The sequence below is a fragment of the Amycolatopsis sp. WQ 127309 genome (assembly GCF_023023025.1).
Classification (GTDB): domain Bacteria; phylum Actinomycetota; class Actinomycetes; order Mycobacteriales; family Pseudonocardiaceae; genus Amycolatopsis.
Genome location: NZ_CP095481.1, coordinates 6,517,576 through 6,575,246, shown reverse-complemented (window position 1 = coordinate 6,575,246; position 57,671 = coordinate 6,517,576). Strand labels below are relative to the sequence as shown.

The 57,671-nt window shown below is 73.2% G+C and carries 36 protein-coding genes (2 of these 36 only partly in view); 16 read left to right on the top strand and 20 right to left on the bottom strand.

The window, feature by feature from the left end:
• From MUY22_RS29890 to MUY22_RS29860, 7 genes are all read right to left on the bottom strand, one after another.
• A protein-coding gene (locus tag MUY22_RS29890; protein WP_247050062.1) for a glycosyl hydrolase crosses the window boundary here: on the bottom strand, positions 1-2,800 show its 5' portion. Its footprint begins 110 nt before the window's first position; the window shows 2,800 of its 2,910 coding nt (coding positions 1-2,800); the start codon lies at positions 2,798-2,800; the stop codon falls past the left edge of the window.
• Positions 2,797-6,138, bottom strand: coding sequence for a glycosyl hydrolase (locus tag MUY22_RS29885; protein ID WP_247050060.1), 3,342 nt, complete (start codon positions 6,136-6,138; stop codon positions 2,797-2,799). Before MUY22_RS29885 ends, MUY22_RS29890 begins: the two co-directional genes overlap by 4 nt.
• Before the next feature lie 11 nt (positions 6,139-6,149).
• Positions 6,150-9,329: a family 78 glycoside hydrolase catalytic domain gene (locus MUY22_RS29880; RefSeq protein WP_247050058.1), complete on the bottom strand. Its 3,180-nt coding sequence runs from the start codon at positions 9,327-9,329 to the stop codon at positions 6,150-6,152.
• A 231-nt stretch (positions 9,330-9,560) separates the two neighbouring features.
• Entirely contained in the window at positions 9,561-9,761 is a 201-nt protein-coding gene (locus MUY22_RS29875) for a LuxR C-terminal-related transcriptional regulator (RefSeq protein WP_247050056.1), read from the bottom strand.
• Between the two features lie 12 nt (positions 9,762-9,773).
• On the bottom strand, positions 9,774-10,352 hold the full coding sequence (locus MUY22_RS29870; protein WP_247050054.1) for a lactate utilization protein C: 579 nt from the start codon (positions 10,350-10,352) through the stop codon (positions 9,774-9,776).
• Complete coding sequence (locus tag MUY22_RS29865) at positions 10,349-11,788, bottom strand: lactate utilization protein B (protein ID WP_247064202.1); 1,440 nt, start codon at positions 11,786-11,788, stop codon at positions 10,349-10,351. The genes MUY22_RS29870 and MUY22_RS29865 overlap by 4 nt, the downstream gene beginning before the upstream one ends.
• Positions 11,789-11,805: 17 nt before the next feature.
• Positions 11,806-12,531, bottom strand: a complete 726-nt coding sequence (locus MUY22_RS29860) for a (Fe-S)-binding protein (protein ID WP_247064200.1) — start codon at positions 12,529-12,531, stop codon at positions 11,806-11,808.
• Positions 12,532-12,880: 349 nt separating this feature from the next.
• Between MUY22_RS29860 and MUY22_RS29855 the strand changes: the two genes are divergently transcribed.
• The 7 genes from MUY22_RS29855 to MUY22_RS29825 all read left to right on the top strand — a co-directional run bounded on the left by MUY22_RS29855 (position 12,881) and on the right by MUY22_RS29825 (position 32,614).
• Positions 12,881-14,845: a S8 family serine peptidase gene (locus tag MUY22_RS29855; protein WP_247050051.1), complete on the top strand. Its 1,965-nt coding sequence runs from the start codon at positions 12,881-12,883 to the stop codon at positions 14,843-14,845.
• 28 nt (positions 14,846-14,873) lie between these two features.
• Entirely contained in the window at positions 14,874-19,415 is a 4,542-nt protein-coding gene (locus tag MUY22_RS29850) for a DUF6603 domain-containing protein (protein WP_247050049.1), read from the top strand.
• A gap of 23 nt (positions 19,416-19,438) precedes the next feature.
• Positions 19,439-20,605, top strand: coding sequence for a kelch repeat-containing protein (locus MUY22_RS29845; protein WP_247050047.1), 1,167 nt, complete (start codon positions 19,439-19,441; stop codon positions 20,603-20,605).
• Entirely contained in the window at positions 20,602-23,763 is a 3,162-nt protein-coding gene (locus tag MUY22_RS29840; protein WP_247050045.1) for a hypothetical protein, read from the top strand. The genes MUY22_RS29845 and MUY22_RS29840 overlap by 4 nt, the downstream gene beginning before the upstream one ends.
• Positions 23,760-28,973, top strand: coding sequence for a hypothetical protein (locus MUY22_RS29835; RefSeq protein ID WP_247050043.1), 5,214 nt, complete (start codon positions 23,760-23,762; stop codon positions 28,971-28,973). The genes MUY22_RS29840 and MUY22_RS29835 overlap by 4 nt, the downstream gene beginning before the upstream one ends.
• Positions 28,966-30,822, top strand: coding sequence for a hypothetical protein (locus tag MUY22_RS29830; protein WP_247050041.1), 1,857 nt, complete (start codon positions 28,966-28,968; stop codon positions 30,820-30,822). The genes MUY22_RS29835 and MUY22_RS29830 overlap by 8 nt, the downstream gene beginning before the upstream one ends.
• Positions 30,823-31,009: 187 nt before the next feature.
• Complete coding sequence (locus MUY22_RS29825; protein WP_247050039.1) at positions 31,010-32,614, top strand: beta-1,3-glucanase family protein; 1,605 nt, start codon at positions 31,010-31,012, stop codon at positions 32,612-32,614.
• Positions 32,615-32,677: 63 nt separating this feature from the next.
• Here the strand turns inward: MUY22_RS29825 and MUY22_RS29820 are convergent, their stop codons facing one another.
• Both MUY22_RS29820 and MUY22_RS29815 read right to left on the bottom strand, forming a co-directional pair.
• A complete protein-coding gene (locus MUY22_RS29820; RefSeq protein WP_247050037.1) occupies positions 32,678-33,583 on the bottom strand; it encodes an NADP-dependent oxidoreductase in 906 nt (301 codons plus the stop codon).
• Between the two features lie 56 nt (positions 33,584-33,639).
• Positions 33,640-34,131: a MarR family winged helix-turn-helix transcriptional regulator gene (locus MUY22_RS29815; RefSeq protein ID WP_247050035.1), complete on the bottom strand. Its 492-nt coding sequence runs from the start codon at positions 34,129-34,131 to the stop codon at positions 33,640-33,642.
• A 68-nt stretch (positions 34,132-34,199) separates the two neighbouring features.
• Here MUY22_RS29815 and mug point away from each other — a divergent pair, with 68 nt between their 5' ends.
• The 3 genes from mug to MUY22_RS29800 all read left to right on the top strand — a co-directional run bounded on the left by mug (position 34,200) and on the right by MUY22_RS29800 (position 37,763).
• A complete protein-coding gene (gene mug / locus MUY22_RS29810; protein ID WP_247050034.1) occupies positions 34,200-34,769 on the top strand; it encodes a G/U mismatch-specific DNA glycosylase in 570 nt (189 codons plus the stop codon).
• 162 nt (positions 34,770-34,931) lie between these two features.
• Positions 34,932-36,092, top strand: coding sequence for a 4-hydroxybenzoate 3-monooxygenase (locus tag MUY22_RS29805; RefSeq protein WP_247050032.1), 1,161 nt, complete (start codon positions 34,932-34,934; stop codon positions 36,090-36,092).
• Between the two features lie 15 nt (positions 36,093-36,107).
• A complete protein-coding gene (locus MUY22_RS29800) occupies positions 36,108-37,763 on the top strand; it encodes an acetylserotonin O-methyltransferase (protein WP_247050030.1) in 1,656 nt (551 codons plus the stop codon).
• Positions 37,764-38,049: 286 nt separating this feature from the next.
• On the opposite strand, the gene MUY22_RS29795 is transcribed toward MUY22_RS29800, so the two are convergent.
• The 8 genes from MUY22_RS29795 to MUY22_RS29760 form a co-directional block, all read right to left on the bottom strand.
• Positions 38,050-38,667, bottom strand: coding sequence for a hypothetical protein (locus tag MUY22_RS29795; protein ID WP_247050028.1), 618 nt, complete (start codon positions 38,665-38,667; stop codon positions 38,050-38,052).
• Between the two features lie 25 nt (positions 38,668-38,692).
• Complete coding sequence (locus MUY22_RS29790; protein WP_247050026.1) at positions 38,693-39,241, bottom strand: hypothetical protein; 549 nt, start codon at positions 39,239-39,241, stop codon at positions 38,693-38,695.
• Positions 39,242-39,484: 243 nt separating this feature from the next.
• Positions 39,485-42,199, bottom strand: coding sequence for a BTAD domain-containing putative transcriptional regulator (locus tag MUY22_RS29785; protein WP_247050024.1), 2,715 nt, complete (start codon positions 42,197-42,199; stop codon positions 39,485-39,487).
• A 199-nt stretch (positions 42,200-42,398) separates the two neighbouring features.
• Positions 42,399-43,073: a hypothetical protein gene (locus MUY22_RS29780; RefSeq protein ID WP_247050022.1), complete on the bottom strand. Its 675-nt coding sequence runs from the start codon at positions 43,071-43,073 to the stop codon at positions 42,399-42,401.
• A gap of 66 nt (positions 43,074-43,139) precedes the next feature.
• A complete protein-coding gene (locus MUY22_RS29775) occupies positions 43,140-43,793 on the bottom strand; it encodes a hypothetical protein (RefSeq protein ID WP_247050020.1) in 654 nt (217 codons plus the stop codon).
• A 33-nt stretch (positions 43,794-43,826) separates the two neighbouring features.
• A complete protein-coding gene (locus MUY22_RS29770) occupies positions 43,827-44,201 on the bottom strand; it encodes a hypothetical protein (RefSeq protein WP_247050018.1) in 375 nt (124 codons plus the stop codon).
• A 62-nt stretch (positions 44,202-44,263) separates the two neighbouring features.
• A complete protein-coding gene (locus tag MUY22_RS29765; protein ID WP_326948322.1) occupies positions 44,264-44,632 on the bottom strand; it encodes a roadblock/LC7 domain-containing protein in 369 nt (122 codons plus the stop codon).
• A 365-nt stretch (positions 44,633-44,997) separates the two neighbouring features.
• Entirely contained in the window at positions 44,998-47,439 is a 2,442-nt protein-coding gene (locus MUY22_RS29760; protein ID WP_247050014.1) for a hypothetical protein, read from the bottom strand.
• Positions 47,440-47,811: 372 nt separating this feature from the next.
• Here MUY22_RS29760 and MUY22_RS29755 point away from each other — a divergent pair, with 372 nt between their 5' ends.
• Positions 47,812-48,561, top strand: a complete 750-nt coding sequence (locus MUY22_RS29755; protein WP_247050012.1) for a dienelactone hydrolase family protein — start codon at positions 47,812-47,814, stop codon at positions 48,559-48,561.
• On the opposite strand, the gene MUY22_RS29750 is transcribed toward MUY22_RS29755, so the two are convergent.
• Complete coding sequence (locus tag MUY22_RS29750) at positions 48,562-49,479, bottom strand: NADP-dependent oxidoreductase (RefSeq protein WP_247064198.1); 918 nt, start codon at positions 49,477-49,479, stop codon at positions 48,562-48,564.
• 113 nt (positions 49,480-49,592) lie between these two features.
• On the opposite strand from MUY22_RS29750, the gene MUY22_RS29745 reads away from it, so the two are divergent.
• Positions 49,593-50,444: a helix-turn-helix transcriptional regulator gene (locus MUY22_RS29745; RefSeq protein ID WP_371827501.1), complete on the top strand. Its 852-nt coding sequence runs from the start codon at positions 49,593-49,595 to the stop codon at positions 50,442-50,444.
• A 5-nt stretch (positions 50,445-50,449) separates the two neighbouring features.
• Here the strand turns inward: MUY22_RS29745 and MUY22_RS29740 are convergent, their stop codons facing one another.
• Together MUY22_RS29740 and MUY22_RS29735 are read right to left on the bottom strand one after the other, a co-directional pair.
• Entirely contained in the window at positions 50,450-50,749 is a 300-nt protein-coding gene (locus MUY22_RS29740; protein ID WP_247050010.1) for a hypothetical protein, read from the bottom strand.
• Positions 50,742-51,077: a DUF3253 domain-containing protein gene (locus tag MUY22_RS29735; protein ID WP_247050009.1), complete on the bottom strand. Its 336-nt coding sequence runs from the start codon at positions 51,075-51,077 to the stop codon at positions 50,742-50,744. Before MUY22_RS29735 ends, MUY22_RS29740 begins: the two co-directional genes overlap by 8 nt.
• 211 nt (positions 51,078-51,288) lie before the next feature.
• On the opposite strand from MUY22_RS29735, the gene MUY22_RS29730 reads away from it, so the two are divergent.
• From MUY22_RS29730 to MUY22_RS29715, 4 genes are all read left to right on the top strand, one after another.
• Positions 51,289-52,290, top strand: a complete 1,002-nt coding sequence (locus tag MUY22_RS29730) for a LacI family DNA-binding transcriptional regulator (RefSeq protein ID WP_247050007.1) — start codon at positions 51,289-51,291, stop codon at positions 52,288-52,290.
• A gap of 259 nt (positions 52,291-52,549) precedes the next feature.
• Entirely contained in the window at positions 52,550-53,653 is a 1,104-nt protein-coding gene (locus MUY22_RS29725; protein WP_247050006.1) for a DUF5005 domain-containing protein, read from the top strand.
• Positions 53,654-53,664: 11 nt separating this feature from the next.
• Positions 53,665-57,258: a discoidin domain-containing protein gene (locus MUY22_RS29720; protein WP_247050004.1), complete on the top strand. Its 3,594-nt coding sequence runs from the start codon at positions 53,665-53,667 to the stop codon at positions 57,256-57,258.
• Between the two features lie 56 nt (positions 57,259-57,314).
• A protein-coding gene (locus tag MUY22_RS29715) for an NACHT domain-containing NTPase (protein WP_247050002.1) crosses the window boundary here: on the top strand, positions 57,315-57,671 show its start. 2,448 nt of this gene lie beyond the right edge of the window; only the first 357 of its 2,805 coding nucleotides appear in the window; it begins with the start codon at positions 57,315-57,317; the stop codon falls past the right edge of the window.

Below are 57,671 nucleotides of genomic sequence, written 5' to 3'. Positions count from 1 at the left end.
TGTTGAGCGTGGTGGCGATCTCCACCTCGATGCTGTTGCGTCCGGACCGCAGCCACGGCCCGACGTCGACCACCGTGTCCAGCACGTCCGACGGCGGCAGCGCGGTGCCGTTCACCCGCACGCGGTAGGTGTCGAACACCTCCCCGAGGTCCAGGTACGCGCCCAGCCCGCGGTCCCACCGGCCCAGGTCGACGGTGGTGCGGTAGCGGCCGACCCCCGAGACGTCCTCCAGGCCGGGGATCGACGACCACGCCGCGAGCGCCGCCGGCGAGAACTGCCGCTTCGGCTTGATCGTGGACGTCGGCGTCGCACCCGGCTGCCAGTCCTCGACCTCCAAGTCCCAAGTGGACAGTGCGATCGGCGCGGGCGGTGCCGCGACGACCGTGCGTGCGACCCGGCCGGTCGACAACGTCGTCGAGTACGTGCCCGCGGCCGACGAGCGCACCACCAGCTTGCCGTCGAGGTAGCGCACTTCAGCGTCGGAAGACACCGCGTACGGTCCCCGGCCGGCCGCGAGGGCGACGATCACCGACTGCCCCGGGTTCAGCGACACCGAGACGCGGATCTGGTTGCCCGAGCGGGTGAACACACCGAGCCGTTCGGTCTCGCCGGTCCACGCGTTGTACACGACCGGCTGCGCGTCACGGTCCTGCGCGGTCAGCCAGACGTCCTGCGTGACGGCCGTGATCTTGCGGTTCTCCGCGTGCCGGGCGTTGCAGAGGTAGTAGTAGTCGGTGTCGCCGTCGATGCGGTGGACGCTCATCACGGTCGACGGGTCGTGCTCCACATCGCGCGTGACGCCCAGGTCGGCGAGCGCGGCCGGGATGCCCGTGGCGTCCGCGACGACGCGGACGGAACGCTGCGCGACCAACGCCGTGACCAGGGCGCGAAGCCGGTCGTTCGCACCCGGCTGGGCGAGGCCCTCGGCGTGGACGTCGGCGGTCCAGGTGCCGATGACGATCGTCGGCAGGCCCGCCCGTGCGAAGTCCAGCAGGCGCTGGGCCGCGCGGACGGACAGCGTGTGCTCGCTGCCGTGGAACTGGTCGCCGCCGAGGATCATCGCCTTGTAAGCCGGGCCGTCGGGGGCCAGGCGACCGCGGCGGACGACGGCGCTGGGCAGCTCCAGCACGGCCTCGCTGAGGAAGCCGTGCGTCCAGCCGGCCGGGATGCCGTCGTTGGTCGCCCACGGTGCGCCGATGCCGGTGGACGTCCAGCCCTTCTGCCGGTAGAACGCGATGTCCACCTGCGGTTTTCCGGTGCGCAGCACCAGCTGCGTGCGGGCGAACCAGCCGGCGATGTCCGGCACGTGCCCCCACGTCGGCTGCCGGGGGCCCCACGCCTCGGCGTACCCGATGCCGGTGCCGCCGTAGGGCGAGAACGCCGCGAACCCGGGCCACTGCGCGCCGGGCGCCGTCGCGTAGGCGAAGCCGTGCAGCACGGCCTGGTTGACGCCGCCCGCGAACACGCTGCCCATCGTCTGCAGCACCTTGTCCCAGGTGGTGTTGTACGCACCGTTGGCGTACGCCGCGGACTCGCACGACAGCAGCTTCCGCCCGCCCATGTCGCGGCCCGACGCGAGCACGCGGTAGTCGTCGAGGTTCTTGAACCCCAGCGACTCGCTCTCCGGGACGTCCAGCAGCGCGGCGCTGCGGATGGCGTCGGTCTGCAGGCCGTAGGGCTGGACGCGCAGCGTCATGCCGAGGCGGTGCGCGAAGTCGCGGACCGGGATCAGGTGGTTCTCGTGGTAGAGGTCCGAGAGCACCTGGTTGTAGTCGTCACGCACGTGGTTCGACGTGTCGGCGTCGAACGCGTACAGGTACTTGCCCTTCTTCTGCACGACCACCGGCAGGTACGGCAACAGGTCGTAACCCGCCCGCTTGCGGAACTCGGCGAGGAAGGACGGCGTCCAGATCGTCGCGTCGGTCTCGATCTCCAGCGAGTCCTCGAACAGGTCGCCGCCGACCTCCTGCAGCAGGCTCCGGATGGCGCGGGTGAGGATGGTCGAGTTCCACTCGTCCAGGACGACGCGCGTGCCCGCCGCGCTGAAGTGGTCGACGACGTACGCGAGCGGCGTGGTGTGCGGGCCCGCTTCGGGCTGCTGCGCCGAGCCGCGGGCCCAGTACGCGAACAGCACCCACGTGCCCTCGGGCGCCGTCCAGTCGATCTGTCCGTTGTGGACGTCCACCGTGCGCACCGACGCCGGGTCCAGCGTCACCGTCGCCGCCGTCGGGGAACCGACCACCAGAGCGGCCTGGACCGCGATCAGCTCCTGCTTGCCCACGCCGTCCTCGGCGGGCACCACCGCGGCCGGCGGCGGCCCGGTGTAGCGGCCCTCGACCGTGACGACGCCGTGCGCGAGTTCCTTGCTCGCCGCGACGTCGTCGGGCGTGATCGTCGGGACCGCGGTCGGCCAGCACGGGCCCATCGCGAGGTCGACGGTCAGCCCGCGCGCCTTGGCCCGGCGCAGCGCCGTCTCCACCGCGGCGAGCCACGCGGGCGTGCCCCAGCCGTGGTGTTCCGGGTCCAGCACGGTCTGGACGCTGTGGTGGACGTCCTGGATCTCGACGCCGCCGAAGCCGGCGTCGGCGATCTGGTCGACCTCACGCGCGATCTCGCCGAGGTCGACCAGGCCGTGCGGCCACCACCAGCGGAACTTGGCGGCCGTACTCGCATCGGGCTGGGCGAACTGCCGGGCGAAGGACTTCCCGCCCGAGGCGAGGGCGGGCGGGGTCCACGAGAGGGTGGCGCCCACGCCGAGCGCCGCGCCGACCGTGAGCACGGTGCGTCTGGTGACGGTCATCGGGTGGCCTCCAGCCGGGCGGTGACGGCGGCCTGCGGGCGCAGCGCGACCGGGCCGACGAGGCCCGACGCCAGGATCTTGTTGCGCTCGTTGGCCAGGGTGTTGGTGACGCGCACGCTGATCGTGTTGACGCCCGGGTGCAGCGCCTTGGTGGCGTCCACGGTGTACGGGTGCCAGAGCGCGGCGGGCAGCTGCGTGCCGTTCACCGTCGCCGTGGCGAGGTCGTGGACCTCGCCGAGGTCGAGCACCAGCTTGCGTTTCGCGAGGTCCGCGGCCGTGAGCGTCACCGTCGTCGAGTAGACGGCGCTGCCGGAGAACGTCGGCGCGAAAGTGGTCCAGGAGCCGAGCGGGCGTTCGGTGGCGACGGCGCCGTCCTGCTCCAGCTTGACGGTCCACGGCCCGTTCAGCGCGATCGGCGCCAAGGGATCGGTGACCTTCACCGTGCCGCGGTAGGTGCGGCCGTTCGCCTGCCCGGTGAGGGTGTAGCTGCCGGACGCCGTCGCGGTCACCGCGGCCTGCAGGTCGCGCCCGCTCTGCGTGACCGCGGTCGTGGGCAGGGTCCCGTCGGTCAGGTGGGCGGTGTCGTGGACGCCCTTGCGGAACACCACGCCCAGCGTCTCGTACGGCTGGAGCGTGACCGGGAAGCCGGTGGTGCTCCGGCCGGTCGCGTACGCCGTGGCGACCTTCGTCGTCCCGGTGCGCGGGTCCCAGATCTCGGGGGTGCCGTCGACCGGGAAGGTCGCCGTGGTGGTGACGACCGCGTCGCTCTCGTTGTTCAGCAGGAACGCCGTGTCGGCGCCGCGGCCGGTCCGCTGCACCCGGACGGCGTCCGCCGCGGGCTGCAGCCGGGCCGCGCCGTCCCCGGCGTTCTGCGCCAGGCCCGCGATCGCGTCGACGTCGGTCACCAGCGCGACCGCGCCGGCCCCGCGCCGAGCCCACGAGGAGCCCGCGTTGCCGAACAGGTTCCGCAGCTCACGGGCCAGATCGGCGTCGCGGCCGGTCGCCTCCCGCGTCGGCAGCGGGCCGACCGCGACGACGTGGCCACCGGTCTGGACGAACTTCGCCAGCGAACGCGCGGTCGCGAGGTCGAGCACGGGCGTACGCGGCAGCACCGCGAGCTGGTAGCCCGCTTGGCCGACCTGCAGGGTGCCGCCGTGCGAGACGGCCTGGAAGCGCGCGGCCGGGTCGCCCGAGAGCGACGAGTCGCTCAGCAGGTCGAAGTCGACCTGCCCGCGTTCCAGCGCGTACGCCGTCGCCGAGAAGTCGGCGTCCAGCTGATGAGACGCATCGGCCACGCGGGTCTGCTCGGCGGCCCGCTGCGGCTGCACGAGCGCCGTCTTCGCGAGGTTCTCACCGCGGCCCAGCTCCATCACGCGGCCGATCCACGCGTCGACGTCGGGCATGTCCTCCCAGAACGTGCTGCGCGGCCCGAACGGCGGCGCGAACGTCACCGAGACCTCGTCGGTGTACATCGCGTGCAGGAAGGTGAGGTTGACGCCGCGGGTGGCCAGCGCGCCGACGGTGGCGTGCATGTAGTCCGGCGCCACCTGCCAGCCCGCGTTGCCGAACGTCTCCATCAGCGTCCGCGGGGCGCCGCTCTGGTGGGCGGCCGAGGAAGCGTTGCGGCCCAGCGTGGTCTGCCGGCCGGCGGTGTAGTCGGTCGTGATCATGTCACTGCCGGGGACCTGCGCCCACTGGTTGTCCTTCGACAGGTCACCCGTCGAGTTCATCCGCTGCTGCGGGCCCTGTTCGTCGAGCAGCGGGTTGGAGATCAGCTTCAGGCCGTGCTTGGCCATCCAGTCGGCTTCGCGCTTGTAGTAACTGGTGGAGAACAGGTTGTCCACGGCCCGCCAGTACGTCCCGGCGGCCTGGTCGGCGACGGCGTCGAGACCGTCGGCCGCCGCGGTGTAGGCGACGCCGGGGGTGCCACCGGCCGCGCGGACGGCGTCGGCGAGCCCGGGCGAGGACGGCAGGCGCTTGAACGGGTGCGGCTGGGCGTCGGCGATGAACGGCTCGTCGTCCCAGAAGCCGGGCACGACCGTGCCCATCGCCCACGGGAAGCGGCGCGCGTACTCCTCGGGCGCGATGCTCAGGAAGGCGTCCGTCGCCTTCGGGTCGAGCAGGTCGAGGTACCCGCGGGTGTAGCCGCTGGAGTCGTCCTGCAGCAGGACCTGCGAGTAGACGTCGACCTGCCACCGGCCCGCGGGCACCTGCCAGGTGCTGCCCTCGAGTTCGACGGCGGCGTTCGTGCCGACCGGCCGCGCGGCCGCCGCCGTGACCCCGGCGAGGTTCACGCGGTTCTGCGGGAAGTCCGCGAGCGCGGTGGCGTTGTCGAAGGTCGACGTCCACAGCTTCGTGCTGTCGGGTGCGGTGACGGTCAGGTCGTCCCACAGCGTGCGCTGCGTGCCCTCGGCCGACACCGCCGCCGCACCCGTCGGGAAGCTCACGTCGGTGGCCGCGGGCTGCACGGTGTTGTTGATCTTCGGCGTGATCGTGTTCCCGGAGACTGTGACGTTGATCGTCTGGACGTGGGTCGGGGTGAAGCCCGGGGTGTTGACGCCGGTGGTCAGCCGCGTCCGGGTCGCACCGTCCACTTTGTACACACTGGCCGCGCCCTTCGCGTCCACGTCCACGAGGTAGCCGTGGGTGCCGTCCGAGCGCACCGCCAGCTGGACGCCACCGGCGGTCAGCGTGACCTTGCCGCTCACGGTGTAGTCGGTCCAGCCGGCACCGGGCGTGAGTGGCGCCATGCCCGGCCGGGTGGCCGGGTCGACGACCAGCTTGCCGGTGTCCACGCTGAGCCCCGACGTCTCGGCGAGCGGCAGGGTCGACGGCCCGTCGACGATTCGCGTCGAGCGCAACAGGCCCTTCAGCCGCAGGTCCGGGCGCGCGGCGATGGTGCGGGTGCCGAGGGTGCCGCCGTTGACGACGTAGTTCGCGCCGCGGCCGCTCGGGAAGTTGTTGTCGTTGAACAGCCACATCTTCATACCGGTGCGCTGCGCCTCGCGCAGCACGTGCCCGACGAGCGTGAACCAGTCCTCGCTGAGGAACACCGGCTTCATCGAGTCGCCGCCGAGCGGGAAGATCACCGCCTCGTACACGCCCTTGGCGCGCATCTCGGCCATCTGCTTGTCGGTGATGTCGCTGGTGATGGTGTTGTTCCAGTACCAGTAGATCGCCGGGCTGCTGTCCTTCGGCGGGTTCGCGAAGGCGGCCGGGTCGAACCGGGCGAGGTTCGTCGTCTCGGCCGGGCCGCGGTCGTGGTCGGCGGTGGCCGGGGTGGCGACGGCGATCGCCGTCGCGGCCGCGAGCACCAGGGACGTCAGGGTTCTGCGCATGGGATTCCCCTTCAGCCGCGCGGAATGGAGGAACGGAAGGTGTGAGTGCCCGGACCGACGTGGAAGACGGCCCCGCCCTGCGGCAGGTGCACTTCGGCCGTACTGCCGGGTGGCACGGTGACGGTCAGCCGGTAGTCGCGGCCGGACTTCGTCCACGCCGTGCTGATGCGGCCTTGCGGGCTGTCGTAGCTGCCGGACGCGGACGTCAGGTCGCCGACCACCGCCGGGTCGATCACCAGGTTCTTGAAGCCCGCGGAACCGGCCGCCTGGCCGATGCCGGTCAGCCGGGTGGTCAGCCAGCCGTCCAGCGCGCCGAGCATGAAGTGGTCCTGCGACTGGCCGCTGCCGCCGTCCCAGGTCTCGCCGAGCGCGGTCAGCCCGGCCTGCACCTGGTACCCGAGGCTGGGGCTGGTCGTCTGCGTGGCGATCCGGTGGACGACGTCGTCGCGGCCCGCGGCCGAGAGCACCCGCAGCACGGACGGGAACGAGATCTCCCCCATCACGAGGTGCCAGCCGGCGGCCTCGATGACGTCGACCAGGTGCTGGGTCTGGCCGGCCCGCAGGTCGGCGGGCACCGCGCCCATGTCGAGCGCCAGCGCCGTCGCACCTTGCCCGCCGCCGCCGAAGAGGCCGGTCGCCGGGTTGTAGTACTTCGTCCAGACGGCCTCGGCCAGCGTGTCGGCCTGCGCACGGTACGCCGTGGCGTCCTGGCCGAGGGCCGTCGCCACCTTCGCGAGGCCGTCGGCGACCGCCCAGACGCCGAACGAGCTGACGATCGGGCGCGGCATCACCGGGGACTCGGTGGTGATCCAGTCGCCGAGGCCGTAGTCGTAGACGCCGTCGACCCACCGGGTGGTCTGGCCCTGCAGGTAGGCGAGGTAGCGCTGCATCGCCGGGTAGTACCGCGCGAGGAGTTCCTTGTCGCCGTAGGTCTGGTACGCCTTGAGCGGCACCTGGACCAGGGCGCCGCCCCAGTTCGGGTCGTCGCGGTAGGCACCGGCGAGCGTCACGTGGTCGGGCACGGTGCTGGGCACCAGGCCGGACGCCTCCTGGCCGTCGGCCATGTCCTGGACGATCTTGCCGAGGTAGGCCTCGACGTCGTAGTTGCGGGCGATCGCGTCGAACGCGAGGTGGTCCTGCTCCAGCCAGCCGAGCTTCTCGCGGCTCGGGCAGTCGGTGAGGATGCTCTGCATGTTGTTCTCGACGGCGGCCCGGGTCAGCCGGTGGATGCCGTCGAGGGTGGCGTCCGAGGAGTCGAAGTCACCGGCGGAGGTGTTGTCCGCCATCGTGCGCAGGCCGGTGACCGAGAGCTGCGCGGTCTCCGGCACGCCGACGACCTCGAGGTAGCGGAAGCCGTGGTAGGTGAAGTCGGGGTGCCAGGTCTGCTTGCCGCCCTTGCTCGTGAAGCTGTCCCAGATCGGCGCGCCGACGTTGCTGATGGACTGGTCGACGTGCCCGTCGCGCAACGCTTCGGCCGGATAGATCCTCGTGCTCGTCCCGGCGGGCGCGGTGAGTGTCACCTGCGGCAGGCCGGCGATGTTGCGGCCCAGGTCGTAGACGCGGATGCCGGGCGCGGGCCGGGAGATCTCCTTGCCCGGCAACTGCTCCACGACGCGGACGGGCTCGGTCCGGCGGCCGGTCGGCTTCGCGGTGCTCGTCGCGGGCACCACCGCGTCCCAGGTCCGGCGGTCGGTGCCGGGCTGGTCCCAGCCGGGGATCTCGCGACGGGCGTCGTAGTCCTCGCCGCCGTACCAGTACGACGCCGTGGTGGCGCCGAGCGTGGTGCGCCAGCTGGAATCGGTGCCGCTCCGCTGCACGGTGCCGTCGGCCATGGTGACTTCCAGCTGCGCGATCACCTGCGGGTCGCTCGCCGTGCGGGCGAACTTGCGGTAGCGGCCGGAGGTGTGCAGCGCGTCCGCGGTGCCGTTGCCGACCGCGATGCCGATCGTGTTCGCTCCCCCGTGGACCTCGTCGGTGACGTCGTAGGCCGCGTACGTGACGCGGTCGGCGTAGTCGCTGTCGCCGGGCTCCAGGACGGCGTCGCCGACGCGGGCGCCGTTGAGGCTGGGCACGTAGACACCGAGGCCGCTGACGTACAGCCGGGCGCTCGTGACGCGGCCGTGGACCGCGAAGTCCTTGGCGAACACCGGCAGCGCGGGCGGCAGCCAGGTGGCGGGCGTGGGCTGGTCGGTGACGGTCTTGGCGACGGTGAACGTGCTGTCCGTGGCCGTCTGGACCGTGTAGTCGACCGGGAAGTTCGGCGTTCTGCCGTCGGCGGTGAGGGTGTCGGTCCGCGGGTAGAGCACGACCTGGTCGAACGTGTGCGCGGCGCCGAGGTCGATGGTCAGGGAGACGTCGGCGTCCGGGGTGGGGTGGGTGGCGCTCTGATAGCCGGCGTTCCCGGCGTCCTCGGGGTTGGACGTCGTGAGGCCGTCGGCGACCAGGCCGGGTTCCCACTCCTTGCGGACGGTCTGGGTTTCCGATGCCGTGACGAACTTCTGGCGGCCGTCGGCCAGGTTCACCGTCGGGTTCGCCGAGTCGCGGACCTGGAGTTCGGCGAGCTGGAGGCGGTACGTGACATCGGGGAAGCGGCGGGTGTCACCGGTCGTGACCATGCGGTTCTGGGCGTCCAGGGGTTGTTCGGCCAGTGGGAGGCCCAGCTTGGTGACGTCCAGTTTCACGTACTGGGCTTCCTGCTTCGGCAGGGTGACCACTACCGGCTGGGTGGGTTTGGTGCCCAGCTGCCAGTTCTTGTTCGTCACCCAGCCCGCGGACCAGTCCTTCTGGGTCGTGAGGCCGGTTTCGAACCAGGCCGGGGTGCTCCACGGTGTCGGTGTGGTGCCGGACCAGGTGCGGACTCGCCAGTAGACCCGCCGGCGGCTGCCCAGCGGCCTTCCCGCGTAGTCGAGCCGGGTTGTTGCGCCTTCGGTGCGGCCGGTGTCCCAGAGGTCCGGGTGGGCCAGTTTTGCTTCCGAGGTTGCTGCTTGGACTTCGTACGCCGTTTGTTCTCCGGTGTTGCGCCAGGTGAGTTCCGGGGTCGTGTCGTCTGTCCCCAGTGGACGGTCCAGGTGGTTCGCCCGGAGATCGGTGGCGCGGCTTCCCCGATCGGCTTCGGCTGGTACGGCGATGCCGGCGATCGTCAGGGACGCCAGGGAGAGGACCGTGAGGAGGCGACGGGGTCTGTGGCGCACAGCAACTCCTGGGGCGGCCGGTGGGGTGTGGCCCGGATTCGACGGTGAATCGTTTCAATCGTTGCCTGGGACGCTACGTCGGTCGTCCTTGCCGGACAAGGATCCTGTCCGGGATCGGACAGGGTTTCGGGGTGCGCACCCCGAAGCCGGATGGTGACTCCCGCTTCGGATCGGGGTGCCGGGCGGGAGCCGGGCGCCCTCGGATGTGGTGGGTCGGCCGCGGTTTTGCCGTCACACCAGGCCTCTTCTCGCGGCCCACACCACTGCCTGGATGGGAGTTGTGCAGCCCAGTGTGTCGCAAATGGATCGCAGCCTGCGGCGGACCGTTCTGTCCGACAAGTCCAGGCGTCTTGCTATCGCTTCCACCGACAGGCCTTCGGCCAGGAGTCTCAGCAGGTCCAGCTCTTCGCGCTCCAATGGCGCCTTCACCATGACCCACCGCCCTCACTCCGCTACGACGATGACGTGCAGGGTTCTCGGGCCGTGTACGCCCTCCACCCTCGTCAGCTCGATGTCGCTCGTCGCGCTTGGGCCGCTGATCCACGTCTGCGGGCTCGTCGGGTCCAGTGCCGCTGTCGCTTGCGGGACGCCTGGGACGATGTCGCTCTCCCGCAGTACGCACACGTGGACGTCCGGGACCAGGGTCAGTGCTCTGCGACCCTGGCCGGGGCCGTGGTCCAGGACCAGGGTGCCCGTCGTGGCTATGCCCAGTGTTGCCGTGGTGACGACCGCGTCGAACGTGGTCAGGTCCGGTGCGTCGGGGGTTCCGTTCACACTGATCGGGAAACCCTTTGGTACCAGGACGTTCTGTGCTGCGCCCAGGGCTTTTCGGATGGCTTCGGGCAGCTCGGCCGCTGTGCAGCGGGTCAGCGCCGCTCGGTAGTCGACCACTCGCTCGGCGAACAAGTCCACTGTGTCCGGTGGTGCCACCGTTCGGTAGCCGCGTGGTACCGGCGCCTCCGTGCGGTCCGCGTTCTGCAGGGCGCCTCGGACGGCGGCCAGGATCTCTTCGCGCGCGGTCATGGGCGGCCTTCCCTGCGCCACCACGCCCGGAACGACTCTCGTGGCGGTGCCGGCAGGTCGCGGGCGTTCGTCCACAGGGAACCCGGCCACGGGAGGCGGCTCACCGCTCGGCGGCCGCCCGGGAGCACTCGCTTGCCGAAGCGGGTCAACGCCCGGTTCGCGACGCTCAGGCCGCGTTCCGCGACGCCCAGGCGTCGGGCGTCCGACAGCAGCCAGGATGCCGACTTCATCGCCAGCGCCTCGGGTTTCGGGGCGCCCTCGCGGTGGGCGTCGACGACCTTCGCGCGCAGGTGGACCAGGACCTCGGGGATGTCGATGCGCACCGGGCAGGCCTCGAAACACGCGCCGCACAGGCTGGAGGCGTACGGCAGCGAGTCCGTCTGCTCATCGACGCCGACGCCCTTCAGCAGCGGGTTCAGGATCGCGCCGATCGGGCCCGGGTAGACCGAGCCGTACGCGTGGCCGCCCGTCCGCTCGTACACCGGGCAGACGTTCAGGCACGCCGAGCAGCGGATGCAGCGCAGCGCCTGGCGGCCGACCTCGTCGGCCAGCGCGCGGGTTCTCCCGTTGTCCAGCAGCACCACGTGCATCTCCTGCGGCCCGTCGCCGGGCGTGACGCCCGACCACGTCGAGGTGTACGGGTTCATCCGCTCCCCCGTGCTGGAGCGCGGCAGCAGCTGCAGGAAGACGTCCAGGTCGGACCAGGTCGGCACGATCTTCTCGATGCCGACGACGGAGACGAGCACCTCGGGCAGCGTCAGGCACATCCGGCCGTTGCCCTCGGACTCAACGACGACCAGGGTGCCGCTGTCGGCGACCGCGAAGTTGGCGCCGGACACGGCCATCCGCGCCCGCAGGAACTTCTCCCGCAGGTGCGAGCGCGCGGCGGCGGCCAGGTCGGCGGGCTCGTCCGACAGGCCCGGCGGCGCGTCGGCCATGTTCCGGCGGAAGATCTCCCGGATCTCCGCGCGGTTGCGGTGGATGGCGGGCACCAGGATGTGGCTCGGCAGGTCGTCGCCCAGCTGGACGATCAGCTCCGCGAGGTCGGTCTCCCACGCGGTGACGCCCCGCTCGGCGAGCGCCTCGTTGAGCCCGATCTCCTGCGTGGCCATCGACTTGACCTTCACGACCTCGTCGACGCCGTGCGTGTGCGCGATCTTCGCGACGACCGCGCACGCCTCCGCGGCGTCACGCGCCCAGTGCACGGTCGCGCCGCGTGCCTGCAGGGACGCTTCCAGCTGCAGCAGGTACTCGTCGAGGCGGCGCAGGGTGTTGTCCTTGATCGCCGCGCCGGCCAGCCGCAGCTCCTCCCACTCCCCGACCTCGCCGACGACGGCCGCGCGCTTGGCGCGGATGGTGCCGGTGGCGTGCGCGAGGTTGCGGCGCAGCTGGGTGTCGGCAAGCGCTTTCCGGGCCGCCTCGGGAAAGGCCGGCATGCCGACGAACGTCGCGCTCACGCGTCCTCCTCGGTCGAAGCGAGCACGTCGGCCAGGTGCATCACGCGCACGCCGCCGCGTTCGCGCGAGAGCAGGCCGCCGATGTGCAGCAGGCACGAGTTGTCCCCCGCCACCAGCACTTCCGCGCCGGTGCCGCGGACGTGCCGGGCCTTGTCCGCGCCCATCGCCGTCGACGTCTCGGCGTTCTTCACCGCGAACGTGCCGCCGAAACCGCAGCACTCCTCGGCGGCGGGCAGCTCGACGAGGTCCAGCCCGCGCACCTCGCGCAGCAAGCGCAGCGGCCTGTCGCCGACGCCGAGCAGCCGCAGCGAGTGGCAGGTCGGGTGGTAGGTGACGCGGTGCGGGAAGTAGGCGCGCACGTCGGTCACGCCGAGCACGTCGACGAGGAACTCGCTCAGCTCGTACACCTTCGGCGCCGCCGACGCGAGCCGCTCGTCGCCCACGCGGCGCGCGACGATGGAGTGCTGGTGGCGGATCGACCCCGCGCACGAGCCGGACGGCGTGACGATCGCGTCGTAGCCCGCGAAGGCGTCGACGAACGTCCGCACCACCGGCACGGCCTCGTCGAGGTAGCCGGTGTTGACCATCGGCTGCGCGCAGCAGGTCTGCCCGGCCGGGAAGTCCGCGTCGACGCCGAGGCGGCGCAGCAGCCGGAACACCGACTTGCCGGTGTCGGGGAACAGCGAGTCGTTGACGCAGGTGACCATGACGGCGACGTTCAGCCCCGGCCGCCGCACCATCGCGCCCTCCGCATTGAAAGGTTTCACAAACTCGACGCGGTGACGCTACAACGCACCTGAACGCGAAGTCAATGAACCGGCACAACACGACTTCGCAGCCTGACGGCGTGAGTTGTGACGTTTCAACACCTCGCCCAGCGGCCGAAGCCCCCGCGCCGACCGCCGAACCAGCCCGGATCCGGCGTCAACTCCCCCGGCAACGCTCCTGACCAGGGCGATTGTGCCGTTGTCGACGGATTGTCGACGGGCTCTGCCAGCGTGGCGCCCGGCGGGCCGGCAGAGGGGTCCGACGCCGCAGCCGCGCCGCGCGAACCGGGGAGGTACCCACACCATGATCCAGCACCAGGACTTCCGCCTGATGATCGGCGACGAGCCGTTCGACCCCCTCGACGTGCCACCCGCGCCCGCCGGCCTCGCCGCGGCCCGGAAGGCCGTGGTCGTCCAGTTCGCGGCCGCGTTGAGCGAGCCCGACGCCGTCCGGGTCCGCGCCGCCTACGGCCTGGTCCTCGACCGGTTCGTCCCGAACCTGGCGTTCCTCGAACGGCTCGACGACGCGACGGTCACGAGGCTGCGCGCCGACTTCCTGGTGCGCTCGGTCATCCCGTTCGATCCGGCGTCGAAGCTCGCGTCGTGGATTCCCGCCACCGGCACGCTCACCCTGATCGCGACCCTGTTCGCCGACGCGGACGCGCCGGCCGTCGGGACGGCCTTGAGCGCGCTCGGCGCCCGTGACGTCCTGCTCACCGACGACCGGCCCGTCGGCGGCCACCAGTACGCCGGGTTCACCCTGGACGACCGGACGAAGCTGCCCCAGGTCGCGGCGATCGGCGAGATCGTCCTGGTCGAGCCGGTGCCGGATCGCGTGGAGACCGACGTCCCCGCGGCCGAGGTGTTCCAGTCGGGCCGGACCGGCGCGGGCAGCGAACCGATCTGGGACCACGGACTGCACGGCGAGGGTCAGGTCCTGGGGCTCATCGACAAGGGGCACCTCGACCTCGAGCACTGCTTCTTCACCGATCCCGAGCACGCGAAGGCGGGCGAGGACCACCGCAAGGTCCTCGGCATGTTCGACCAGAACTTCCCGGACGTCACCGACCACTTCATGTTCGTCGCCGGCATCGCGGCCGGCGACCAGCGCAGCGCCGACGGCAAGTCCAGCACCCTCCACCCGCACCGCGGTGGCGCGTACGAAGCCAAGCTCACCTCCCGCAGCGTCGACGACCTGTTCCCGCCGATGGGGCTCAGCTTCCTGCAGGTCCTCGACATGGCGAAGAAGCTGGGGGCGACCGTCCACAGCAACAGCTGGGCCGGCGGCGTCCCGAAGTACAACGTCGACGCGGTGAACGCGGACACGTTCAGCTTCAAGAACGAGGAACACGTGGTGATCGCCGCCGCGGCGAACACGAACGACCGGGCCGCCGGCAACGGCGCGCCCGGCATCGCGAAGAACGTGCTCTGCGTGGCCGCCGCGCAGGGGCCTCCCGACCAGATGAGCTTCGGCAGCGGGAAGCCGGGGCCGACCGCGGACGGGCGGCGCAAACCCGATCTCATGGCCGTGGGCAACGGCATCCAGTCCGCCCTGCAGCGGCCGAGGGGGTCGACCGGCCCGTTCTGCGACGTCGGTCCCTACGTGAAGTCCCCGACGCTGGCCGCCACGAGCTGGGCGACGCCGAGCGCCGCGGCCGCGGCCGTGCTCGTGCGCCAGTACTTCACCGAGGGGTGGTACCCCCACGGCGCGAAGGAGAAGAACCGCGGCTTCACCCCCACCGGGGCCCTGATCCGGGCCGTGCTGCTCAACTCGGCCGTCGACATGACCGGCATCGCCGGCTACCCGTCCGACACCGAAGGCTGGGGCCTGATCCAGCTCGACCGCACCCTCTTCTTCAAGGATCCGCGCAGCCCCCGCCGGCTGCTCGTGAACGACGTGAAGCACGACGCCGGGCTGACGCTGGCCGTGGCGACGTCGCAGCACGTGTTCGTCAACAACCCCCAGCAGCTCAAGATCACTCTCGTGTGGACGGACCCGCCGGCGGCCGAGGCCTCCACCCACGCGTCGCGGAACGTGCTCCGGCTGGAGGTGGAGGACTCCGGGGGCACCCGGTACCTCGGGAACGACTTCGACCCCGCGACCGGTTTCTCCAGGCCCGGGGCCACCGGTGCCCAGGACCTGCTCAACAACGTCCAGATGGTGATCGTCGACAAGCCGGTTTCCGGCAGCTGGAAGATCACCCTCCGGGGCACGGTGGTCTTCGGCAAGCAGGGCTATGCGCTGGTCGTGACCGGAGCACTGACGTGAACCCCGCCGGATCGACCGGAGGCTCCCGATGGCACTGACCCTCGAATCCCTGCTGCTCGAGATCGGCCGCGCGTTCGCGCCGCTCGAACAACGGCTGCGTGGCGGGGAAATCCCGTTGCTGTTCGCCGAAATCGGGCTGCCGTCGTCCGAGGTCGTCCTCGGCACCCAGGCCGTCGGGACGGCGATCGGCGGCGCGGCGACGTCGCTCAGCGCGCTGTCCGGCGTGGTGCCGGAGCTGGCCGCGGCGATCGACGCGCGGGACGCCGGCCGGGTCACCGCGGCGGTGGCCGCCGTGGCGCGGATCGTGGAGTCCGTCGCCGCGGCCGTGGACGTGGTGTCCGGCGCGATCAGGACGGCGGCGCGGACGGCCGGGACGCACCAGGCCGAGGTCGAGGCGTTCGCCGCCGAGCTGGCGCAACGGCTGTTCGGCTTCGCCCTCGCGACCTACCTCGAAGCGCAGAAACCGATGGCCGGCTACACGCTGGAGCTGCTCGGGATCATCGAGTCGGCGCCGCAGGCCGCCACCGCCGCCACACCCACCCACGTGCGCCGCCTGCTGCACATCGACCGGGTGAACGCGCTGCTCCACGACCCGGTCGGCGTCCTCGCGCAGCTCTACGGCTGGGGCACGCCCGCGTTCGACTGGGACCTGCTGCTGCGGCGGCTGTCGATCTTCCTCGTCGCGGTCACGGACTTCGCGTTCGTGCAGTCCGGGCCGCCGCCGTTCCTGCGGGTCGCGGGGGTCGACATCGGCGTCACCGACGACCCGGTGCCCGGCGTCCGGGCGCTGCTGCGGCTCGCCGCCACCGAGAACCTGAACCTGGTGCTGCCGATCAACGACACGGTGGCGCTCGTCGTGACGTCGGACGCGGCGCTGGCGGAGGACACCGCCGTCGCCCTGCTGCCGCCGGCCGATCTCCGGGTCGTCCCGCCGTCGGGCGAGGTGCGCGGCGGGGTGCGGTTCGGCTTCCAGGCCCCGCACGCCGACGGCGCGCCGCCGATCGTCGTGCTGGGCACCGCCGGCGGTTCGCGGATCGAGGCGCGCAAGCTGCGCGCGACCGCCGGCGCGGACCTCGAATGGAACCCCGCCGCGGGCCACGCCGAGGGTGAGTTCGTGCTCGAGGCGGCCATCGAGGGCGGCAAGGTCGTCCTGAACCTGGCCGACGCCGACGGTTTCCTCGGCACGATCCTGCCGTCCCGGTCCCTCGAGCTGGACGTCGACCTCGCGCTGACGTGGTCGTCGGCCGGCGGGCTGCGGTTCACCGGCGCCGCCGGGGCGGAGGTCGACGTCCCGGTCGACCTCACCGCCGGCCCGGTGACGATCAGCAGCCTGCACCTCGCGCTGCTGCTGGCGGCCGGGGGCGTCACGCTCGAGGCGTCGAGCTCGGTCAGCGCCCGGCTCGGCCCGGTCTTCGCGGCGGTCGAACGGACCGGTGTGGTGCTGCGGCTCTCGCAGCCGGACGACGGCGGCAGCCTGGGGCTCGCCGACTTCTCCGTCGAGTTCAAGCCGCCCGGCGGCGTCGGGCTGACGATCGACGCCGGCGGGATCTCGGGCGGCGGGTTCCTCGCGTTCGACCCCGGTCGCGGGGAGTACTCGGGCGCACTGGAACTGGAGTTCGCGGACTTCCTCGCGCTGAAGGCGATCGGGTTGATCACGACGCGCCAGCCGGACGGGGCACCGGGTTTCTCCCTGCTGCTGGTCCTCACCGCCGAGTTCGGCAGCGGGATCCAGCTGGGGTACGGGTTCCGGCTGCTGGCCGTCGGCGGTCTGGTCGGGTTGAACCGCGGGATGAACCTGCAGGCGCTGGTCGAAGGGGTGCGGACCGGCGCGATCGAGTCGGTGGCGTTCCCCAAGGACGTCGTCGCGAACGCGCCGCGCATCCTGTCGGACCTGGCGCGGTTCTTCCCGCCGGAGCAGGGCACGTTCCTGATCGGGCCGATGGCGAAGATCGGCTGGGGCACCCCGACCCTGGTGAGCATCTCGCTCGGCGTGATCATCGAGGTCCCCGGGAACATCGCCGTGCTCGGCGTGCTGCGCGCGGCACTGCCCACTGTGGACGATCCGCTGCTGGTCGTGCAGGCGCAGTTCGTGGGCGCGCTGGAGCTGGACAAGTCCCGGCTGTGGTTCTTCGCGAAGCTGTTCGACTCGCGGATCCTCGCCATGACGATCGACGGCGGCATGGGCGTGCTGGTGGCCTGGGGCGACAACCCGGACCTGGTGCTGACGGTCGGCGGGTTCCACCCGTCCTACCGGCCGCCGCCGCTGCCGTTCCCGATCCCCGACCGGCTGTCGGTGGACCTGCTCAACCGGCGCAACCAGCTGATCCGGATCGCCGGCTACTTCGCGATCACGAGCAACACCGTGCAGTTCGGGGCCGCGGCCGAGATCCGGCTGGGGTTCAGCGGTTTCGGCGTCGAAGGCCACCTCGGGTTCGACGGCCTGTTCCAGTTCTCGCCGTTCCGGTTCGCAGTCCACATCTCCGCCCACGTGACGCTCAAGGCGTTCGGCGTCGGCGCGTTCGGCATCGACCTGGACTTCCAGCTCGAAGGCCCGGCGCCGTGGCGGGCCCACGGACGGGGCTCGATCGGCTTCCTGTTCTTCTCGATCTCGGCCGATTTCGACATCACGTGGGGTGAAAGCCGGGACACCACGCTGCCGCCGGTCGCGGTGCTTCCCTTGCTGACCACCGAGTTCGGCAAGAACGAGGGCTGGGAGACCCGGCTGCCCACCGGCGGCAACCGGACACTGGTCAACCTGCGTGACCTGCCGGACACCGGCGAGCTGGTGCTGCACCCGCTCGGCCGGTTGTTCGTCCGGCAGCGGGTGCTGCCGCTGAACGTGCGGGTGGACCGGATCGGCGGTCAGCGGGCCGGCGACGGACGGCGCTTCCGCGTCGCGCCGGTCGAGAACAGCGGGCTCAGCCGGGGCGACGACACCGCCGACCGGTTCGCGATGGGGCAGTTCCAGGACTTCTCCGACGCCGCGAAGCTGTCCCGCCCGTCCTACGAGACGCAGGACGCCGGCCTCGAACTGGTCGCCGACCAGGCCATGGCCACCGCCCGGGTCGTGCGCCGCAGCGCCCGCTACGAGCTGCACATCGTCGACAGCGGCGACAGCGGCGACAGCGCGGCGCCGGCGGCCGCGTTCGCCGCCACCGCGCCGGTGAAGCGCTTCCACACGGTCAGCGGGCCGGTGTTCGACCAGCTGCTGAACGGCAGCAGCACCAGCCGCGCGGCGCTGTCGGTCCGGCAGGCGCAGCAGAAGCAGCCGTTCGCGGCCGCCGACACCGTCCGCGTCACCGAGCAGCGGTTCGTCGTCGCCTACGTCAAGAGCAACCGGCAGGCGTTCCCGCCGCGGGTGCCCGGGCGGCCGTCGCGGGACATCCCGGCGACGTTCCGCAGCCGGGGCACGGCGGCGGACGCGCTCGCGGACTTCACCGCCGACGACCCCGGTCTCACCGGGCGGCTGCACGTGATCCCGGCGTCCGAGGCGGCGGTCACGCCCGGCGTCCCGGGCACCTGGTCCGACGCCGGTGTGCTGCCGGTGCCGGTGTCCGAAGTGGACTTGGTGGCGCTGGCCACCGGCCGGACGCTGCTCGCCGGCGGCACCGACCCGGCCGGTGCGCCGGTCGCCGCGACCGCGTTGTTCGACCCCACCGCCGACTCGTGGGCGCCCGGCCCGCCGCTGGCCGCCGCCCGGCGGCGGCACACCACGACCGGCCTCGCCGACGGCCGGGTGCTCGTCGCGGGCGGCCGCGGCGCCGACGCCGTGCTCGCCTCGGCGGCGGTCTTCGACCCGGCCGCGGGAGCCTGGACGCCGGCGGCGGACCTGGGCACCGCCCGGTACGGCCACTCGGCGACCCGGCTGCCCGACGGCCGGGTGCTGGTCGCCGGCGGCTCGGGAGTGCGGGCCGGGCAGGAGGACGGCGCGCTCGCGTCGGCCGAGCTGTACGACCCGGCCACCCGGACCTGGACCGCCACCCCGCCGATGACCGAGGCGCGGACCGGGCACCAGGCGGTGCCGCTGCCCGGCGGCCGGGTGCTGGTCGTCGGCGGTGCGACGCCGGCCGGCAACGGGCGGGCGGACGCGCTGACCCGGTGCGAGCTGTACGACCCGGTCCTCGGCTGGTCCCCCACCGGCAGCCTCGCCGAGGCGCGCCACGGCCACCAGGCGACGCTGCTGCCGGACGGCACGGTGCTCGTCACCGGTGGCGACGCGGTGATCGGCGACGACGGGACGTTCGACCCGCACAGTCTGGCGACCGCCGAGCGGTACCACCCGGCGACCGGGCGGTGGACCGCCGCGGCGGCCATGCCGGGCGGGGGCCGCAGCGGACACCGGAGCCTGGTGCTGCGCTCGGGCGTCGTCCTGGTGACCGGCGGCACCGGCGCGCCGGAACTCACCGCCGGCTTCCGCGCCACCTTGGCCTACCGGCCCGGCGACGACAGCTGGGTCACCTTCGCCGGCCTCGGCCACGGGCGCGCCGGCCACGCCGTGACCGAACTGGCGGACGACCGCGTGCTCGTCGCGGCGGGCACCACCGATCCCGCCGAAGTGCTCATCCCGTGACCCGGCTCAGGAGGAACGACACCATGACCACCACCATCGAGACGGCCGTCGGGACGTGGACCGCCGCCCCCGGCCTGCCCGCCCCGGCCGCCTGGTACGGCCAGCACGACGGGCCCGTCCTGCTCGACGACGGCACCGTCCTGGTCGCCGGCGGCACGGACGCCACCGCGACGGCCATCGCCGACGCGGCCGTCTTCACCCCCGCGACGACGGGCACCGGCGGGGCCTGGCAACCCGTGGACGCCCTGCACACACCGCGGCAGCTGCACTCCCTCACCCGGCTGGCCGACGGCACCGTCCTCGCCGTCGGCGGGCTCAACGGCTCGGCCGCCGTGCCGGCCGCCGAGCTCTACCACCCGGACACCCGCCACTGGACGCCCGCCGGCCAGCCGGAAACGGCCCGCTGGGGCCACAGCGCAGTGCTGCTGCCGGACGGCTCGGTCCTCGTCGCCGGCGGCAGCGTGGCCCGACCCGGCGGCGGCACCACCGCCGTGCGGTCGGTGGAGCGCTACACCCCCGGCCACGGCGGCGAGTGGCACACCGTCGCCCCCATGACCGACGCGCGGACCGGCCACCCGGCGGTCGTGCTGGCCGGCGGGGTCGTCCTGGTCGCCGGCGGCGTCGTCCCGACCGGCGCGGCCGACGCCCCGGCCCTCGCGTTCTGCGAGCTGTACGACGCGGGCGCGGACGAGTGGACGCCGACCGGCACCCTGCTGCGCGCCCGCCACCAGCACCGGGCCACCCGCCTGTCCGGCAAGACCGTGCTCGTCACCGGCGGCACCGCGCCCGGCTCCCCCGGCGTCGCGCCGTTCGACCCGTTCAGCCAGCGGACCGTCGAGCGCTACGACCTGGACACCGGCGTGTGGACGACCCGGGCGGAAATGCCGTCGGGGCGGGCGTTCCACCGCGCGATCGCGATCGGCGACGACCGGGTCCTGGTGGCCGGCGGGGCCGCGAGCGACCGCGACGAGGCCGGGTACCGCAGCGCGTTCGTCTACGACGTCACCGCGGATCGGTGGCTGACGGCGGCCGGGCTCACCGCCGGGCGGTGGTCGTTCGCCGCCACCGCGCTCGCCGACGACCGGGTGCTCGTCACCGGCGGTGTGGTCCGCTCCGGCCTCGCGGCCGCGGACCCGGCGGCCCTCGAACTGGCCGCCACCACGGAAATCTTCGACGGGAGCACCCCGTGACCAGCGCGTACTCCTTCCTGCCGTGGCTGCGCACCGGCATCAGCACCCGGATCACCGAGAACCCGCAGACCGCCGAACGCGCCTCCGTCCCGGTGCGGCTGCAGGTCGTCGGCGACGCGCTCGGCGGCGGCACGATCAGCCTGCCCGTGTCGAAGGACGTCCAGCTCTACGGGCCCGGCGACGTCGTCGGGGTGGACCCGCGGGCGATCTCGCGGACCGAGCCGCGGCCCGGGGTGTCCACTGTGGAACCGAACTTCCTGGCCCACATCGAGTTCTCCGAGGAGGACTTTCCCTGGCGCTACAGCCCGGCCGCCCCGGACGCGGGCACCCGGCGGCTCGCGCCGTGGCTGGCGCTCGTGGTGCTGGCCACCGGCACGGAGTTCACCGAGGTGCCGGGGACGCCGCACCCGCTGCCCGCCATCGTCGTGGCCGACCCGGCCGGCACGCTGCCGCGGCCCGAGCAGCTCGGCGCGTGGGCGCACGTCCACGTCAACGGCGCGCTGGCCGCCCCGGTCGCGACCGACGACACCGCCGGCGCGCTGGCCGCGCTCGGCGAAGTGCTGCGCACCAACGCCGACAGCGCGTGCGCCCGGCTGATCTGCCCGCGGCGGCTGCGGCCCGGCACCGCGTACGAGGCGTTCCTGGTGCCGGCCTTCGAGACCGGGCGGCTCGCGGGCCTCGGGCTCGACCCGGCGGCGTCGCCGGGCGCGCTGTACTCGAGCTGGGGCCCGCACTACCCGAACCGGGCGGCCGAAGGGCAGCTGCCCTACTACCACCGGTGGGCGTTCGGCACCGGCACCGCGGGCGACTTCGAGTTCCTCGTCCGGCTGCTGAAGCCGCAGGCCGCGGACCCGCGCGTCGGCCGTCGCGGGATGGACGCGCACAACTCCCCCGGTCTCGGGCTGGACGGCATCACCACACCCGCCGAGCTGGGCGGGGTGCTGCCGCTCGGCGGGGCACTCAAGGTGCCCGCGCGGCGGGACGCGCCGGTCGACCCGGCCGAGAACTGGGACAACTTCCTGGACACGCCGTCGGCGCCGCCGTACCCGCACCCGTTCGAGGAGGCGCTGGCCGCGGTGGTGAACCTGGCCGACGACTACCAGCGCCACGAACCGGCCGTGGCCCACGCCGGCACTCCCCTGGCCGACGTCGGCCCCGACCCGGTCATCACGCCGCCGCTGTACGGCCGGTGGCACGCGTTGACCACGCGGCTGCTGACCGGCGAGGACGGCGTGCGCGTCCCGCCCGCGATCAGCCACAACTGGGTGCACCGGCTGAACCTCGACCCGCGGTTCCGGGTCGCCGCGAACCTGGGTACCCGTGTGGTGAAGGCCCGCGACGAGGAGCTGATGGCGGCCGCGTGGGCGCAGGTCGGCGACGTCCTGGTCGCGAACGGCCGGATCCGGGCCGCCCAGCTGGCCCGCGAGGTCGGGCACGTGCTGCAGACCAAGCACGTCGACCCGCCGACCGGGGGCAGCCCGGCCGCGCTGGCGGCGGCACCCGCGTTGTCGGGCCGGTCGCTGACGCTGACCGCGCCGGCCCACTCCCGCGTCACCACCACCGCGGCCGGCGGCACCACCCCCGGCCTGGTCGCGGACGGCGCGGACCAGGTCGCGGTCGGCTTCCGGGTGGCGACCAGCCAGGTCGCGACGGCGCCGGTGTCCCCGGCGATGCGGCGCATCACCCGGCCGGGCTCGCGGCTGATGCGGACCCTGCCGTTCGACGGCGCCAGGGCGGACGCGCTGCTGTCCAGAATGGACGATCCCGTCGCGCCGGTCACCGCGGCGCCGGTCAAGGTGACGCCCGGCGCGCTCGTGACGCCGGCCGACCTGGCCGCCACGCTGCACCCGGACCGGCCGCCCGGCGCCGACCCGGTCGACGTCTTGGCGCACAGCCCGGACTTCGTGCTCCGCGGCCTGGACGAAACGACCGTGCCGCACCCCGGCACCACCGACAGCGAAGAGGCGACGCGCTTCAAGGCCGCGCTGCGCGAGCTGTACCAGGGGCTCGACGCGGGGGTCGCGGTCGGGCACGCCCCGCGCCCGCCCCGGCTCGACCTGCTCGGCACGACCACGTCCGTGCTCGCCGGGCTGCGGTCCGACGAGACCGTGCCCCGCACCCTGTTCGAAGGCTCGGTCAGCCTGCCCGAGCGGCTGCGCCCGTTCGCGGCCGCGTTCGTCGAAGCCATGGCGTACCCGGTGTTCGACCTGCCGGTGTACCGGACGCTGCTGGACCTCTCGGTCGACGCGTTCGTCCCGAACCTCAACCTGCTGCCGCCGAACTCGATCACCCTGCTGGCGAACAACCGCGAGTTCATCGAGTCCTACCTCGTCGGGCTCAACCACGAGATGGCGCGCGAGCTGCTCTGGCGGGAGTACCCGACCGACCAGCGCGGGACGCCGTTCCGGCAGTTCTGGGACCCGGTCACGGCGTTGCCGCGGCCGCGCGAGACCGCGGCGGCGCGGCGTGAGCGGGGCTACGACATCCCGCCGATCCACGAGTGGCCCCTCGACGCCCGCCTCGGCGGCAACGACAACCGCGTGGACGTCCGGCCGCAGGGCGACGACCTCGTCCTGGTGATCCGCGGCGAGCTGCTGAAGAAGTACCCGACGGCGGCGATCTACGCGCACAAGGCGGAGTGGCCGCCGGGCGCGGACGGGCGGCCCGACCCGACCCGGCCGCGACGGCTCGTCGAGCTGCCGGCGACCGGCCTGCCGTCGCCGGAGCAGGTCCAGCTGCCGTTGTACGAAGCAAAGGTCGAGCCGGACATCTACCTGCTCGGCTTCGACCTCGACACCGATCAGGCGCTCGGCCGGCCGGGCGTCGACGCGGGCTGGTTCTTCGTGCTGAAGGAGCGCCCCGGCGACCCGCGGTTCGGCGTCGACGACGGGCCGCCGACCCACCTCGAGGTCTGGAACGACCTCACCTGGGACGACGTCGACCCGGCCCGGCGCGGCTTCCTCGACCTCGACCCGGCCGTCACGGTGCCGCTGGCCGGCTTCGACGGGACCGACGACGCGGAGAAGCTGGACCAGCGCGCCGAAGACGTGCAGCTGCCGGTGTGGTCCGCGGGGCTCAGCTCCGCCGACCTGGCCTACATCCTCTTCCAAGTCCCGGTCCTGGTGGCCGTGCACGCACAGGAAATGGTGCCCCGATGACCGCGTTGAGCGACGACTTCCCGGTGCTGCTGGCGCCGGTCCGCGTCGAAACCCGCTTCACCGCCACCGAACTGCTGGTCCGGGTGTTCCCCGACGACTGGGCCGTGGAGAAGTTCGAGGCGAAGCCGGCCGACGCCGAGATCGCCGCGCTCGACGCCTACTGGACCGCCCGCTGGGCCGCGGGCGGCCGGGCCGCCCGGCTCCAGGCCGCCTGGCGGGAGCTGGCCGGGCGGGTGTCGCCCGGGCGCGCGGCCTGGCTGCTGCGGACCCGGAAACCCACGAACCCGGCGGACGAACCCACCGGCGTCCGGGACGGCGCCGTGGTGCTCGTCGTCCGCGGCACCACCGCGCCCGTCCCGGCCGACCGGCAGCCGTCGGTCACCTACTGGAGCGCCGTCTGGCGCGCCCACGGCGACCGGGAGGCGATCCGGCAGGCGGACGTCGCCCTCACCACCGCCGTGAAGGCCGACCGCGCCGCCGCGATCCGCGCCCGGCGTCCGTCCGGAGTGGACGGTGCCGCGGTGAGCGCGGTCGACGACGTCGTGGTCGCGTTCCTCGTGCTGCCGGCGCCCGCGGCGGGCACCGTCGCGACGGATTCGTGGACCGGCGCCGCGCGGGCGCGGCTGCTGCCGGACCGCTTCCGGGTGCTCGGGTTCGCCGGTGGCGCGCAGGTGGTGTCGGTGACCGGCGCCGCGGTCCCGGCGACGCTGGCGGTGAGCCCGGACCCGGCCGCCGCCGACAAGATCAGCGTCGACGAGAAGACCGGGGTGCTGCACGTCCCGGACGACCTGCGCTGGCTCACCGACTTCGACCGGGCGGTCGCGGTCGGGATGGGCGTGCGGATCCCGCTGACCGACCAGCTGCGCGGCGGGCTCGACCGGCTGGTCGTGCTCGGCCTGCGCGAGCAGTCCACGCCGGCGCAGACCGCGCTCGACCTGGCCGATCTCGTGACCCGGCAGCTGCGTGGCTCGGACGGCTTTTCCCTGCTGCCGCAAGGAACGCCGACCAACAACTCCGAGGCGGCACCGGCGGGCGTCGACGCGGACCAGGAGGCCGACGCCGTGCTGCGGAACGCCGCTCCGACGGCGTTCGCGGCGACGGCGGACTGGACCGGCCGCACGGACGGGCGGCAGTTCGCCGAGCTGCTCGGCCTGGATCCCGCCGTGCTGACCGGGATGCCGAACGCCGACGGCACCGACCAGCGTGACGCGCGGGCCGCCAACACCGCCCTGTGGCCGGCGACCTGGGGCTCGTTCCTGCAGACCGCGCTGAACCCGCTGCTCGGCCCGGCCGCCGTCGCGGCGACCCGCGACTTCTTCCTGAAGTACGTCTCCGGCCGCGGCCCGCTGCCGGCGGTGAAAATCGGGCGGCAGCCGTACGGGATCCTGCCGACGACGGCGTTCTCCCGGCTCGCCTATCCCCCGGCGGCGACGCACCGACGCGCGTTGCAGAAGGTCCTGGACGCCGTGGGCCAGGACTGGGCCGCGGCCACCGCCCGGGTGCCGCGGCTCGACCCGGCCGCCGCCGACCCGCACCAGCTGCTGCTGGACGTCCTCGCGCTGCACCCGACGTCGGCCGAGTACCACCAGCGGTACGCCCACAGCGTCGAGGACTTCTTCAACCGGGAGAACCTGGGCGGGCGGGGCGCGACCGTGCGGCCGGCCCTGGACGCGCTGAACGAGCCGCAGCCGGTGCGCGCGTTGCTGGCCCGGTTCGGCGCCGCGGCCGGCGTGGACCCGGACCAGCTGCGCCGGTTGTTCGCCGACTTCCAGCAGCCCTTCCTGGCCCCGCTGGTCGACGACCGGCCGCTGTCGGAGACCGACCCGATCCGGCCGTACACCGCGGACGGGAAGAACTACGTCCGCTGGCTGGCCGATCTGGCCGGTGCGGACCCGGGGCGGACCGACCTCGACGCCATCCGGCTGGAGCTCGGGTTCGCCGGCGACGCTCCCCCGCCGACGCTGCTGTACCTGGTGCTGCGGCACGCGGTGCTGCTCGGCTGGGACGACGCGGCCCGCGCGCTCGCGGCCGCGGCCGGGGTCCCCGTGCCGTCCCCGGCGGACGCGCCGTTCGTCCACGTCGGCGTCGCCCCCGCGCCGAGCGAGAGCCGCTTCCGGCTGCTGTACTCCCCGGCGCCCGCCGTCACCGGCGACCCGGATCGGCTGCTCGCCGACTTCATCCCGGACGTCTTGGGCCGGCCGGGGCCGACCGCCGCGCTCGCCGAGCAGGTCAAGGCCCTCGACGTGCTCGCGGACCTGCCGACCGCCCGGCTGGAACGGGTGCTCGCCGAACACCTCGACCTGGCCACTTACCGGCTGGACGCGTGGCGGCTCGGCCTGGCCACCGAGCGGCTGTCCGAGCTGCGGTTCGGCCCCGACGGCACCGCGCCCGCGCGCACCGGGCTGCACCTCGGCGCGTACGGCTGGCTGGAAGACGTCCGGCCCAGCACGGTGCCGCTCGAACCGGTCACGCTGACCGGGCCGCTCGCGACGGTGTTCGCCGGCGGCAAGCCGCTGCTGCACGATCCGCGCAACGAGGGGTTCGTGCACACGCCCTCACCCGCCCACGCCCGCACGGCCGCTGTCCTGCGGGCCGGGTACGCCGCCAACCGCACGCCCGGCAACCCCGGCGCGTTCGCGGTGAACCTCGACGCCGGCCGCGTCCGCGTCGCACTGTCCATCCTGGACGGTCTGCGGCAGGGCCAGTCCCTCGGCGCGCTGCTGGGCTACCGGTTCGAACGCGGCCTCCACGACCGGCACGACGAGGCCGAGGTCGACGCGTTCATCGCGGCGTTGCGCCTCCGGTTCCCGTTGCGGGCCGGGAAGATCGAGCAGACGGCGGTGGCGGCGGACGACGATGAGGTCGCGATCGGGCAGGTCGAGGCCGGCAACGTCGTCGACGGCCTGGCGCTGGTCCGGCACCTGACCCGCAACGACGTCTCGCGGACCTACCCCTTCGACCTGCCCGGGCTGCCGGACGCCGATCCGGACCGGACCACGGCGCTCACCGAGGAAGCGGCCGCGCTGCTGGACGCCAACGACGCCGTCGCCGACCTCGCCGTCGCCGAGTCGGCGCACCAGGCCCTCGCCGGCAACGTCGACCGCGCCGCGGCGACCCTCGACTCCTACGCCAAGGACGGCCTGCCGCCGGAGCCGGCGGTGATCGAGACGCCGCGCAGCGGGACCACGCTCACCCACCGGTTCGGGCTCCGCCTGAAGACCGGGCTGAACCCGGCCGGGCGGCGCTCGCCCCGGGCCAAGGCCGAGCCGGCCGTCGACGACTGGCTGCCGTCCCTGCTGCCGGCGCCGCGGGACGTCGCCGTGGTGGTCAGGTGGACCGACGACGAGGGCGACGCCCAGGAAAGCGTTGTCACGCAAGACGATCTCGGCCTGACGGCGATCGACCTGCTGTGGGCTGTGCGGCCGGCCGGGGACGCGGCGATGGCCGGGCTCGACGACCGGATCATCGGCGCGGTGCTCGACGACGACGAGCCGCGGCCGGACGCCGAGCTGAGCATCCGGTACACCGAGCGGATCCCGGGCAAGGTCAGCTTCTTCGAGCTGTCGCCGTTGCTCACGGCGTTGCGGACGCTGCTGACCACCGGCCGGCCCCTGAAGCCGACCGACCTGGTGCCGGCGGCCGGACCGGCGACCCCGGACCGGTCGATCGACGACGGCGTCAGCGTGTCGAAGAGACGGCCGGAGGAGGTCCGCGACGCGCTCTCCGACCTGGCCGACGACGTCGACGACTACGTGGACGACCTCGCGCGGCTCTACCCGCTGGCGCCGGCTCCGCCCCGGCGTGGCGACGTGCTGGACCGGATCGACGTGTTCCTCACCCGGTACGCCGAGCTGGCCGGCGTTGCGGGCGGCTTCGGCATCGCCCGCAGCGGCTGGAGCGAGCTGGCCGCGTGGCGGCGCGGTGTCTACGCGGACGTCCTCGCGGCGGTGGCCGTGCTCGCCGCCCGGCTGGGAAAAGCGCTCGCCGACGCCGACGTGCTGCTCGCCGCGTACGACAGGCTGCCGAGGTCCACTCCGGACGCCGAGCGGCTGCGGCTGCTGCGCCGGATCGAGCACCTGCTCACCACCACCCCGGACGACGACCCGCCGCGGCCGAACGACTTCCTCTCGGCCCTGCGCCGGGCGCGCAACCAGTTCGCCGGGCGGGTGACCACACTGCGGAACTTGGCCGGGACGAACGAAAAAACGCTCGGCGGCCTGCTGGACGCCGTCGCCCACCAGCAGCCGCTGACCGACATCGACGCCACCGGCCTCGACCTGACCGCCGTGCAGGACCGGGTCGTCGGGTTCGGCGCCGAGCTGCTGGCGCGGGCCCAGGCCCTGCTCGCCGAGATCGAGGACCGGCTGGCCGCGAGCGCGGCGGCGCTGGCCCGCGTCGGCCTCCCCGGGGCGACGGCGTCCGACGACGCGCAGGCCGCGCTCGACGCGCTGCGGGCACTGCTCGGCCCGGACGTCCTGGTCGTGCCCGAGTACAAGATCTCCGACGACCTCGCCCACGACCTGGACGACGCATTCGACGACCGGGAAGCCCTCGTCCGGCACCTGACCCAGGCACCGTTCCGGCGGGACTTCCCGGTCGACGACTGGCTGCACGGCGTCGCCCGGGTGCGCGACATGCCGCGGCTGTGGGAGCGGGTCGTGCTGCTCAGCGACGCGCTGCGGGGCGAGGACGGCCTGCTGTCCGGCGACGCGGACGACGAACCGGCGCTGGTGCCGATCCAGCTGCCGTTCCGCGACGACGACCACTGGCTCGGGATGGAGTTCGCCCCCGGCGCGGACCTCGTCGAGGACCGTGTGCTGTTCACCGCGCACTACGCCGACCAGCCGTCGAGCGGCGACGACACCGAGTGCGGGCTGCTGTTCGACGAGTGGACCGAAGTGATCCCCGCCGACCGGGAGACGACCGGGCTCGCGGTGCACGCCGACAGCCCGGACTCCGAGCCGCCGCAGAGCATGCTGCTCGTCGCCCCGCCGGTGCGGACCGGCACCTGGGACGTCGCCGACCTCGTCGCCGCCGTCACCGAGACCTTCGCACTGGCGCGGACGCGGCTGGTCGAACCGGCGCACCTGGACGACACCGGGTACGCGCAGCTGCTGCCGGCGACCGTGCTCTCGGCGACCCGCCGCCCGATCACCATCAGCACCGATCTCGCGATCGCGAACCTGCGCTGGAAGGCCACCCATGACTGAGCCCCGCATCCCGGACCTCGCCGGCGCGCTGCTGCGCCGCGAGCACCCGGCCGTCGGTGTGTGGAACCGGCTGGAGGGCCGGCCCCGCACCACCGGCTTCGACCGCGCGCTGCGCGCCGAGATCCGCGATCCGCTGTGGCTGCTGGCCCGGCAGTGGCAGCTCGGCGAGTTCCGCGGCACGGACGGCGGCTCGCCGGTCACCGCGACGTACTCGGTCACCGCGAGCCCGCCGACCCGGTTCCGGCCGGGCGACGGGCCGGCCGGACCGCTGCCCACCGACCGTCCACTCGAGACGGTGGCGGAACGGCGGCCGCTGCCGTTCGCGTTCGGCACCGAGCCGATCTCGTTCGACCTGCGGCTTTCGCTCGGCCGTCGCTGGCTGAAGCTGGTCGCCGGGTCGGCGGTGCGGGACCGCCGCGACGTCGCCGGGGAGTACGTCCACGACTACCCGATCGCCCTGCCCGGGCCGAGCGCCCCGGCGACCGCGCACCCCGAGGTGTGGGCGGCCACGCAGGCGGTGGCGGGCCGGCGGATGGACGGCTACCTGCTCTACCAGCACGTCAAGGGCGGCGGGCACGCCTCCGACGGCATCTCCGGCCTGCAGCGCAAGGACCGCGACGCCCTCGACGCGCTCGGGCTCCGGCTGACCGGCTGGTTCGACGACCTCATCGACCAGCCGGGCGCCGAGTCGGCGTGGGACCCGCGGCGGCTGGAGCACCGGTTCGCCGTCTCCGCCCCGGCACCCGACGGCGAGCGGGTGCTGACGGCGCCCGAGTACCCCGGCGGCGAACTGGACTGGCACGCGTTCTCCGTCGGCGGCGGTTCGCTCGGCGGCACCGCCGCGGCGCCGGCCGCGCTGAACCGCACCGTGTTCCCGGCGCCCGTCCGGTTCTCCGGCATGCCGCTGCCGCGGTGGTGGGCGGTCGAGGACGGGCGGACCAACTTCGCCGCCGTCACCCCGGACAGCACCGACCTGGCGCGGCTGATCTTCCTCGAGTTCGCGCTGGTGTTCGGCAACGACTGGTACCAGTTGCCGTGCGACCTGCCCGCCGGCACGCTCGCGAAGGTCCAGGGCCTGGCCGTGACCGACGTCTTCGGCGAGCGGCGCTGGATCACGCCCGCAGCCGCGGGCAGCGAGCGGCAGTGGTCGATGTACACCCTCGACGGGGACGCCGGGCTGCTCCTGCCGCCGGGCACCCCGAAGGTCGCCACGGGCCCGGCGCTGGAGGAGGTCACGCTGGTCCGTGACGAGAGCGCGAACCTGGTGTGGGGCATCGAGCAGACCGTGCGGATGGCGAGCGGTGAGGGGCGGGCGGGCGACGAGGTCGCGGCCGAGTCGCTCGCGTTCCGCCGCCGGGTGCACCCGCCCGGGACCGTGACCGACCCGCACGCCCCGATCGCCTACGAGCTCATGGGTTCGGTGCCGGAGAACTGGATCCCGTTCGTCCCGGTGCACGTGCCGGGCGACAACCGGACCGTGCAGCTGCAGCGGGCCACGATGCCGAGCGAGGTCGACGGCACGCCGGTCCGGCCGCGGACGGCGTTGCTGCGGGAGGGCCTGGACGCCGGGAACTCGTACCACGTCAACGAGGAGGAGGTCCCGCGCGCCGGCACCCGGCTGACGGTGGCCTACAACCGGACCCGGACGAAGACCGGGCGGGTCGCGGTGTGGCTGAGCGTGCGCCGCGACGCCGGCCGCGGCGAGCGCTCCAGCGGCCTGCGTTTCGACGACCTGGTCGAGACGCCGGAGTGGCCGGCGCGGACCCGGCCGCCGGCCGGGTCCGCGCCGTCAACGGTCACCAGGGCAACGGCGCTGCACGAGAAGCTCTCAATATGTCTGGACCATTGACCCGGTGAGTGGCACAGGCCTACCGTCGCGCTACTCCGTCGACGATCGTCGGCCCGTGAAAACGAGTTCAGCCGTTCCTGTCCGAGGTGTCCGCGCCCTTCGCGACGGCGCGCGCTGACAACGTTGTCGCGTTCCGCCTTCGCGTTTTCCGATCGGAGTCACCCCACCCCGGACAAAGGAGTCGCCGATGCGAACTCGAAGAAAGCTGACCGCGATCGTCGCCGCGCTCGCGGCGGTCGCGGCGACGGCCGTGTGGGGCGGCGCCACCCCCGCCGCCGCCTCCGGTCCCGCGCTCCTGCCGTTGTCCATCACCAACAACACCGGCCGCGGCGACGCCGTCTACCTGTACGTGCTGGGCGTCAACCTCAGCACCGGCCGGCTCGGGTACGTCAACGCCGGCGGCACCTTCACCGCGTGGAGCCCCGGCGGCAACCCCCCGACCCCGGCGCCCGACGTCTCCATCGCCGGGCCGGGCAACGGCGGCAGCACGACGATCCAGGTGCCGCGCAACATCTCCGGCCGCGTGTACTTCTCGATGGGCCAGCGCCTGAACTTCTACCTCACGCCCGACGGCCTGGTCCAGCCGGCGCCGTGGGCCGGCGGCGACTCGAACCGCGACATCCTGTTCGACTGGAGCGAGTTCACCTACAACGACGCCGGTCTCTGGCTGAACAGTTCCCAGGTGGACATGTTCGCCATCCCGCACACGGTGAGCGTCACGACCGGGGCCGGCGCGGTGAACTCGACCGGCACGCTCGTCGCGAACGGCCGGGACAACGTCATCAACGGCATCAAGGGCCAGTCCGGCTGGGGCGGTTCCGTCTACACCCGCTCCGACGGCACGGTCCTGCGCGTCCTCGCGCCCGGCAAGGCGGCCGACGCGGGTCAGCTCAGCAGCACCTACCTCGACCCGTACATCACCTCCGCGTGGAACGCCTACACCGGCAAGACGCTGACCGTCGTGCCGTTCGGGGACCAGCCGAACACCAAGTACTTCGGCCGCACCTCCGGCAACGTCATGAACTTCACGAACAGCGCCGGGCAGCAGGTGGCGTCGTTCCAGAAGCCGTCCTCCGCCAACGTCTGGGGTTGTGACGGCGCGCTGGCCGCCCCGAACGACCAGGTCGTCGGCCCGATCTCGCGGACGCTGTGCGCCGCGCTCAACCGCGGCACGCTGGGCACGATCGACACCCAGCCGAGCACCAACGCCGGCGACTTCTACAAGAACAGCCCGACCAACCAGTACGCGCGGCTGGTGCACGCGAACATGGCCGACGGCAAGGCCTACGCGTTCGCCTTCGACGACGTCGGCAACTTCGAGTCCCTGGTGAACGACGGCAGCCCCCGGGCCGCGGGCATCACGCTGAACAGCTTCACCGGCGGCGGCGGGACGACCCCGCCCCCGACGTCGGGCAACCGGCTCATCAGCAACTGGAACGGCAAGTGCATCGACGTGCCGAGCCAGAACTTCGCCGACGGCGTCCACCTCCAGACCTGGGGGTGCAACAACACCGTGGCCCAGAACTGGACCTTCACCGGCGGCACGCTGAAGACGCAGAACAACATGTGCATGGACGTCGCCTGGGGCGGCACGGCGAACGGGGCGGTCATCCAGATCGCCACGTGCAGCGGCAACGCCGCCCAGCAGTTCGTCCTGAGCGCGGCGGGCGACCTCGTCAACCCGCAGGCCAACAAGTGCGTGGACATCCAGGGCTGGAACGGCAACGACGGAGCGGCCCTCGCGCTGTGGGACTGCACCGGCGGAGCGAACCAGAAGTGGCACCAGGGCTGACCCGGTGACGACCGTGGTGGCCCCGGCGTGCCGGGGTCACCACGGTTCCGCAGCCCTGAAGCGTCAGCCGGCCATCAGCACCAGCCGTTCGCGCACCCCGCCCGCCTCCAGCAGGCGGTGCGCCTCGGCCGCGTCCGCCATCGGCAGCTCGCGGTGCGCACGCAGCCGCAGCTTTCCCTTGGCCAGCAACGTCATCACCTCTTCCAGAGCAGCCGGCGCCTTCGCCGCGTCCGGGCCCGACAGGCGGACGCCGAAGTCACCGGCGGCCGGGTCGGAGAGGGTGACGACCCGGCCCGGGTCACCCGTCAGCTCGACCGCGTCGGCCAGCACGCCCTTGCCCGCCGCGTCCAGGACGGCGTCGACCTCGCCCAGCTCCCGCACCCGCGTGGTGACGCCGGGGCCGTACCGGACCGGCGTCGCGCCCAGCTCCAGCGCCAGGGCTTCGTCGTGGGCGCCGACCACGCTGAGCACCTTGATCCCGCGGGCCACCGCCAGCTGCGTGGCGACGACGCCGACCGCGCCACCGCCGCCGAACACCAGCAGCGTGCCGCCGGCGGGCACGGCCAGCTCGTTCAGCGTGCGGACGGCGGCCTCGGCCGAGCTGGGCAGCGCCGCCGCGTCGGCCCACGAGACCGACGCGGGCTTCGGCGTCCAGATCGACGCGAGGACGTGCTCGGCGTAACCGCCCAGGTCGAGCAGGAAGGCCGCCACCTCGTCGCCGACGGCCACGCCGGTCGTCCCCGGCCCGAGCGCGTCGACCGTCCCGGCCACCTCGAAGCCCAGCACCGGGACCGCCGGCAGCGCGAACGCCTTGAGCAGGCCCGAGCGCAGCGGCAGGTCCGTCGGGCTGATCCCGGCCGCCGCCACCTCGATCCGGATCTGCCCCGGGCCCGGCTCCGGCGTCGCCACCGGCGACCAGCGCAGCACCTCGGGCCCTCCGAATCCGGTCATGACCACCGCGTTCGACATGTCCGCTCCTTCCACCGCATTACGTGACATGTCATGCAAGCGAGGAGGGGCCGCGGCTATTCCCCCAGCGTCCGCGGAGCCGGCAGGGTCCCGTGGTCGAGGACGTTCTCGTAGACCCGCTCCAGCGCTTCGGTGAGCGGTGTCAGCAGGTGCTCGGGCAGGCCGCCGAAGAACAGGCGCTTGACGAGGTCGACGTGCCCGGGCGCCGCGGCCGCCAGCGCGTCCCGCCCCCGCGACGTCAGGAAGACCTCGGTCACGCGCCGGTCGCCGGGACTCGCGCCGCTGTCGACCAGGCCGCGGTTCCCCATCCGCTTGGCCTGGTGCGACAGCCGGCTGCGCTCCCAGCCGAGCAGTGCGGCCAGCGCGGTGATCGGCATCCGGGCATCGGGTGCGTTCCCCAGCGCGGTGAGGACGTCGTAGTCGGCGAGCGAGAGGTCGTCGTCCGCCTGCAGCTGCCGGTTGATCTCGTAGGTGAGGCGCAGCTGGAGCCGGACGAAAGCCAGCCACGCGCGGCTCTGCTCCCGGTCGAGCCAGCGGTCATCCGTCACGCCCGCAGATTACATGACACGTCACCCACCGCCGTCCGCCGCGAGCGCCCTGCGTAGAGTCCGAAGCCGTGCCCGACGCCGATCCGCCCGCCGCCCTCCTCCCGGACGTGCTCGCCGACGGCCTGCGGGTGGTGTTCGTCGGCATCAACCCCGGCGGCGGCTCGGTGGCGGCCGGGCACAGTTTTCACAGCGCGGGCAACCGGTTCTGGCCCGCCCTGTACCGCTCCGGGTTCACACCGAGGCTGCTGCGCGCGGAAGAGGAACGGCTCCTGCTGGGCTGGGGCATGGGCATCACGAGCATCGTGCGCCGCCCCACGGCCCGCGCCTCGCAGCTGTCCCGCGCGGAATTCGTCGCCGGCGGGCAGGACCTGGCCGAGCGGATCGCGGCGATCCGCCCGCAGTGGCTGGCGATGCTGGGCGTGACGGGCTACCGGGCGGCTTTCGGCGCTCCGAAAGCCCAGCTCGGCCCGCAGCCGGAACCGATCGGCGGCGCGCGCGTCTGGATCGTCCCCAACCCCAGCGGCCTCAACGCGCACTACCCGCCCGTGGCGCTCGCCGCGGAGTTCGCCAAGATGCGCGCGGCCGTCGGCCTGCCCGACCGCTCCGGCGTCCTCGACGAAAGCCCGTCCCGGATGTAACCCCGCCCGGCCGGTCCTCTTCGGGCGGAAGATCCCGTATGGGTGATCAATCGCGCCACGAGGGCCGACACGCGGGGCCGGCGGGCGCGGGCCTGGTTAGGTCTGGCCCCGGGCGGCCCGGGCGGGCCGCCCTTCTTCGGGAAGGGAACGGGCCGGGAACTCATGGCCGATCGGACATCGGTGCTCATCGTCGGCGCGGGGCCGGCCGGGCTGGTGCTGGGCAACCTGCTGCGCGCCGCCGGGATCGACACGCTCGTCCTCGAACGCGGCGGCCGGGACCAGGTGCAGGCCCGGGCGCGGGCCGGGTTCCTCGGCGCCAACAGCGCGCGGGTGCTGACCGAGCACGGCCTCGGCTCCGGGATGCTGCGCGACGGCAGCACCCACGGCACGTGCGCCTTCCGCGACGAAGGCGGCGAGTTCGAGCTGCGGTACGACCGGCTCGGCCGCGGCGAGCAGCACACCGTCTACCCGCAGCACCGGCTCGTCACCGACCTCGTCGAGGAGTACCTCGCCCGCGGCGGCGAACTGCGCTTCGGCGTGACCGTCACGGACGTCGACGCCGAGACCGCGACCGTCGGGTTCCGCGACGAGCACGGGAAAACCGGGCAGGTGAACGCCCGGTTCCTCGCGGGCTGCGACGGCAGCAACGGCGCCACCCGCAAGGCCGTCCCGGCGCCGGCGCACTGCGCGCGTGACCACGGCATCTCCTGGCTGGCCGTGCTCGCCGAGGCGCCCCAGAGCATGCCGGCGGTCACCTACGCCCTGCACGAGCGCGGGTTCGCCGGGCACATGGCGCGCAGCCCCACGGTGACGCGCTACTACCTCCAGGTCCCGCCCGGCGACGACGCCGCGGCCTGGACCGACGAGCGGATCTGGGCCGAGCTGGCCGTCCGGATGCGCACCGGCGAGTTCGGCGCGCTGCGCCAGGGACCCGTCACCGAACGCCGGATCGTGCGCCTGCGCTCCGACGTCGTCGACCCGCTGCGGCACGGCCGGCTGTTCCTCGCCGGCGACGCCGCCAGCCTGATCAGCCCGTCGGCCGCCAAGGGTGCCAACCTGGCGATCATGGCGGCCGAGGTGCTGGCCGCCGCGCTCACCGACGCGCTGCTGCGCGACGACGAGCAGGCCTTGGCCGCTTACTCGCGCACCTGCCTGCCCCGCATCTGGCGGGCGCAGGAGTTCTCCCACTGGATGATCGGCCTCCTCCACGACCGGACGGGCGCCGGGTCCTTCGGGTCCGCGCTCCGCCGGACCCGGCTCGACAACCTGCGTGATTCCCGCGCGCACCAAGACTTCTTCGCCGAGAACTACGTCGGCATCTGATCACCAGGAGTGCCCATGACCGCGACGCTCGTCCCCACGCTCGCCCCGGAGGACCTCGCCCGCCTCACCGCGGCGCGGGACCTCGTCCGGGCCGTCGACACCGCCTCGGTGCTCGCGGCGGCCCTACCTTCGCTGCCTGCCGCCGAGCGTGCCGCGCTGGCGGCGCACGCGCCCTTCTCCCACGTCGGGCTGCTCGTCTTCCCGGCCACGCTGGACGGGCTCGGTGCGGAACTGGCCCGCCACGGCCTCGAAACCGGGCTGATGAGCCACAGCGTCGTCGTCCGGGAGCGGCTCGCCCGCCGCTACGGCGTGCCCGCCGACGACCTGACGGTCGGCATCCTGCGCGCCCCGGTGACCGACCGCGCCGGCCGGCCGTGCGCGCTGGAGATCTTCGTCCTCGTCACGCCGCCGGACCTGGCCCACATCGCCGCCGACGAACGCCGCCACGGCCGGGAAGACCACTTCGCGCTCGCCGTGCCCCGGGCCGACCCGATCGTCCTCAGTGGACTGTGCGCGGCGATCGCCGGGCAGCTGCGCCCGGACGGCGGGGGTTACAACGGCCACGAAGACGCCACCGTGCTCTACTTCCGCGACGCGCACCACCCCGCGCCGGCCTACCGGCGGCTGGAACTCCTGTGCACGGGCGAGTTCCCGCGGGTGCTCGCCGCGCACCAGCGCGCGTCCGAGCCCGGCACGGAACTGCTCGGGCTGCTGACCGGCGCCTGGGCCACCCAAGCCGTCGCCACGGCCGTCGAGCTGCGCCTGCCGGACCACCTGGCCACGACCGCCGGCCTCGACGCGCTGGCCACCGCGACCGGCACCGACCGCGAGAGCCTGGGCCGGCTCCTGCGGTACCTGGCCACCCTCGGCGTCGTCCGCGCGACGCCCGCGGGGCACGTGCTCACCGACGTCGGAGCGCTGCTGCGAACGGACGTCGAAGGGGGCATGAGCGCGATCGCTCTGATGTACGGCGGCCCGTTCTACCGCTCCTTCGCCGCGCTCACCGACGCCGTCCGCACCGGCGAAGAGTCGTTCGCGAAGGTCTTCGGCGCGCACCACTTCGCCCACCTGGCCGCGAATCCCGAGCTGGCGGACCTGTTCCACCGGTCGATGGCGGCCAGCAACGCGATGTTCGCCGAGCTCACCCGCGTCGTCGACCTCTCGGCCGTCGGCGTCGTCGTCGACGTGGCCGGCGGCAACGGCGCGCTGCTGTCCCGCGTCCTCGACGCCCACCCGGCGGTCACCGGCGTGCTGATGGACCGCCCGGAAGCCCTGGCCGTCGCCGGCCCGGCGCTGGCGAAGCACGCGACGCGCTGCACCCTCGTGCCCGGCGACTTCACGAAAGCCGTTCCCGGTGACGGCGACGTCTACCTGCTGTCCCGCGTGCTGCACGACTGGGACGACGAGCGGTGCCACACGATCCTCACGACCTGCGCCGCCGGCATGCCCGCGGGCGCCGAACTCCTGATCGTCGAGCGCCTGCTGCCCGAGGAGGACGGGACGGCGTCGCTGGCGGTGCCGTGGGACATCCACATGCTGTGCAACGTCGGCGGCCGCGAACGCACCGAGTCCCACTACCGCGCGCTGCTGGCCGGCGCGGGCTTCGACCTGGCCGACGTCCGCCCGCTGGCGCTGGACGCGTACGTCCTGCGCGCGGTCCGGACGAGCTAGTGTCGCGCGTCGTAAGTCCCCTGACGGCCAGGAGGCCAGTCCAGGGTCGCCCTTGAAGCTCACTTTCCCAGCCGGGCCGCGATGTTTCCGGGAGCGTCCCGGCCCCCAAACGCCCCAATGTGGCGTTGGGTGCGTCCAACGCACCCAATGTGGCGTTCGGTGCGTCCAACGCACCCAACGCCACATTGGGGCGCATCGCCCGGACCCGTCAACGAACCTCAGACGCGCGACACTAGGCCCACCGGCCGCCGCCCGGTTGCGGGGCGGTGGCCGGTGGGTCGTGGCCTCAGCCGCAGTGTTCGGTGCGCTCCTGGTCGGTCATCGCCGCCGTGTGCTGCGTGATGTCGCCGGTGGAGCCGGGCACCGGGCCGTCCGCGTCGAAGTCCTGGTACCAGATGTAGTGGTCGTAGAACCGGTCACCGAAGTGCATCTCGTAGGTGCCGTGCACCCGCTGCAGCTTCGGCGCGCGCTCCACCCAGCCCTTCTCCCCCGGCCGGACGTCGACGTTGGTCGCCTGCCCTTCGGTGTGCGACGACTCCCAGGTGTGCTGGTACGACGTCTCGATGGACACCTTGAACACTTCCGAGAAGCCGTACTCGGCCGAGAGCGACACCCCGAAGCTGTTCGACTCGCCGGTCGTGTCCGACCAGTTCACCGTGCTGCGCTGCAGGTCCTGCGTGCAGTTGTAGGCCGCCTCGCCGACCTGGTGGCCGTCGCCGGTGTGCTCCTCCGGCGGCCCGGCCGGGTGGAACACGCAGGAGTCGGTGCCGTTGCCGCACTTGTCGAGCAGTTCCCGCGGGGTGGGCTGGCCCTCGGCCGAGGCCCCCGGGGCGGTGACGAAGAGTCCGGCGGCGGTCAGCAGGCCGATGCCCGCCGCCGTCAGTGCCGTGCGCTTGCCGGTCATGGTCGGCATTCCTTTCGTCGGACGATCAGCTGAAACCGATGGACTGGGTGCGGTTGTCCATGTAGGACCCGATGTTGCCGTTGTTCTCCTTGAACGGGCCGTCCCGGTCACCGCCGAGATTCGGTTCCGGGTAGAGCCAGAGCCAGCAGTCACCCCACGGCTGCACGGACGTGATCCGGTTCTTCCAGTCGTCGCCGAGGTCGAACTGCCAGTTCACCCAGCCGTCCTTCTTGCACAGCTCGGGTCCGGTGATCGTCAGCGAATCGCCGGTGTAGTCCGCGCCGTCGAAGAACGTGCCCTGGATGACGTCGCCCTGCGGCTGCGCGGCGAGCTCCGAGCGCAGCGTCAGATCACGTGCCGCCGCACGCGCGTCGGCCGGCGCCGTGGTGATCGCGCCTTGCGAGGCATAGGAAATCACCTGTTGGTAGTCGGTAAAGCACTGCTGTGTACCGGTTTCCGAGTTCAGCACGCAGTGCCGTGCGACGTCGGCGGCACCCGCCGGAGCGGCACTCACCACCGCCGCCGTCGTCGCGGCCGCGGCCGTCGCGGCGATTCTCTTCCAGTTGTTCGTCATGGCGATTCCTTTCCCCGATTCCGGTGCCGTGATATGCCCGGAATATGCGTGATGTCGATGATTTCGACGTTAGCGCAGGGTGATCCACGTCGCGCCCGCGCTGCCCACGGTTACCGCCGGGCTTGCCTCTTAGTCTCCGGCGAATGCCGCAAGGTTGGGCGACGCGATCGAAAGTGTCACAATGACCCGGTGCCGCAGGTCCGCCCGCGGCACGGATCATCGTGTCCACATCGGACTGTGGCGCTACCGCTCGTCGGACCTGGCTTCGGCCAGCCGCTCCTGGACGCGGGCGTGGCGGAACTGGTAGACCCCGCCCGCCTGCCTCAGCACGCCGCGGCGGTGGGCGTCGTCGAGGAAGTGCATCAGGCGCCACGGGAGGCGGCCGGTCGCGGCGAGCCAGGCGTGGTGGACGAAGTAGTTGCCCCACGCTCGTGTCACCAGGACGGCCAGGCCGATGCCGCCACCGAAGCACACGCCGACCACGAACGGCAGGACCGGGTTCGTCGCCGCCGGGAACACCTGGCCGCCGGCGATCGCGCCCGCGAGGCCGTAGCACACGGCCGCGACGCCGCGGGCCATGAACCAGCCGAACAACGCGCCCGCCAGCCCGCCGGCGACGCCCAGCGCCACGTCGTAGCGGCCGCCCAGCACCGGCAGGAACCGCGTCTGCGCGGTGAACGCGAACGCCATCCCGTCGAACAGCCCCAGCGACACCAGGAACGAGACGGACAACGCGATCGCGCCGGTCCGCTCGTTGCGCAGGATCATCCGCGGGCTCGACACGCGGCTGGCGTCGACCGGTTTCGCGAGCCACACGTGCACCGCGAACACCAGCCCGAACACGAGCGCCAGGAAGACGACCAGGCCGGTGGCCAGCGACCAGCCCAGCCCGAGCAGGACACCCACGACGGCCCCGATCGCGAACCGGCCGGCGAACTTGCGGGTGGCCCCGGCGAAGCGCAGTTCGGTGCGCAGTGGTTCCGGCGGACGCGCGAAGCGGTGGGTCAAGTAGCCGGCGCCACCGAACGAAAGGGCGTAGATCGCCGCCAGCGCCGGGCCGTCGTCGACCCAGCCGGTGACGACGAACAACACCGCGATCAGCAGCCCGACCAGGCCCGAGCGCGTCCCGGCCGGCACCGCCCGGTACAGCCGCCACCAGGCCAGGTCACGGCTGCGCGTCTGCTCGAGGTGCCGGGCCAGGAACCCCAGCCAGCGCTCCGCCTGCGCCGTGGTGTACCGCCCGGACGGGCTGGTCTTCGGGTTGCGCCCCGGCGGCTGCGGCACCCGGGCGTAGGCGTTGGGGACGAACGAGTCGAGCAGCTGCCCTTCGAGGACGGCCGCGTCGTCCGCGCCGAGCAGCTCGGCGGGATCCGCGCCGAGCCGGCCGTAGCCGATCCGCGCGAGGTCGACCATCAACGGCGTCCGCAGCACCCGGGCCAGTGCCGCGTCCGGCTCCCGGCGCAGCCGGTCGGCCACCGGGAGCCAGCGGTCCTGGCCGGCGCCCGCCCGCGCGGACAGGTAGGTGATCGCCTCCTGCCGGGCCACGGGTTCGAGCCGCACGACGGTGGCGGCGCCCAGGACCGCGCCGGACTCGCGCGTGACCTGCTCGTACTCGGCCGAGCGGCAGGTCAGCACCAGCGAGCGGCCCCGGGCCATGGTCTGGTCCAGCGCGTCGAGCGCCGCGACGCGCAGGTCGGGCGGCATCTCGTCGAGGCCGTCGAGGACCGGGACGACGTGGCCGCCGAGGACGAGCCGGGTGGGCGCGCCGGGCCCGTACTCCCCGGCGGTGAGCAGGGCCGGGTGGTTGTCGGCGAGCCGGTCGGCCAGCCACCGGTCGAGGTGTTCCCGCCGCGGGTCCCAGGAGGCCAGCGACAGCAGGACCGGGACCGGGGTACCCGGAGCGCGGGTACGCAGCAGCTCCAGCGTCAGCATCAGGGCGAGCACGGACTTGCCGGACCCGGGATCGCCCAGCACGACCAGCTGCGGCACCGGCAGCGCGGTGTACGTCCCGGCGATGTCGTCGAGGTCGCCCCGCAGCGCGGGCTTTCCCGGCCGGGCGGCGGCCGACCAGCGCAGGGCGATGGGCTGCGGCCGGTGCAGCGACCGCAGCTCGGCTTCCGCGCGCCACTGCCACGTGACGGCTTCGGCCAGCTCGGTGACCGCCCGGCCGAGGTGGCGATCCGGCGTGGCCGCCGCCTCGGGGGCGACGTCGGCCGGGGCGCTGGGCGTGGCCTCGGTCAGGATCTGCTCGTGGAGCCGTCGCAGACCGGGGTTCGGGTCGACGCCCAGCTCGTCGGCCAGCCGCCGGCGCAGGCCGTGGAACAACGTCGAGGCTTCGGCGTAGCGGCCCTCCTTCGCGAGGGCGCGCATCAGGAGCAGGTGGGACAGCTCGCGCATCGGGTGCTCGCCGCAGAACTCGGTCAGCTCGCGCACGACCTCACCCGTCTCGCCGAGCCGCAGCTGCCAGTCGGCGCACAGCTCCACGGCGTCGAAACGCTGTTCGTCGAGTGCCGCGGCCCGGCCGGCCAGCGCGGACGTCCGCAGCCCGTCGAGCGCCGGGCCCCGCCACAGGGCGAGCGCGTCGCGGATCTCCTTGACGGCGTCGGCGAGCTTCGCCTGCCCGGCGAGCCCCCGGGCCACCGTGACGTGACGGCGGAAGCGCAGCGAGTCGAGATCGTCGATCCCGGTCTGCAGGCGGTAGCCGGGGCCGTCGGTGACGATCATCCCGCCGGTCTCGCCGAGCCGGCCGCGCAGCGCGGAGACGCAGTTGCGCACCTGCTTCACGGCCGTCGCGGGCGGCTCGTCCTCCCAGAGCGCGTCGATCAGGCGCTCCACCGGGACGACGGCGTTGGGGTTGAGCAGAAGGGTGGCGAGCGCGCGCTGTTCACGCGGGCTCGCCAACGTGACCCGATCCCCGTGCACCCGCGCTTCCAGTGTCCCGAGAACACGGAACCTCATCGTTTCCCCCCTCGTCCTCCAGGCTAGCGCCCGGCGTCCGGACCTCGAAACGCGCTGGTGGCGCGCGGGATGCCGGCGCGAGGACGAAACGAGGACGGCGTCCGGAACCCTGGAGGCCCGGTGACCGAGGGGGTTGCCGGGGCGACCCGGTGGTGGGCGTGGCACTGGGGGTGGCGCCCACCACCGGCCGTCGTGACGATCAGGAGGCGACGGAGTCGATCAGCCGGTTGAACCGGAGCCGCGAGGCACGTTCGACCCCGGCGAGGATCCCGGCGCCGCCCATGGCGATCTTCGCCCACGTCGGCAGGTGGATCGGCGAGGTGAACGCGCCGACGTGCTCGGCGACGAGCGGGATCCGGGTGAGGGCCTCCGCGCCGTGGAGCAGGCTGACGGCGAGCGCGACCAGGAGGACGACGAGGGACACGGCCCCGACGACGGCGCTGGCGCGCGGGTAGCGCTGCCCGAACCGCGCCCGCAGTCCTTCTTGGGACCGCCGGTGCGGCCGCAGCGCGTGCTCGGTGCCGTCGTCGGCCACGAACCGCAGGCGCTTCAGGCCGAACGCGCTGGTGGCGACCTCGATCACCCCGCCGGGCACCGGGAAGGTCGCCGGCAGGTTGGAGCGCGCGACCTGGACGCCGTCCCGGTACAGCGCGGCCGGGCTCTTCCCGGCGCCCCTTTCGTGCTGTCGCCGGCTCTTCGCATCGGCGAGGTACCGGACGTCGACCGCGTACGCGTGGCTGTCGGCGAGGTCGAGGAAGAACAGCGACCGGGAGAAGAGCTGCCAGGGACGGTAGTCGCGAAGCGCGCTCCCGTCCCCGGGCCGCACCCTGCCGAGCCGAAAGCGCCGTCCGAGCTTCTTGGCCGTCGAAGTCATGCCTCGATTCCAGCCGTCCTCGCGGCCGGCCGGCAGTGTCACCACGTCACGACACCGCCGTGACATTCATGAAGGCAGTTCCACCTCGAGGCCCATGATCCGGGCGGTGTGCCGACGGCGGATCCAGCGGCGGGCGGTCGTCGTCTCGGGCAGTTCGTCGGCGAACGCCTTGCGCTGGGCCGCGGTCGCCGCGCGCCAGCGCAGGGTCAGCGCCGGGCGGACCGGCGGCACCCAGCCCCGCGCCGGCTCGTGGGCCGCGGCGAGCCGGGTCTCGTAGCCGGCCGCCGGGCGGTAGCCGAGCTCCAGGTCGATCAGCGGCTCGGCGCCGCCGGCGTGGTGGTGGCACCGCGAGAGCATCCGCGCGATCTCCTCCAGTGTGATCTTCAGCGCCGTGGGCACCTGGTCCTGCCAGCGGCCGGGGTGCGGGGCGGCCGGCTCGCCCGCCGGCACGACGATGACGGCCCGGACCGCCGTCCCGGCCAGCTCGACGCGGATCCGGCGGCCACCCGCGTCGGCGAAGAACCGCGGCACCCGGCCGGCCACCCCGGTGCCGGACCACGTCCGCACCCACTGCGTCACGCCGCCGGGCGGGTGTTCCGACAGCACGAACGTGAACTCCAGGTCTTCGCCGGCGAGGCTCATCCGCACCGGGAACAGGGGCCCGAGGTCGTCCATGAACGCCGAGCCGATGACGAGCGCGGCGCTGGAACCGCCGGTCAACGCCGCCTCCTCCCCCGGTGGCCGCGCGGCCGCCTATACCTGCAGGTCCGCTTCGATGCGCTTGAGGTAGTGCCGGGCCAGCGCCAGGTTCGCCCGCTCCCGGTCCAGCACCAGGTACAGGAACAGGGATTCGCGCGACGACACGGTGTTCAGCAGCCGGATCAGGTGGTACTGGCGGTGCAGCGTGATCAGGATGTCCTCGATGTTGTCGTTGAGCGCGAGCGAGGACATCACCCGCAGCTTCGCCCGCACGACCTCGGTGTTGCCGGCCGCGGCGACCTCCAGGTCCAGCCATTCGCCGCTGCCGCTCGTGCCGAGTGACATCCCGCTTTCGTAGTCGACCAGCGCGACGCCGACGGCGCCGGCGATCGACATGGCTTCCTTCAGTGCGGTGTCGATGTTCGTCATGACGTCACTTCCTTCTGTGAAATGGTGGTCGACGGCCTCGCGGTCCCGGTGGGCGCCGTGCTTCATGCGGCCAGGATCGAGCTGATCCGCTCGATGACGGGCCGGCACTCGAACAGGAGCCGCCCGACGTTGAGTCCCTTGTCCCCCAGCACGACCATCAGCGCCAGCCGGCCGATGGCGTAGACGGCCATGTAGCCCTCGCTGCTGAACACCACGGTCTGGTGCAGCGTGCCCTGCCCGGTGATCTGCGCGGCCTGGCGCGCGATCCCGAGGTCGGCGGCCGCGAGGGCGGAGATCTTCGCCGGGTCGACGGTGTCGGCCGCGTCGGCGAGAATCGGTATCCCGTCGACCGCGGCCAGCACGGTGTCGGTCACCCCGGCGACGTTTTCGCGCAAATTCCGCAGTTCGCCGGCCAATGCGTCGAAGTCCACAGTGCGTTCTTTCTTCCGAAATGGCAGAAGATCCGGGCGATCAGCCATTCGGATCGCTCTTCCGACGGCAGACCATACCGTCGGCACCACTTTTCGCCTATCGACTCCGGAAGACCCCGACGAGAGTTACACGATCGAGTGAATCGACTGCCGGTTTCGTAACAACGGCGATTTCGACCGGATCGATTGCCGTCGATTGATCACGCGCACGGTGAATCGGTGGTTTCAAACTCCCGGGAACCGGCCGTGAAGAGCCGAAATGCCGCCCGCGGGATCGCGGAAACAAACCACGACCACGGGCGGCACCCCGGTTTTCGAAACCGTCACTCAAGGCGACGGGTCAGCACCTTGCTCCATTGAGCCCATCAGAGGATGCAGAGCAACGAACACGCCGTCGCCGAGGACCACTCCGATTGTGTCGGCGGCGTCCCGGGCGGGACGTTCACCGGCACGTAACTCGCCTTCGCGCGGTTGGTGAGCGGGAACAGGCTCAGCAGCGCGTACGTCGAGCAGTACACCTGCTTGGACGTTCCGGCCGCCAGCGTGAACGGACCCGTCTGGCACGACGGCTCCACGCTGTCCACCACCTGGCCGGCCGTGATGCCGACCGGACCCTGGTTCGTCACCGTGATCCGCCAGTACGCCGTCGCGTTCAGCAGGCCCAGGAGACCGACCGGGGCCTGCTTGGCCCACGGTCCCACCCCGCCGGGTCCACACTTCGACGCCGTCGCCGAGGCGCAGATCTCTTTCTGCACCACCACCTTCGGCGTGCACGCGGCGCCCGGCGCGACCGGGAGCGTCACCGTGTTGGAGGTGAACGCGCCCGTCGTGTCGGTGCCGGTGGCCGTGTTCGCCACCGACGTCACCGCGCAGTCCGCCGCGATCTTCGTCGAGAAGCACAGCTGCGGCGCGTCGCCCGCGTAGTCGACGACCAGCTGCGGCTGGTTGCCGCCGCCGAAGTCGGCCGCGCTGGTGAGCACCAGCGACGTCGTCACCGTGATCGACGGGTGCGCTGCGGCCGAGACGCCGGTGAGGTCGACGGAGCCGTCCGGGGCGAAGCCGGGCGTCGGGACGACCGTGCCGCTCTGGTCGACGACGGTGACCCGCGACGCGGCCAGGTCCACATTGGACGGTGTGATGCCGGTCAGCCGCGCGGCCGTGTAGCCCTGGACGTGCCCGGTGCCGCCGTCGCAGTAGAAGTCACCGGGTTTCAGCGTCACCTGCCCGCCGGACCGGACGCACGGCGTGGCGCCGGTCGCCGGGTCCATCGAGAACAGCACACCCGCGTCACCCAGGCCGATGAGGCAGCCCGTGGGCGGGTCGTAGGTGTAGCCGTAGTCCCGCGTGTTGCCGCCGTTGGCCGCCGGGTGCGTGATCGGGCCGGACAGGCCCGCGCACGCGGCGCCGGTCGTCCAGTCGTGGCACAGCGCCGCCCCGGCGAACCCGCCGTTCCAGATCGCGAGGTAGCTGCGCAGGTGGCCGGCCGAGTCGGTGACCACCTCCGGGTTGAAGACCCACACCCCGGCCGGCAGCGCCGCCGCGACCGGCGGCGCCGGGAGCGCCGAGCCGTCCAGCGCGAAGCAGGTGGTGACCTCCGTGGCGCCGTTCGTCGTCGAGCACGCGCCCACGGGGACACTCGCCGTGCTGAAGAAGGTGTAGGCGTTGTAGGTGTAGTTCCCGGGCGGGCCGGTCGGTTTCGACGCCGCCCAGCCGGCGCACGCCGTCGCCGTCGCGGGGTCGAAGCAGCCCAGCGCGGGCCGGCCGACGCCGGGGACGGAGGACGACGCGAACACCTTGCCCGCCACGACGGTCATCGAGCCGTAGATGTGGGCGAGGGTGTTTCCCGGCTGGTTGTTGCTGGGCGGCACGATCGGCGCGTACGGCTGGCCGCCGCACGCGCTCTTCGTGGCGATGGTCCAGCAGACGACCGCGCCGGTGCTCACGACGCCGTACAGGTTGCCGCCGCTCTCCACGAGACCCGCGATGCTGTTGACGGCGGACGGGGAGCCGCCGGTCGCGGTCAGCGGCCAGTACCCGCAGTTCGCCGCGGCGGCCAGGTCGAGGCAGCCGACCCCGACCGACGTGGCCGTCAGGGCCGGGTAGTAGACCTGCGCGGGCGCGGCCGGGTTGCGGACGTACTGCGGGGTCAGGGTGCTGGCGATGTCGCCGGTGGCGCCGCTGCCGAGCGGGCCGGGCGTGGTGTTGAGCGGCTTCGGCCACGGGCCACCCGGGCAGCGCTGGCCGGTGCCGACGTCGGTGCACACCAGCTTCGGGTTGGTGGTGTTGACGTGGTGGAAGACGTTCCACGCCTGCAGCGTGCCGTCGGGCGTGCGGTTCAGCAGCGGGGTGAAACCGTCACCGCCGGTCGCCGTCGTGACCGCCTGCACGGGCGGGGTGAGGTTGCCGGTCAACGCGGTCGCGTCCGCACCGGAGCGTGGGTTCGTCGCGCGCACGGCCGTCACGCCGGAGGCGGGTTCGGTGCCCGTGAAAGCGCTTCCGTCGGTGGACCACGACGGCGTCCAGCCGGGCGGCGCGTGCAGGGAGCCGCTCTGGTAGGCCTGTCCCGCGGCGACGGCGTCGGTGATGGTCGCGGGGCCGGTGGTGCTCGCGCGGTCGTCGTAGCCGACGACCCAGTTCGCGGTGGCGCCGTGGTCCGCCGGGGATCCGGTGCCCTGCACCGATTTGGTCAGTCCCGAAAGAGGCGGGGCGGCGGCGGCCGCCGTCGCGGGCAGGGGGAAGGCGGCGGCCATGAGCACGAGGGGCAGGGTGGCCGCCCCCAGGCGGCGCGCACGCATGCGTCTTCGCATGAACGTTCCTCGATTCTTTTCCGATTTTCCGGGCCGGAGGAAAATCGTATGCCGCGCGGGGAAACCGTTGAAGGGACGACACCCGGGCGCCGACCGGGCCGACTCCTTCGGCGCAATTCGTGACCGCGGCGAAATGGTGGACACCCGCTCCGGCGATGACCGTTTCGCTTTACCGTCACCTGGACGCCGGTACGTCGTCACTCGTCCGAGTTACGCCCGAATTGTCCGGCAGGCTAGAGTGGGGGCCATGACTACCGGGACGGCCTCGCGCCACACACGGAACGGTTACCCGGTGCTCTTCTGAGCGCCGCGCGGGCGCCGCCCCCGTCGGGTCGATCACAGCTCCACCCATCGACCACGACAGGAGAAGCCATGCCCAGCACCACCCTGCGGATTCCCACCCCGGACGGCCAGGCCGACGCCTTCGCCGCCTTCCCCGGCGACGGCGAGCGGCACCCGGGTGTGCTGCTCTACACCGACGCCTTCGGCCTGCGGCCCGAACTGGAGAGCAAGGCCCGCGAGCTGGCCGGGCACGGGTACTACGTGCTCGTCCCCCACCTCTACTACCGCCACGGCCCGGCGCCGGTGATCGAACTGCCCGAGCACATCGGCGAAGAGGTCCGGCCCGCGATCATCGCCCGGCTGATGCCGCTGCTCGAGGAGCACACCACCGAGCGGATCCTGCGCGACGCCGACGCCTACCTCGGGTTCCTCGCCGCTCAGCCCGAAGTCGCCGCCGGGCCGGCCGCGGTGCTGGGCTACTGCATCGGCGGTGCCCTGGCGCTGCGGACCGCGGCGGCGTTCCCCGCCCGGGTGGCCGCGGTCGCCGGGTTCCACCCGGGCTTCCTCGTCACCGACGCGCCCGACAGCCCGCACCGCCTGCTCTCGGACCTCACCGCCGAGGTCCACCTCGGGCTGTCCGAGAACGACATGCGGCCCGAGGCCGTCGACCAGCTCAACGAGGCCCTGGCCGCCACCGGCGTCGGCTACGCCACCGAGATCTACCCCGGCAGCGTCCACGGCTTCACGATGTCGGACACCGACGCCTTCAACCCGGTGGCGCTGCAACGCCACTGGGACCGCCTGCTCCCCCTCCTGCACCGCACCCTGGCCGGCGGCTGATCAAGGCTTGAGCACGATCTTGCCGTGGGTGTGCCCCCGCTCCAGCTCGCGGAAGGCGTCCCGGACGCGCTCCAGGGGGTAGGTCCGGGCGATCGTCACCTCGAGCTCGCCGCGCGCGGCGAGCCGGGCCAGTTCGCCGACGACGACCGCGCAGGCCGCCGCGCCCTCCCCGGCGGTGCGCGCGCCGACCCGGGCCGCGGCCGGCCAGTCGCGGATCGTGTCGATCCGCTCGGGCCGCACGCCCAGCTCGACGGCCAGGTCGACGTAGCCGTCGCCGGCCGTGTCGATGAACGCGTCGACCTGCCCACCGGCGACCTGCCGGATCCGGTCGGCCACGCCGTCGCCGTACGCGACCGGGATGACGCCGTGGCCGCTCAGCCAGGCGTGGTTCGGCGCGCTCGCCAGCCCGATCACGGTGGCGCCGCGGCGGCGCGCGAGCTGCACGGCCAGGGACCCGACCCCGCCCGCCGCGCCGGACACGACGACCGTGTCGGCCGGTCCGGGGTCGACGGTGAACACCGTGGCGTAGGCGGTCGTGCCCGCCACGTACAGCGACCCGGCGACGTCCCAGGGCAGCCCCTTCGGCCGCGGGGTCAGCCGCACGTCGTCGACGGCGACGTACTCCGCGTGGCTCGCCCGGTCGTGGGTGAAGCCGAGGACCTCGTCGCCCACCGCGAACCCGCGCACCTCCGGCCCGGCCCGCACGACGACGCCGGCCAGGTCGCTGCCCTGCCCGGACGGGAACGTCGCCGGCCAGCGCCCGTGCCGCGCGCCTTCCCGGATCATCACCTCGCCGGGCTGGATCCCGGCCGCGCGGACCTCGACCAGCACCTGGCCGGGGCCGGGCACCGGGCGCGCCACCTCGTCCACCCGCAGGACGTCGATCCCGCCGTAGGCGTGGAACCGCACCGCTTTCATCGTTTCGCTCACCCCACGACCGTGCCCCGGTTCCGGCGATCCGGGAACGGAGCGGTCCACCTAGGACCGGCGGTCCGATGATGCGGCCGGCGAACGGTGCTATCCATGGACACATGGGAATGCACCGCGGCGAGCTCGCCGACTTCCTGCGCCGGTCCCGGGAGCGGCTGACCCCGCGCGACGTCGGGCTGGTCGAGGGGCCGCGGCGGCGGACGCCGGGGCTGCGCCGCGAGGAGGTCGCGGTGCTCGCCGGGATGTCGGCCGACTACTACATGCGGCTCGAGCAGGCGCGCAGCCCGCAGCCGTCGGACCAGCTGCTGGCCGCGCTGACGCGGGCGCTGCGGCTGACCGCCGACGAGCGGGACCACCTCTACCTGCTCGCCGGGCACCGGCCGCCGGAGGGCGCGCGGGCAGGGGAGTACCTGCGGCCGAGCCTGCTGTACCTGCTCGACCGGCTGGACGGCGTCCCGGTCCAGGTGCTGAGCGACCTGGGCGACCTGCTGGCGCAGAACGACCTGGCGCTGGCGTTGTTCGGGTGCGTGTGCACGGTGGCCCCGGAGGACCGCAACGTCGTCCTGCGCTGGTTCACCGAGCCGGCCGTCCGCGATCACTTCACGGCCGAAGAGCACGAGGAACACGGCCGGGAGCTGGTCGCCGACCTGCGTGCCGCGGTCGCCCGCCGCGGCGACGACGAGGCGTCACGCGCGCTGGTCGCCCGGCTGCGCGCGGCCAGTGCCGAGTTCACGGCGTTGTGGGACCGGCACGAGGTCGCGGTGCGCCGCGCCCACCGGTACCGGCTGCGCCACCCCGAGCTCGGCGCCATCGAGTTCGACTGCGAGCTGCTGGCGACGCCCGCGGCGGACCAGCGGCTGCGGGTCTTCACCCCGCCGCCCGGCGGCACCGACGCCCTGGACGTGCTGCGTGTGCTGGGCCCGCAGCACCGCTGTGCGGAGGAGCCGGCCTGAGCGGATCAGCCCAGCGCGTCCAGGCCGTCCTGCCAGCGTTGCCGCCGCTGCGCGGAATCCTGCTCCCACCAGGGCGTGCCACGTTCACCGAGCGCGACCTTGGCGGTGTGCACGCGAGACCGGGCCTCGCGTTCGGCGTCGACGTCCTGGCCGCGGCGGGCCGTGCCGACGTCCCGGCGGGCCCGCATCAGCAGGCTGCGCAACCGGGCCGCGTCTTCCTCCGGGATCTCCGGATCGGTGGCCCGCCACCGCCGTCCGTCGACGACGATGAAGCGCCCGTCCGGCGTCCGCTCCGGCTCAGCCATCGACGCGCCGGATCCGGATCGGTCCCCGCCACTCGCCGTCCGGATCGAGCGACCGGCTGCCTTGGGTGAGCCGCACCTCACCGGCCCGGGCGAGTTCACGCGCCAGCTCCCGGGCCCGCGGCAGCAACGGCCGCCAGTCGTCGGCGACGGCCCGCGCCGCGTCGGACGGACAGGTGCTGCTGCCCGCACCGCGCCCGATGGCCAGCCCGAGCATCGCGGCGCGCAGCTGGTCGTCCGGCGCGTCGGCGGTCAGGGCGACCCGGGCCTGGTCCGCACCGGGGCCGCCACCGTCCCGGGCCCGTTCGAGTTCGCGCCGCGGATCGCTCATCACGCCAGCATCGCACCGCTCGCCTGGCCCTGCCGGGTTCGCGCCGCGGAACCCGCGATCGGTCCGCACTCGGCGGCGCGGCGTCCCGGGCGAATCCTGTTGCCCGGCAAAGACTCCCGGCTGAGGTAGGGTCGCCGCCGTGACGCGAGCCCCGGATGCGGAGCGGCCGACCGGCGGCCGGCGTGGACCGGCGCCCACCGGGCGGCCCACCATGCGCGATGTCGCTTCGGCCGCGTCGGTGAGCGTCAAGACGGTGTCGCGGGTGGTGCACAACTACCCGTTCATCAGCGACGACGTGCGCGGGCGCGTCCAGGCCGAGATCCGCCGGCTCGGGTTCCGGCCCAACAGCAACGCCGTCGGCCTGAGGCGGACCGACCGGCCTGCCGGCGGCATCGGCGTGCTCACCGCGGACCTGGCCGACCCGTTCTACGCCGGGATGCTCAGCGCGATCGAGCAGGTCAGCACGGCGCGGTCGTTCACCACCCTCGTCGCCGGCTCCGACGAGGATCCCGCGCGCGAACGCGGGCTGCTCGGCACGTTCGTCGAGCGCCGCCTCGACGGGCTCATCGTGGTTTCGGCCGACCGCCGGCACGACCACCTGCGTCCGGAACTGGACGTCGGCACGCGGATCGTGTTCGCCGACCGCCCGCCGCAGCGGCTGCCGGTGGACTGCGTGCTGGCCGCGCACGCCGAGGGCGCCGGCCAGGCCGTCGCGCACCTGCTCGGGCAGGGCCACCGCGCGATCGCCTACGTCGGCCACTCCCCCGTGATCCACACGGCCCGGGAGCGGCTGCGCGGCTTCCGCGCGACGCTGGCCGAGGCGGGTCTCGAACCCCACGCGGTCCGCACGGACGCCGTCGACGCCCCGGCCGCCCACCGGGCCGCCGCCGAGCTGCTGGCCGCACCCGACGCCCCCACGGCGTTGTTCGCCGACAACCCACGTCTCGTCGGCGGGGTGGCCCGGGCCATCGCCGAGTCGAGCGCGCCGCGGACGGCACTGGTCGCGTTCGACGACTCGGAGCTGGCCCAGGTGCTGGGCGTGACGGTGGTGGCCCAGGACCCCCGCGAGCTGGGCAAAAGGGCGGCCGAGCTGCTGTTCGCCCGCCTGGACGGCGACCGTTCACGGCCACGGCGGGTGGTCCTGCCGACGACGCTCGTACAGCGTGGGTCGGGCGAGGGCCGGGGTGTCGCGTTGCGCTCCACCGGGCGCTGAGCCAACGCTCAAGCGAACCCGCGGCCGATTCGGAAACCCGCACCGGACAGCGGTTCTGTCCAGTCCTGGCCATTGACAACGCTGACAACGCCGTCCGAGACTGGGCCGCGTTGCCAACGTTGTCAACCAGCACGTCGGCGCCCGCCCCACCCGACCTTCGAGGGAGCCCTCCGTGGCCGTCTTCCGCCGCCAGGTCCCGTTCGCCGTCCGTCGCCGAAGTCGAACCGCTCGGTCACCGCTGACCACCCGAGGAGCGACCATGAAGTTCCGCCGCACCCTGGCGCTGTCCGCCGCCGTCACCGCGTCCCTCGCCCTCGCCGGACCCGCCGCCGCGACGAACCGTCCACTCCGGATTCTCGGCGCCACAGCCGACACCGCGCTCACCCAGCGCTGGCAGGACTTCGGCCGCCGTCCCGGCGTCGGCTGGGCCGCGGCCGACGGCACCTACTCGACGCGGCTGCCGTCCGGACTGGACGTCTGGCTGTACAACGACACGTTCTTCGGGCCCGTGCGCGCCGACGACAGCCTGCCGGAGTCCTCGCCGTTCACGCACAACTCGGCCGTACTGTCCACACCGGACGCGAAGCACCTGCTCACCACGATCGCGCCCGGACCGCCGGGGCACCCGAAGTCCTTGGTCGGCCCGACGCCGAACAGCCCGGGCGAGCCGAACGACTACTGGTACTGGAACGGCGACGGCATCGTCGACGGGGGCAAGCTGCGGGTCATCGAGTTCGAGCAGGCGCCGACCGACGACCCGCCGCCGTTCAACTTCGCCTGGACGAAGACCAAGCTCGCGACGCTCGACCCGTACACGTTCCGGCTGGAGAAGCTCACCGACGTGGCGTCGGCCGGCAACGTCCAGTGGGGCACCGAGCTGACGCGCGACGGCGCGTGGACCTACATCTACGGCGTCGAGGGCGAAGGCTTCACGAAGTACCTGCACGTCGCCCGCGCGCCGATCGGCCGGCTCGACGGGCCGTGGCAGTTCCGGACCGCGACGGGCTGGTCGGCCGACCCGGCGGCGTCGGCGCGGCTGCTCGGCAACGTCGGCAGCTCCTTCGGCGTCACGCCGGTGGGCGGCGAATACCTGCTGACGACGTTCGGCTCGGGCCTGGAAAGCACCATCCACGCCTACCACGCGACGAGCCCGGTCGGGCCGTTCACCGGCGGCGAGACGATCTACACCGCGCCCGAGGCCGGGAACGGGCGCTACACCTACAACGTCGCGGCGCACCCCGAGATCAGCCGGCCCGGGGATCTCGTCATCTCCTACAACACCAACAGCGAGAAGCTGGCCGACCTCTACGCGAACATCGACAACAACCGCCCGCGGTTCGTCGATCTCAAGCTCTCCCGTTAGGAGCCCGGACCGTGAGCGGTTTGTCCCGTCGTACGTTCCTGCAGTCCAACGCCGTGCTGCTCGCCGCGCTCGGCGTGCCGGCCGCGCTCCCCGCCGCGGCCGGGGCCCAAGCGGCGACCGACCTGGCGCGCTACCGGCCGGTGACGGTGTCCTCGACGGCCTACGCGCCGACGCCGGCGTGGTTCGCCGTCGACGGGCTGGCCGAGACCGGGGTGAAGGGCTCGGGCTGGCGGGCGGGCGCGGGTGATCCCCAGTGGATCGCCGTGGACCTGCAGGCCGCCTGCCGGATCGAGTCGGTGGTGCTGGTGTTCGAGGCGACCGCCGCGGACCCGGTGTTCACCCCGGCGTCCGGGATCAACCCGTTCCTGAACACCACCGGCTGGGAGGTGCTGTCCAGCTCCGCGGTCGCGTTCACCCTCGACGTCTCTGCCGACGGCCGCACCTGGCAGACGGTCCACGACGCCACCGGCTCCCCCGGCGGCCGCGTCGAGGTCACGCTGCCGAAGCCGGTCACCGCCCGCTGGGTGCGGCTCACCGCGAAGCAGCAGGCGAACGCGAACCCCTTGGGCGTCAACGCCTTCGAGGTCTACGGCCGGTCCGACCACCCGCGGCCGGACGCCACCGGCTGGACCGACTGGGGCCGCCACACCACCCGGCCGCCCGGCCTGGTCACCGCGGCGGACGGCACGGTCGCGCTCGAGTCGGGCTGGACCCTGACCATGGACTCGCGGCTGCCGTCCGCCGACGGCGCCGCGCTCGCCCGCGCCGGTGTCGACACGTCGACGTGGCTGCCCGCGACCGTCCCCGGCACCGTCCACACGGCACTGGTCGAGCAGGGCAAGCTGCCCGAACCGACGTCCGGGTTCGGCAACATGCGCGCGCCGGAAGCGCTTTCGCGGCACAGCTGGTGGTACCGCCGCGAGTTCACGCTGCCGCGCGGGTTCGACGCCGGCCGCCGCGTCTGGCTGGAGTTCGACGGGATCGACCACCACGCCGAGGTCTGGGTCGACGGCACCGCCGTCGGCTCGCTCACCCACCCGGTGGCGCGCGCCGCCTTCGACGTCACCACGGCGTTGCGTGGGAAGGACGCGCACGCGCTGGCCGTGCGGATCGACCCGATGCCGCACCCGGGCAACCCCGGCGACAAGGGCCCGGACGGCGTCTCGACGTTGAACTCCAACGCCGAGCAGCAGGACCTGCCGGGCTACATCTCGATCAGCGGCTGGGACTGGATGCCCGGCGTCCGCGACCGCGGCGCGGGCATCTGGAACCACGTCCGGCTGCGCTCGACCGGCGACGCCGTGCTCGGCGAACCGCGCGTCGACACGCGGCTGCCGAACCTGCCGGACACCTCGGTCGCCGAGGTGACGCTGGTCGTGCCGGTGCGCAACGCGTCGTCGACGGCCCGGACCGTGACGGTCGCCGCCGAGCTGGCGGGCGCCCGGGTCAGCCGCCGCATCACCCTCGCGGCGGGCGCTTCGGCCGACGTGACGTTCACCCCGGCGACCGACCCGGCGCTGCGGCTGCGGCGCCCAGACCTGTGGTGGCCCAACGGGTACGGCGATCCGAAGCTGCACCCGTTGACGACCACGGCGAGCGTCGGAAACCAGGTCAGCGACCGCCGGACCGTCCAAACAGGACTGCGTCAGTTCGGCTACACCGCGACCCAGCCCATCGTGATCGACCCGGCCACCGACCACTCCCCACCCCAGACGGTGGAGTTCGACCGGACCACCGCGCGGTACCTCCGGTTCCAGGGCGGGAAGCGCGCCACCGGCTACGGCATCTCGCTGTGGACACTGTCCGTTGTGGACGGTTCCGGGCCGGACCTGGCCCAGGGCAAGACCGCGACGGCGTCGTCGGAGGACAACGCGAACGACAAAGCCCCCAACGCCGTGGACGGGCGCGACGACACGCGCTGGTCGTCGGGTTACTCCGACAACCAGTGGATCCAGGTGGACCTGGGCGCCGCGGTGGCGTTCGACCGCGTGGTGCTCACCTGGGAGACCGCGTACGCGCTGACGTTCACCGTGCAGGTCTCCGACGACGGTGCAACCTGGACCGATGTCAAGAAGGTCAGCAACTCCGGCACGCCGCTGCAGATCAGCGTCAACGGCGTGCGCGTGCTGGCCAAGGGCGGCAACTGGGGCTTCGACGAGCTGCTGCGCCGGGTGCTCCCCCATCGGATGGCCGACGCCGTCGCGCTGCACCGCGACATGAACTTCACGATGATCCGCAACTGGGTCGGGTCCAGCAACCGCGAGGAGTTCTTCGCCGCCTGCGACGAGAACGGCATCCTGGTGTGGAACGACTTCTGGGCCGGGGACGCGATCTTCCCGCCGGACAACGACATCTTCCTCACCATCGCGACGGACACCGTCGTACGGTACCGCCACCATCCGTCCATCGTGGTCTGGTGCGCCACCAACGAGAGCGACCCGCCCGCCGCGATGGACGCCGGCCTGCGGAAGATGCTGGCTGCGCAGCAGCCGGAGCTGTGGTACCAGGGCAACTCGGCGGGCGGCGTCGTCACCGGGCACGGGCCGTACTCGTGGATCGACCCGGCGCGCTACTTCGACGGCGACACGTACTCGATCGGCAGCTACGGCTTCCACAGCGAGATCGGCCTGCCGACCGTGCCCGTCGCGGAGAGCATGCGACGGCTGGCCGGCGACCAGCCGTCGTGGCCGATCGGCGACGTCTGGTTCCACCACGACTGGTGCACCCGCGGCGGGCAGAACCCGGACACCTACCGCGGCGCGATCGAGGACCGCTTCGGGCCGGGGACCTCGCTCGACGACTTCTGCGCGAAGGCCCAGCTCGTCAACTACGAGAGCATGCGGGCGATCTTCGAGGCCTACAACGCGGCACTCTGGGACGACGCGTCGGGCGTGCTGCTGTGGATGTCGCACCCGGCGCACCACAGCACGGTCTGGCAGACCTACGACTACGACCTCGACACCAACGGCAGCTTCCACGGCGCGCGCAAGGGCTGTGAGCCGCTCCACGTGCAGGCGCGGCTGTCGGACTGGCAGGTGCACGCGGTCAACCAGACCGCGCGGACCCTCGACGGCGCCACGGTGCACGCCGAGCTGCTCGACCTGCGTGGACGCCCACTCGGCGAGCCGGTGACCGCGCCGGTGTCGGTACCGGCGTCGTCGGTGAAAGCGGCCTTCACCGTGCCGTTCACGGCCGAACTGCCGGCCCTGCACCTGCTGCGCCTGCGGCTGGTCGGGCGGGACGGCACCGAGCTGTCGCGCAACGTCTACTGGCGCTACCGCACCCCGGCGGACGCCCGGGAGCTGACCAGGACCCCGGCCGACGTCTCCCTGCACGCCGGCCCCATCCGGCGTGACGGCGACCGCGGCGAGACGGTGGTGACGCTGCGCAACACCGGCCGCGTCGTCACCGCGGGCGCCCGGGTCTCGGCTCGCGACGCGCGCACCGACGAGCGGGTCCTTCCCTTGCGCTGCAGCGAGAACTACCTGTGGCTGCTCCCCGGCGAGACGGCCGCGGTGACGGTGTCGTGGCCGTCCCACGCCCTGGCGTCGGGCCGCCCGCGGTTCGTGGTGGAGGGGCTCAACGTGCCGCGCCGCACCAGCTGACGGATCGCCCGCGAACGTCACCGAAACGGCGAAACACCCCGTATCGTCTGGTCACCATGGGGAGTCGAGCGGGAGCGGTGGGCAAGTTCGCGCTGGTGGTGGCGGGGGCCGCACCCGCGGTCGTGGCGGTCTGGGCCGGCCACCCGGTGCTGTCGGGCGTGCTGCTGGCCGCGTACGCGCTGGTCGTCGGGCTGCTGACGGTCACCGGGGAGATCGCGCGGGAGCTGCGCGAGCGGTGGCGGGCGCGGATCGTGGACCGGGTCGACCGCTGGCTGGTCCGGCGGTTGTCCCTGTTCGGCCGGCGGTACCGGGAGTTCGTGCTGGGCAGCCTGCGGTTCATCGACCTCAAGGGCCTCGCGACCATCGGCTTCCACACGCCGGAGCTGGACGAGGTGTTCGTCGACGTCAGCCTC

Coding starts and splice junctions, on each gene's coding strand:
- MUY22_RS29885 (WP_247050060.1), bottom strand. CDS start 6,138: ATGCGCAGAACCCTGACGTCCCTGGTGCTCGCGGCCGCGACGGCGATC.
- MUY22_RS29875 (WP_247050056.1), bottom strand. CDS start 9,761: ATGGTGAAGGCGCCATTGGAGCGCGAAGAGCTGGACCTGCTGAGACTC.
- MUY22_RS29870 (WP_247050054.1), bottom strand. CDS start 10,352: ATGACCGCGCGCGAAGAGATCCTGGCCGCCGTCCGAGGCGCCCTGCAG.
- MUY22_RS29865 (WP_247064202.1), bottom strand. CDS start 11,788: ATGCCGGCCTTTCCCGAGGCGGCCCGGAAAGCGCTTGCCGACACCCAG.
- MUY22_RS29855 (WP_247050051.1), top strand. CDS start 12,881: ATGATCCAGCACCAGGACTTCCGCCTGATGATCGGCGACGAGCCGTTC.
- MUY22_RS29850 (WP_247050049.1), top strand. CDS start 14,874: ATGGCACTGACCCTCGAATCCCTGCTGCTCGAGATCGGCCGCGCGTTC.
- MUY22_RS29845 (WP_247050047.1), top strand. CDS start 19,439: ATGACCACCACCATCGAGACGGCCGTCGGGACGTGGACCGCCGCCCCC.
- MUY22_RS29835 (WP_247050043.1), top strand. CDS start 23,760: ATGACCGCGTTGAGCGACGACTTCCCGGTGCTGCTGGCGCCGGTCCGC.
- MUY22_RS29830 (WP_247050041.1), top strand. CDS start 28,966: ATGACTGAGCCCCGCATCCCGGACCTCGCCGGCGCGCTGCTGCGCCGC.
- MUY22_RS29825 (WP_247050039.1), top strand. CDS start 31,010: ATGCGAACTCGAAGAAAGCTGACCGCGATCGTCGCCGCGCTCGCGGCG.
- MUY22_RS29820 (WP_247050037.1), bottom strand. CDS start 33,583: ATGTCGAACGCGGTGGTCATGACCGGATTCGGAGGGCCCGAGGTGCTG.
- MUY22_RS29805 (WP_247050032.1), top strand. CDS start 34,932: ATGGCCGATCGGACATCGGTGCTCATCGTCGGCGCGGGGCCGGCCGGG.
- MUY22_RS29800 (WP_247050030.1), top strand. CDS start 36,108: ATGACCGCGACGCTCGTCCCCACGCTCGCCCCGGAGGACCTCGCCCGC.
- MUY22_RS29795 (WP_247050028.1), bottom strand. CDS start 38,667: ATGACCGGCAAGCGCACGGCACTGACGGCGGCGGGCATCGGCCTGCTG.
- MUY22_RS29790 (WP_247050026.1), bottom strand. CDS start 39,241: ATGACGAACAACTGGAAGAGAATCGCCGCGACGGCCGCGGCCGCGACG.
- MUY22_RS29785 (WP_247050024.1), bottom strand. CDS start 42,199: ATGAGGTTCCGTGTTCTCGGGACACTGGAAGCGCGGGTGCACGGGGAT.
- MUY22_RS29780 (WP_247050022.1), bottom strand. CDS start 43,073: ATGACTTCGACGGCCAAGAAGCTCGGACGGCGCTTTCGGCTCGGCAGG.
- MUY22_RS29770 (WP_247050018.1), bottom strand. CDS start 44,201: ATGACGAACATCGACACCGCACTGAAGGAAGCCATGTCGATCGCCGGC.
- MUY22_RS29760 (WP_247050014.1), bottom strand. CDS start 47,439: ATGCGAAGACGCATGCGTGCGCGCCGCCTGGGGGCGGCCACCCTGCCC.
- MUY22_RS29755 (WP_247050012.1), top strand. CDS start 47,812: ATGCCCAGCACCACCCTGCGGATTCCCACCCCGGACGGCCAGGCCGAC.
- MUY22_RS29750 (WP_247064198.1), bottom strand. CDS start 49,479: ATGAAAGCGGTGCGGTTCCACGCCTACGGCGGGATCGACGTCCTGCGG.
- MUY22_RS29745 (WP_371827501.1), top strand. CDS start 49,593: ATGGGAATGCACCGCGGCGAGCTCGCCGACTTCCTGCGCCGGTCCCGG.
- MUY22_RS29740 (WP_247050010.1), bottom strand. CDS start 50,749: ATGGCTGAGCCGGAGCGGACGCCGGACGGGCGCTTCATCGTCGTCGAC.
- MUY22_RS29735 (WP_247050009.1), bottom strand. CDS start 51,077: ATGAGCGATCCGCGGCGCGAACTCGAACGGGCCCGGGACGGTGGCGGC.
- MUY22_RS29730 (WP_247050007.1), top strand. CDS start 51,289: ATGCGCGATGTCGCTTCGGCCGCGTCGGTGAGCGTCAAGACGGTGTCG.
- MUY22_RS29725 (WP_247050006.1), top strand. CDS start 52,550: ATGAAGTTCCGCCGCACCCTGGCGCTGTCCGCCGCCGTCACCGCGTCC.